Genomic DNA, 53,883 nt, shown 5'->3' on the forward strand with positions numbered 1-53,883 from the left:
CCGATCCGCGGGCCAGCGTAATGGGCCATGATCACTCGCGCCAAATCAGCTCCAGCCCAAAGCCGTTCCGCCGACCTCGTGAGCATCTAATTCACCCAAACATCAAGGCTCGGTGAAAAGTCATCTTTCAGGATGCGCCTAAGGTTCGCGTGACCCAAAGCCATTCCCACGCCAGTGGGTTGGCATCTGCGTATTGGCGTGGATCCCCAAACGTCTACCAGGTTACGAAGGGATGGGTGTAGTGATGCGATCTCCTCCTCGATTTCGTCGCCGGGCATCAAGTTGACGTTCATGAGCCTCTGCAACTCGGCGGAATGATCTTCTAGTCCCTGATCTGGTATCAATTCCTGTTCAAGTACCGTGCTGTCTAGTGCCCCGACTTGCAGCTTCGATGGATCGCGAAGGCAGGGAATGAGGGCGGGAGGGCCGAGCTCTCGATGCCCTTCGCCGATTTGCTCTGCCGTGAACCCCTTATTAAAAAGGCCAGGGTAGGTTTGGGAAAATATGCCACTGAGAGTATTCTCGGTCAAGTCAATCGACAGGCAACCGGCATACTGCAGATGCCGGAGGTCTCCGTCTGTTGCGCGTAGGCCTTCCACGGCTGGAGCTATGACCCTGGTCAGATAGCCGTGCAGCTCAGTGACGTTTCGCGCTGCGGTGAACTTCGTCTTGGCCACGATCAAGAGCGCGCCGAGGATGGTGAAGTGGTGTGCGGTTAGCTTGGAGGCTGTCCGAATCGCCTCGTTGAGTGTCACTTGCCGTAGGTCTCTAGCGGGGTTCGCTGCGCGATCTACGAGCATGTCCACGAGCACTTCGCCCAAATCCTCGTCGCCAGAGCAGGCGTATTCTTCCTGAGCTCGAAAAATAGAGCGCTGCATGTCAGGATCGGTGATGGATTCAATGGCCTCTGGCGCACGCGCAAACAGTCTCTTAAAGAAGGACTCGGTCAACTCCTCGACTCGCTGCCTGGCGATATTCTGAGCCGCCGCAGAAAGTTCAAGGGCATTGGCGCGAAATACATCAAGTGCGATTTCCTTTGCCTCTGAGTAGGTGAGGCCATGCACATTTATATTCTGCGCTTGGTAGTTTGTTGAGTTGTCGCCAGCCCGTTGAATCTGCTTTCCTTTGTCGGTCACTGGCCTAGCTTCCGCCCAATTTGTTGTTGTTTCCGATGGTGATATCGCCCGCCGCCTGCACGTTTGTTGAATTACTGCCGCTTTGTTGACTCATTCGAGTTTGCTGCGGTGGCGTGGATTGTGTCGAGCTCCTAACTTGGAGTGTTGAATAGAGGGACAAGGCGAGGCCAATTATTCCAATGAATAGTCCGAGAATGCCGGACAGTGCGTTAGCGCGTTCAAGCCCCAATCGAGCAAAATAGATGCCCAATGCCAGCATTGCGAGGCCGGTAACGGCGGCAAGGCCCCATAGCCACATCCTGCGCTGCGGTGTCATCTCGTCATCATGTACCAGCGCGGCGGCTGTGAGGAGCCCATCGTTAGATCTCCTTGCGTAGGGAGCCTCCGAGAGGTACCCGCGTCAGGCGGCGGTCTGTCTTGAGACCTTCGTCCGGTATCCCGCCCCGTATCTAGTGATCGTTCTGGGGCAGTACCTGGGCCGCCCGACGCCCCGGAGGTCACTACGTCGACCGACAGTGACAGAAGAGTTTGTCCCGCCACGGGCGAGGCCCGAGGTCAGAGCCGCTCGACCGTACGGGTTTCCGCCCAGGGGGCGGCGGCACTGCAAGATGGGCTGTTTCTTTCCTGCTCCGGCACGCATCTCCCGCAAAGGCCTTCCAGTAGCCTGCGCCGTACCGCGCTTGCCAACGCTGGAGGTTCTGTGGACGCTACCGCCCTCACTCGTCCTGACCGACTGTGGTCGGCGCGAGAGGTCTTGGCGAGGCCGAGCCCGGTGCCGGCCGCAGCCGGGGTCTACGGGTGGCATTTCAGGGAGTCGCCCCACCCGGATCTGGTCTCCGGGCGACTGCTCTACGTCGGCATAGCTCCGCGCCACATGTCGAACCGGACCAGCACTCAGAACCTGCGGAAGCGCGTGCGTTACCACTATCGGGGCAACGCGGCCGGATCAACCCTTCGGCTCACCCTCGGTTGCCTCCTGGGCCTGGAGCTGCGTCGTGTCGGCAGTGGGACCCGCCTGACCTTCGGCAAGGCAGGAGAGGCCGTCCTCAGTCAGTGGATGGCCGACAACGCAGAAGTGTGCTGGCTGGAGCACCGCGAACCGTGGACCATGGAGTCGGAACTCATCTCCCAGCTCGACCTGCCGCTGAACCTCGACCAGAACCGCCACAACGGCTTCCACGGCCGTCTCAAGGAACTGCGTGCCAAGGCGCGCGAGCGGGCGAGAGCACTGCCCATCAGTGCATAGGGCGTCCCGCTGACATCACCGGCTGACATCAACGGCGCCGAACCAGGGCGGACGACGACGGCTTGAGCTGGAGTGCCGGGCAGCATCGAGGGCGCGTTCCGGGAGGTCGCCCCATCCGGAGAACGAACTTGTAAAGCGAAGGTCGTCGGTTCGAATCCGACAGGGGGCTCCAGCGGCCCGGGTGGGACCCCGTCCCACCTGGGCTTCCTCATGCCAGTAGGCGGGCGATCCCCAGCCGGTGTCCCTCGGTGGGACGGCCGTCCTCCACGTCCCACAGGGCGTTCTGCAGGAGGCGGCCGAGGGTCCAGGCGCGGGCCCGCTCCCGGTCCAGGCCGAGGACGTCGGTCATCGCGTCGAAGCGCCAGCGGACCTCGGCGGCGTCGAAGCGGTTGTCGAGGGCGGGCCACAGTTCGAAGCCGGGGTCGCCGGCGAGCGGCTTGGGGTCGATGGCGAGCCAGTCGGCGCGGTCGGCGGCGAGGACGTTCCCGTCGTGCAGGTCCCAGTGCAGCAGCCGGTCGCCGGGCTCGTGCGCCACCTCGCGCACGGCGGCCGCGCAGTCGGCGACGATCCGGCGGACCCCGGGGTCGGGGATACGCCCCAGCGCCCACGGGGTCCGCTCCAGCAGGTCCTGGGCGATGTCACCGAGCCGGCGCAGTCCGGGCGGGGCCGGGAAGGACGTCAGGTGGGCCAGCAGGCGGGCGATGACCAGCACCGCCTCGCGGGTGTCGGCCAGGCCGGCGAGCGTCCGGGTCTCGTCCAGGCGCTCCAGGAGCAGGGTGCCGGTGGTCGGGTCGTGGTCGAGGAGCCGTACGGCCCCGTCGCCGTCCCAGGCCCGCAGCGCGACCGGTTCGCCCTCGCTCTCCTCGTCCAGCAGCTGGAGCTTGAGGACGGCACGGAGCCCGTCGGCGCGGACGACCGGCAGGACCAGGGCGCAGACGCCGTTCATCGAGGGTCCGTCCAGCCGCAGCCGCCAGCGGTCCAGGAACCGGTCCGCGAGGTCCGGCAGGCCGGCGACGAAGGCCCGGCCCGCCGCGCCGTTGTACCTCTCCTGCGCCGCGGCCAGGTCGCCGGGGATGTCGATCACGCAGCGGACGATACCGGCGTGCGTGAATCGGCTCATGGGAATTTTCCGGGGCCTGAGCGGGGCGTGGGCGTACGTCCGCGGTGCTCCCGGCACGTACGTGTGGCTGGCGATCCTGTTCGTCACGACCGTCGCGCTGCACCACATGTCGCCGGAGTTCGAGGAGCACTTCCTGCGGCAGCGGTCGACCAACATCCATGAGCTGTCGCGCACCCCGGTGCGGGTGCTGGTGGCGAGCGCCATGTGGACCGACAGCGGGCACTGGGTGCCGTACGCCTTCCTGTACACGGCGTTCCACGCGCCGGCCGAGCGCTGGCTGGGCACGGCCCGCTGGCTGGTGGTGTGCGCGTCGGCGCACGTCCTGGCCTCGCTGATCAGTGAGGGGGTGCTGCTCAAGGCGATCCGGGACGGCATGGCCCCGCACTCGGCGGTCGACACCCTCGACATCGGGGTCAGTTACGCGCTGGCCGGGGTGATCGCGGTGCTCACCTACCGGATCGCGGCGCCCTGGCGGTACGGGTACCTGCCGGCGGTGCTGGTCGTCTTCGGGCTGCCGCTGGCCGCCGGGCCGACCTTCACCGACTTCGGCCACTTCGTCTCCGTGCTGATCGGGCTGGCCTGTTATCCGCTGGTCAGGGGCCGCGGAAAAGCATGGGATCCGAAGGAGACACTGGCCGGTCTCAGGGGTTAACGTCCCGGCCATGAGCAGCTCGGCGAACGGTGTCGTCAACGGCGGCATCTCCTTCTGGTACGCGGACGACGGTCTTCCGGCGGTGCGGGAGCCGCTGTCCGGGGACGCGTCGGCCGATGTCGTCATCGTCGGCGGCGGGTACACGGGCTTGTGGACCGCGTACTACCTGAAGAAGGCGGCCCCGTTCCTGCGGATCACCGTGCTGGAGCAGAAGTTCTGCGGGTACGGCGCCTCGGGCCGCAACGGCGGCTGGCTGTACAACGGGATCGCGGGCCGCGACCGGTATGCGAGGCTGCACGGCCGAGAGGCCGCCGTACGGCTGCAGAAGGCGATGAACGCCACCGTCGACGAGGTGATCGCGGTCGCCGAGGCGGAGGGGGTCGACGCCGACGTGCACCGGGGCGGCGTGCTCGAAGTGGCCACCTCGCCCGCCCAGTTGGCGCGGCTGAAGGCGTTCCACGAGCACGAGCTGTCGTACGGCGAGAAGGACCGGGAGCTGTACGGCGCCCGGGAGACGGCCGAGCGGATCAGGATCGCGGACGCGGTCGGCTCGACCTGGACCCCGCACGGGGCCCGGCTGCACCCGGTGAAGCTGGTGAAGGGGCTCGCGGCCGTCGTGGAGGCGCTCGGGGTGACCGTCCACGAGTCGACGCCGGTGACGGAGATCCGCCCCCGACACGCCGTCACCCCCTACGGCACGGTTCGCGCCTCCTACATCCTGCGCTGCACCGAGGGCTTCACCGCGTCCCTGAAGGGCCAGAGGCGGACCTGGCTGCCGATGAACTCCTCGATGGTCGCCACCGAGCCGCTGACCGAGGAGCAGTGGGCGGCGATCGGCTGGGACGGCCGGGAGACCCTCGGCGACATGGCGCACGCCTACATGTACGCCCAGCGCACCGCCGACGGCCGGATCGCGCTGGGCGGGCGGGGAGTGCCGTACCGGTTCGGATCCCGCACCGACAACGACGGCCGCACGCAGGAGGCGACGATCGAGGCGCTGCGGGAGATCCTGACCCGCTTCTTCCCGTCGCTCGCGGGCGTCCGGATCGAGCACGCCTGGTCCGGTGTCCTCGGCGTCCCGCGCGACTGGTGCGCGACCGTCACCCTGGACCGCTCCACCGGGCTCGGCTGGGCCGGCGGCTACGTCGGCTCCGGCGTCGCCACCACCAATCTGGCCGCCCGCACCCTGCGCGACCTCGTCCAGCAGGACTCCGGCCAGGGCGGCCGCACCGAGCTGACGGACCTGCCCTGGGTGAACCACAGGGTCCGCAAGTGGGAGCCGGAACCCTTCCGCTGGCTCGGCGTCCAGGGCATGTACGCCACCTATCGCACCGCCGACCGGCGCGAACGCCTCCACCCCGGCACGGAGTCCTCACGCCTGGCCAAGGTGGCGGACCGGGTGGCGGGACGGCACTGACACCTCCGGACAACCGGCCGGTTAGCCTCGCCTCATGATTCGCGCCGCGACCCCAGCCGACGTCCCCGTCATCCACGCCCTGATCCGGGAGCTGGCCGAGTACGAGAAGGCCCCCGAGGAGGCCCGGGCAAGCCAGGAGCAGTTGCGGGAGGCGTTGTTCGGTCAGCGGCCGGCCGCCTTCGCGCACATGGCGGTGGACGAGGACAGCGGTGAGCCGGTCGGGTTCGCGCTGTGGTTCCTGAACTTCTCCACCTGGCGCGGAGCGCACGGCATCTACCTGGAGGACCTGTACGTCCGTCCCGGCGCGCGCGGCGGCGGGCACGGGCGGGCGCTGCTGACCGAGCTGGCGCGGATCTGCGTCGAGCGCGGGTACGAGCGGCTGGAGTGGTCGGTGCTGAACTGGAACCGGCCCGCGATCGGCTTCTACGAGGCGCTGGGCGCCCGCCCGCAGGACGAGTGGACGGTGTACCGGCTCACGGACGGGGCGCTCGGCGCGCTGGGCTCAGCCCACTGACTCCGGCACCGGGGCCTTCGCCGGTGCGCCGTGCTTCGGGGCCTTGGCGGTGACCATCAGGCCCGCGATCAGGCCGGCCAGGACCATCGCGCCGGCCGCCCACCACAGGGCGGCCGTGTAGCCGTGGACCACGCCCGCCGGGACCACGACCGCCTTCTGGGCCGGGCTGTGCAGATGGGCGGTGATGTAGGCGGCGCTGCTGGTGGTGGCGATGGTGTTGAGCGGTGCCGTACCGATCGAACCGCCGACCTGCTGCGCGGTGTTGACGGCCGCTGAGGTGACCCCGGAGTCGCGCGGCGCGACTCCGGAGGTGGCCGTGGCGAACACCGGCATGAAGGTCAGGCCCATGCCGAGACGCACCAGATCAGGGTGGGCAGGATCTCGCCGGTGTAGGAGGAGTGGACCGTCATCCGGGTCGGTGCCTCACGGTTCCAGCACCACCTTTCCGATCGTGCCGCGGTTCTCCAGCGCCCGGTGCGCGGCGGCCGCCCGCGCGAGCGGGAAGCGGGTGACGGCCGGGCGCAGCCGGCCCCGGGCGGCCTCGGCGAGGGCGCGCAGTTCGAGCGCCCGCAGGCCTCCCGCCTTCTCGAGCATGCGCGGGCCGAGGACGCTTTCGGAGATGCCGTCGACGAGGAAGCCCTGCCCGTCGCCGATCCCCTCCGCCGACCAGCCGAAGACCAGGTGCCGTCCGCCGGGCCCGAGCAGGGCGACGGCCTCCCGGGCGACCGCGCCGCCGACACCGTCGTAGACGATCGTGGCGCGGGGAGCCCCCGCTGACCGAGCGAGGTCGGGAACGTGGGGGAGGCCGCCGAGGCGGGCGCGGACCTCGGCGGGCCAGTCGGGCGCGGTGTAGTCGACGGCGAGGTCGGCGCCGTTCGCCCGGACCCGGGCGGTCTTCTCCGGCCCGCCCGCGAGCCCGATCACCACGGCCCCGGCGTTCTTGGCGTACTGCACGAGCAGTGTGCCGATGCCGCCCGCCGCGGCCGGTACGACCACCACGTCGTCCGGTCCCGGCTCGGCGAACTGCGCGATCCCCAGCGCCGTACGCCCGGTGCCGATCATGGCGACGGCCTCGGCGAGGCCCAGGTCCTCCGGGACCTCGTGCAGGCGCTCGGTGTCGGTCACGGCGAACTGGGCGTAGCCCCCGGGCGCGGTGCCCAGGTGGGCCACCACCCGTCTGCCGAGCCACGCCTCGTCGGCCCCGTCGCCGAGTGCGTCGACGACCCCCGCCACCTCACGGCCGGGCACCGTCGGCAGCGCGGCCGGCTCGGGCAGCGGGCCCCGGTGGCCCTGGCGCAGGGCCGTGTCGAGCAGGTGCACCCCGGCCGCGGCGACGGCGATCCGCACCTGGCCCGGGCCGGGGACCGGGTCCGCGACCTCCTCGTAGGTCAGGTTCTCGGCCGGCCCGAAGGCGTACAGACGGACGGCGTGCATGGGGACCCCCGCATCTCGTGACTCGGTGTGACCGGTTCGGGAGCCCCAGCCTCCGACCTCAAGCGTGCTTGAGGTCAAGGACGGGACGGTCGAGGATCAGGGACACCGCCGTGACCGCGCTGGTGAAGGACACCTCCGACAGCACGCCCGGGGCCGCCACCTGGTCGCCCACGAGATAGACCCCGTCGCCCCGGTCCACCGCGGGCCGGTCCCGCCAGGTGCGGCCCGGCAGGTCCACGGCCCCCGTACGGCCGTCCGCCACGGCCTCGCGCCGCCAGGTGACCCGCCCCCGCCACCCCGGGAAGCCCAGGTCGAGCAGTTGCTCGGCACGGGCGACGCCGTCGGCGCGGGACTCGCCGGGCCTGATCGGGAGCTGCCCTTGGACCAACTGCTCCCCGGCCGGCGCGAGGGACGGGTCCTGCGCGGTGAACCGCTCGAGCCAGCCGGGCGCGTCCAGGTCGGAGACGGCGAAGGGGTCCCCGCGCCGGGTGCGTACGGCGAGGTCGAGCAGGACGGTACGGCCGCTCGGCCAGGTCAGCGAGTCGTCGCCGAGCAGCCGGCGGGCGGCGGGCAGGGAGGTGGCGACGACGACGGGGGTGTCGCCCGGCAGTTCGTCCACCCGGGACAGCGTCTCGATCCGCACGCCCAGGTTCCAGGCCCGCGCGGCCATCCGGTCGATGACCGAGCCCCAGCCACCGCGCGGATAGTGCGCCTCCGGCGGCAGCTTGGTGGCCCGGCGCAGGCGGTCCTGCACGAAGGCGGCGGACAGGGCGCCCGGGTCGTGGTGGAAGAGGGCGACGGCGGCGTAGTTGGCCGCGGCCCGGGCACCCTCCTCACCGGCGATGCGGGTCGCCCAGCTGCGGAAATCGGCGTCGACGGGGGCCAGGCCGGCCTTGGGCCGCAGCAGTTTGAGCATCGCGAAGGGCGGGGTGCGGCGCAGGACGCCGTGGTGACGCAGCCGCAGCCGGGCGGCTTCCAGGGGCGGGATCGGGGCCAGCGGTCCGATCAGGTCCCGCCGCTTGAGCCAGGACCAGTGCGGGCCGCCGTTGTAGAGGGCGTGCGGGCCCTCGTTGGTCCGGTACGGCCCGTCGGCCGTGCGGGCCCGCCCGCCCAAGGTGTGGTGGGCCTCGTACACGGTGACCTCGGCGCCTGCCTCGGCGGCGGTGATGGCGGCGGTGAGCCCGGCGAAGCCGCCGCCGATGACGGTGATGCGGTGCATGGGGTGGGGTCTCCCTCGGTCGGTTCGCCTGCTGGTCCTAGTACGACTGTTCGGGCCTGGCGGAACGTGACATCACCGGATCGCCGGCCGGCTTTCCCCAGCTCAGGACGGATTGTCAGTGACGGGGTGCAGCATGGGCGCATGGCGAGGAGAGCGATGGGCGGCCGGTCTGCGGGCCGGGCTGCGGTGAAGGGCGCGCGACGGCCGGAGGTGCGACTGCCGCCCCTGGAGCCGTGGCCCGACCGGGAGCTGGAGCCGGACGGTGACTACGACGGGCTGGAGTTCCGGGAGGCGGACCTGGCCGGACAGGACGGAGCGGGCGCCCGGTTCATGGACTGCGCGCTGACGGGCTGCGCGGTGGACGAGACGGCACTGGGCCGGGCCCGGGTGCTGGACTCGGTCCTGACCGGACCGCGCGGTGTCGGCACCCACCTCGCCGAGTCCACGTTCCGCGACGTCGAGGTGGTCGACGCCCGCCTGGGCGGCACCCAACTGCACGGCGCCGTCCTGGAGCGGGTCGTGGTCCGCGGCGGCAAGCTCGACTGCCTCAACCTCCGTGAGGCCCGCCTCAAGGACGTCGTCTTCGAGTCCTGCGTGCTGATCGAGCCGGACTTCGCGGGCGCCCGGCTGGAGCGGGTGGAGTTCATCGACTGCGCCTTGAAGGAGGCCGACTTCGGTGGCGCGACCCTGACCGACGTCGACCTGCGCGGGGCCGCCCCGCTGGAGGTCGTACGGGGGCTGGACCGGCTCTCCGGAGCGGTCATCAGCACCGGCCAACTGCTCGACCTGGCACCGGTGCTGGCGGCCGAGCTGGGGATCCGCGTGGAGGGGTGAGGCTCAGGGCAGGCGGGGGAAGCGGGCCTGGAGCGTCCAGATCGCCGGGTTCTCCGCCAGGTCGTCGTGGAGGTCGGTCAGGTCCGCGATCAGGTCGTGCAGGAAGTCGCGGGCCTCGCGGCGCAGTTCGGCGTGGGAGAAGCTCAGCGGTGACTCCTCGGCGGGTGTCCAGTCGGAGGTGATGTCGACCCAGCCGAAGCGGCGCTCGAAGAGCATCCGGTCGGTCGACTCGGTGAAGTCCAGCTCCGCCCGCTGCGGCCGGGCGGCGCGGGAGCCCAGCGGGTCCCGGTCCAGCCGCTCCACGATGTCGCACAGCGCCCAGGCGAAGTCCAGCACCGGCACCCATCCCCAGGCTGTGGACAGCTCCCGGTCCGTCTCGGTGTCCGCGAGGTAGACGTCCCCGCAGAAGAGGTCGTGCCGCAGCGCGTGGACGTCCGCGCGGCGGTAGTCGGTCTGCGGCGGGTCCGGGAACCGGTTGGAGAGGGCATAGCCGATGTCGAGCACGCAAGAGATGGTGTCACGCCGACGGCCGCACCCCTGCTCCGGTGCCCCGCGCCCCTGCTCCGGTGCCCTGCACCCCTGCTCCCGGTGGTCCGCGCCGCTGCTCCGGGGGCACCGCGCCCCTCTAAGATCACTGACATGTCCAGATCCGTGCGTCTTGTCCCGGCCTCCGCGGCCGTGCTCGCCCTGGTCCTGACCGGCACCGCGTGCGAGGGCGGAGTGCACGGCACCCCGGGCGGCTCCGGCGTACGCGATCCCTACTTCCCGAAGGCCGGCAACGGCGGCTACGACGTCGGCCACTACGCCCTCACCCTCGACTACACGCCGGCCACCCACCGGCTCACCGGCCGGGCGGTCATCACCGCCCGCGCCACCCAGGACCTGTCCGCCTTCGACCTCGACCTCGCCGGACTGGACGTCGACTCGGTCACCGTCGAGGGCGAGGAGGCCCGCGTCAGCCGCACCGGACAGGAACTCACCGTCCGCCCCCACGACGACCTGACCGAGGGCGAGACCTTCAGCACGACCGTCCGCTACTCCGGCACCCCGCGGACCCTCACCGACCCCGACGGCGCCGAGGAGGGCTGGCTGCCCACCGCCGACGGCGCGCTCGGCCTCGGCCAGCCGGTCGGCTCCATGGCCTGGTTCCCCGGCAACCACCACCCCTCCGACAAGGCGGCCTACGACATCACGGTCACCGTCCCGAAGGACTTGCAGGCCATCTCCAACGGTGAGTTGACGAGCCGGAGCACCCAGGGCGGACGCGCGACGTACACCTGGCACATGGCCCAGCCCATGGCGAGCTACCTCGCCACGGTCGCCGTCGGCCACTTCACGGTCGCCCGCGGCACGGGCCCGCACGGACTGCCGGTCCTCACCGCAGTCGACCCCACCCAGGCCGAGGCGAGCAAGGACCTGCTCGCCGAGATCTCCGAGATCATCGACTGGGAGGAGTACAACTTCGGGCCGTACCCCTTCTCCTCCACCGGTGCGATCGTCGACCGCCCGGAGGACGTCAAGTACGCCCTGGAGACCCAGAGCCGTCCTGTCTTCCCCGGTGCCCCCGACACCTCCCTCCTCGTCCACGAACTCGCCCACCAGTGGTACGGCGACTCGGTCACCCCCACGTCCTGGCGTGACATGTGGCTCAACGAGGGCTTCGCGACCTACGCGGAGTGGCTGTACGAGGAGGACCACGGGGGCAAGAGCGCCCAGCAGACCTTCACCGATCTCTACGAGGGCGACCACAAGGAGATCTGGGCCTTCCCGCCCGCCAAGCCCCCCGGTGCCGCGCACATCTCCGACAGTCCCGTCTACGAGCGCGGCGCGATGGTCCTGCAGAAGATCCGGCAGAAGGTCGGCGACGACACCTTCTACGCCATCGTCCAGGGCTGGGCCGCCGGGCGCCGCCACGGCAGCGCGAGCACCGCGGACTTCACCGCGTACGTGCAGAAGAAGGCCCCGGACAAGGACTTCACCGGCATCTGGGAGGACTGGCTGTACGGCAACGGCAAACCGGACCACCCGTGACGGGCGGCCCGGCTGCCGTACTCGACTGGTGGTTCGACAAGCGCACGTGAGGCGCGATCCGTCACACCCCGGCGCCCGGGCCCGCCCACTCGTCCAGCAGCCGGGCGAGGTCCGGCGGCCACACCGGTTCCGCTTCCGCGGCCAGCTCCTCCCTGCTCCACCAGCGCCAGGTGAGGATGCCGTCGGCGGCGTGCGCGGCGGCGAGCTGGGGGCCGGCCGGGTCCCGGCGCGGGCCGCGGGTGACGTAGATGTGCTCGTGCTGGCGGACGGGAACCGCGTGCGTGAAGTCGTGTTCCCAGGTGCACAGCAGCGGGCCGGGTTCCAGGTCGGTCCAGCCGGTCTCCTCGGCCAACTCCCGCAGGGCGCCCTCGCGCGGGCTCTCGCCGGGCTCCAGACCGCCACCGGGCAGCGCCCAGTGGACGCCGACCTCGACGTTGTCGTACCGGAGGAGCAGCACCGCGCCCTCCGGGTCCACGACGGCGATCCGGGCCGCTCGCCGGGGGGTCCGCAGCACCTTGCGCAGGACGGTGCAGGGGCGGCCGAGGGCATGGTCGGGGCGGTGGTCGATCACCTCGTGACCGAGGGCGGTCCAGAAGGCCAGCGCCTTGGGGTTGTCGTCAAGGACGGCGAGCCGTACGGCCGTGCGGCCTTGCGCGCGGAAACGGTTCTCGAGGAGTCCCGCGAGGGTGCGGCCGTAGCCCTTGCCGTGGTCGGCCGCGTCCACCATCAGCAACCCGATCCACGGGTCCGGGTCGGCGGGGTCGGGGTGGTGGGCCAGCGTGATCGCGACACCGACGAGCCGCCCCTCTTCCGTACGGGCCGTCAGCACCTCGGCACCCGGCACGGCCAGTTCCTCGGCCAGCGCCGCCGCCACCTGCTCCGGGCGGATGTCGTCCGGGTCGGGGAAGTCGCCGCTGAGCCGCTGGAACTCGCGGTTGGACGCGTACAGCGCGGTCAGCTCGGTCAGCAGCGGGACCGGGATGTCCTGGGCGGGGGACAGGGGCTCGAGGATCATGGGCGGCAACTTATCGCCCGCGCCACGGAACGCCTCCGGCGTTTTCGCTGCACCGAGGAAACACCGGCCACGGCCCGAACGGACGGCGCGCTGAGCAGGTCAGGAGGCCGGAAGCGGGGCCAGAGGGAGGGCGTCCGGATGGGCGGTGCCCGGGAGACGGGACCTCAGACGATGGGGGTTCGGAGGGCGGGAGCCCCGGCCGCGGTGGCGTCGCAGGCCGGGGCTCCCGTACAGCGCCGGGGAGTTCCCCCGCGCCGATCGCTCGCCGGGTGTCAGACGTTGACGCCGAAGTCCTGGGCGATGCCGACCAGGCCGGAGGCGTAACCCTGGCCCACCGCACGGAACTTCCACTCCGCGCCGTTGCGGTACAGCTCGCCGAAGACCATGGCCGTCTCGGTGGCGGCGTCCTCGGAGAGGTCGTAACGGGCGATCTCGGCGCCGCCGGCCTGGTTCAGGATGCGGATGTAGGCGTTGCGGACCTGACCGAAGTTCTGGCCGCGGTTCTCGGCGTCGTAGATGGAGACCGGGAAGACGACCTTCTCGATGTCGGCCGGGAGCGCGGCCAGGTTGACGTTGATCGCCTCGTCGTCGCCCGCGCCCTCGCCGGTGCGGTTGTCACCGGTGTGGACGATGGTGTTGTCCGGGGTCTGCTTGTTGTTGAAGAAGACGAAGTGGGCGTCCGAGTAGACCTTGCCCTGCCCGTTCACCGCGATGGCGGAGGCGTCCAGGTCGAAGTCCGTGCCGGTGGTGGTGCGGACGTCCCAGCCGAGGCCCACGGTGACGGCGGTCAGGCCCGGAGCCTCCTTGGTGAGCGAGACGTTGCCACCCTTGGACAGGCTTACAGCCATGTTGGGAGTCCCTTCCTTAGATATCCCTGCACGTGTGTGCCGACGAAGCTACCGTCACCCGGAACAACGTCGAGGGGGGTCCCTGTGGTTCCGGAACCCTTTACCTTTTTTACCCGCGATGGTGAAAACCGGATGACGTGGGACGGGTGGGGCCGGGAACATGGAATGCATGTCCGGGCCCTACTTCATCCGTGGCTCGGTCTCGCTTCCCGAGGCCGAGCTGATGTGGCGTTTCTCGCGGTCGTCCGGGCCCGGCGGGCAGCACGTCAACACCAGCGACTCCCAGGTGGAGCTGCGCTTCGACCTCGCAGGCACCGAGGCGCTCCCCGACGTGTGGAAGGAGCGGGCGCTGCAGCGGCTGGCCGGTCGGCTCGTCGACGGCGTGCTGTCGGTCCGGGCCTCCGAGCACCGCTCCCAGTGGCGCAACCGCGAGACCGCCGCCGTACGCCTCGCCGCGCTCCTCGCGGAGGCCACCGCGCCGCCGCCGAAGCCGCGCAGGCCGACCCGTATCCCGCGCGGCATCAACGAGCGCCGGCTGCGGGAGAAGAAGCAGCGCTCGGAGACGAAGCGGGGGCGCTCGGGGCGGGACTGGGGTTGACCTTCCTCGCGCCCTGCCCCTCGTCCGCGGGCGCCGTGACGTCTCCGGTCTTCGCCGCGTCATCCGGGTGAGGGACCGTGGAACGCGCAGGGGAGACCGGACCAGCCGATGAGCGACGAGCACGGGCAGGGGCGGTCGCGGCTGCCCGGCGCGTCACAGCTCCAGCACCCCGACCGTCTGTCCCCCGCTCGTCTCCCCGTTCTTGTGGAAGCCCAGGCGGAGGTAGAACTCCTCGGGGCCGTCCGGTCCGGGATGCCAGGTGACGTACAGCTGGGTGCCGCCGCGACGGCGGATCTCGCCGGCCACGGAATCGACGGCGAAGCGGCCGTAGCCCTTGCCCTGTTCCTCGGCGGCGATGTTGAGCCGCCACAATCCGGAGCGGCGGACGCTGCCGTCGCCGTACCAGTCGATGTCGAGGAACGCCATCAGGAAGCCGACCGCGCGGTCCTCCTCGAGGATCAGGCGGGGCCAGGCCACGCCGGCCGGATGGACGTACGCCTCGGCGAGGGACTGCACGACGGGGGAGACGGCGTGTTCCTGGTCGGGACGGACGCGGATGCCGACGGCGGTCTCGAAGGTGCTGGGCGTGATGGTTTCCAGACGAGGTGTCATCGGCGCACCCTAGGCAGGCGGATCACTCCGCGACCACGGGATTTCGGGCTCATCCCAACTGCCGGTAGCGGCCGCGGAAGTAGAGCAGCGGGCCGCCCTCCGCACTCGGCACCTGTGCGGTCAGGACGCGGCCGATGACCAGGGTGTGGTCCCCGGCGGTCACCCGCTGCTCGGTGCGGCACTCCAGGGTGGCCAGCGCGCCGCCCACCAGCGGGGCGCCGGTGGCCTCGCCGCGGGCGTAGGGGATGTCCTCGAAGAGCAGCCGGTCGCTGATGCGGCCCTTCATGGCGAAGCGGCCCGCGATGTGCCGCTGGCTCTCGGTGAGGACCGACACCGCCCACAGGGGCTGCTCGTCCAGCAGGTCGTCCATGCGGGAGCCCTCGCGCAGGCTGACCAGGACCAGCGGCGGGTCGAGGGAGACCGACATGAAGGCGGTCGCGGTCATGCCGACGTCCTCGACACCCGGCGCTTGGGGGTCGTCGGGGTCCAGCGGCGGTTCCTGCGCGGTCACCAGGACCACGCCCGCGGCCAGCCGGGACATCGCGGCCCGGAACTCGTCGTTGCTCACCCCCTCAGCATGCCCGGAAGCAGCGAGGGCGGTGGGGGAGGCAGTGTTCAGCACGCCGGAAACGCTAGTCTCCGCCTCCGGGAGCCCGCATCGGGCCTCCGCCCGAGTCCGGTCCTAGGACCAGCGGACCACCGCTGTGTGCATCATGTGTACGCGGTGACAAATCTTGCGTTCAGGAAACGCACAGGCAAACGCAGAAACTCCACTCAATTGTTCACGTTCTCCTGTGACTTGAGTCACAAGGGGCATGAATTGTTGACCCTGTGTACCGAGTGGGCAGCGCGCTGTGATTCAGTGGCGGAGGAGCGACAAGAGCACCATGGAGAGCCACGCTAGAGAAGCGCCGAACACAACCCTTGATTCGCTGCGAGGTCTCGGGGGGAGGGCGAGCATGGAGACCGAGTCGGAGCCGTACGTCCGCCTTGCGTCCCTGCGGCAGCTGCACCAGGTCATGGCCGAGATGAACACGGCACGCAGCCTGGCGGACACACTGCAGACCGTCGCCGACGGCGCCGTGAACGCCCTCGGCTACGAGCTGGCGTGCGTGAACCTCGTACGTCCCGACGGCGATCTCGTCGTCGCCGCGTTCTCCGGGAACTCCGCCGCCGAGGCCCTGATCACCGGCCGGGTCGGCTCCCGCGAGTCCTGGGACCGGCGGCTGAACATGGGCGAGCAGTGGGGCGACCTGGTGTTCATACCGCACACCGAGGGCTGGGTGCTCGACGACGACGACGTCCCGCAGTGGCACACCGACGGGCCCGCGCCCCGCTTCGAGGACGAGTGGCACCCCGCCGACCGCCTCTTCGCGCCGATGTACGCCCCCGGTGGGCAGGGCGGCTCCTGCGGCGAGTTGCTCGGTGTCATATCCGTCGACCGGCCGCGCAACGGCCGCCGCCCCGGAGCCTGGGGCCGCGAGGCGTTGCAGATGTACGCCTTCCAGGCCGCCATCGCGATCAGCAACGCCCGGCTGCGGGCCAACATGCAGCGGGCCCTGGTCCGGCTGGAGCGCGAGCAGCAGGCCCTGCGCGCCAGCGAGGAAAGCTTCCGGCAGGCCTTCGAGTACGCCCCCTCCGGCATGGCCATCGCCGAGATGGGCGGTGACCAGCACGGCCGGATCCTGCGCAGCAACGACGCCCTGTGCCGTCTGCTGGGCCGCCCGGCCTCCGCGATGCGCCGCTACTCCTTCTCCGACCTCGTCCACCCCGAGGACATCGGCACCCTGCTGCGCACCTCGGCGGAGGGCGGACGCGCCGAACTCCGGCTCGGCCGCCGCGACGGCAGCTACGTCTGGGTGTCCCTGCGCAACTCCGTCGTCGCGGACGCCGCCGACGGCCCCCGCTTCCTGCTCACCCACGTCGAGGACATAGAGGAGCGCAAGCGCCGCGAGCTGCAGCTCGCCCACCGGGCCTCCCACGACTCCCTGACCGGCCTGCCCAACTCCGCCGAGCTGCGCTCACGCCTGTCGGCCCGGCTGTGCCGGCGCCCGAGCCACCCCGGCGCCCTGGAGTCCCTGGACGCGGCCTACGGCCACCCCGCCTTCGACGCTCCCGCCGGCCACGGCTTCGACTTCACCCCGGGCACGGAGGCGTACGACGCCTACGACCACCACGTGCACACCGTCGCCCCCGAGGACGGCCGCGACGACGGCACCAAGGGCCTCGCGGTCCTCTTCTGCGACCTCGACGGCTTCAAGTCGATCAACGACCGCTTCGGCCACAACGCGGGCGACGCGGTCCTCATCGAGGTGGCCCGGCGGCTGTCCAGCGGGGTCCGGGACGGCGACACGGTGGCCCGGCTCGGTGGCGACGAGTTCGTGATCCTCGCCGACGGCCTCGGCCGGGCGGACGCCCAGGACCTCGCCGTACGGCTGCGCAACGAGATCATCCAGCCGATCCGCGCCGAGGGACGGGCGGTCCGGGTGGGCGCGAGCTTCGGCATCGGCTGGGCGCACTGCGGCATGACGGCGGACGAGGTGCTGAAGTCGGCCGACGAGCGTATGTACATAGAGAAACGATCTCGTCCCAAACAGCACCGGCGCGCTGGATGATCCGCAGGTCAGTGAGTTGATGCGGTACGAGTCACCCGTTTGGGTCAGCGGAAGCGGGTAGGCTCGCCATTCCACACCCGTACCGCATTCACCCGCACCTGTTGAGGAGTACCAAGGGATGACGCCCGGCGACAACGGCGCGAGCACGCCCGAGGACGACGACCCGTTCGGCTACCTGTACGCAGACGGCCAGGCCCGGGGAGCCCAGCCGCCGTCCGGTGGTTACGGTTACCCGAACTCCGTCAGCAGGGTGCGGACGGTCGGCGAACGCCAGTACGGACAGCAGCCGCAGTACGGCCAGCAGCCCGTGCCGCAGCAGCAGGGCGTCTACGGCCAGCCGAACGCCCACTACCAGGCACCGGAGACCCTGCCGGGCGGCGCCCCGGCGAGCCGGCAGCCGGCCCCGCCCGCGCCCGGGCGCCGCGGCCCGAACACCAAGGGCCTGCTGATCGGCGCGATCGCGGTGGTCGCCGCGGTCGTCATCGGCATCGGCGTCGCGATGATCAACGGCAACTCGGACGACGACAAGTCCGGCGACGAGGCGAACACGCCGCCGACCCAGTCCCAGAGCCACGGGCCCAGCCCGTCGGGCAGTCCGTCGGCCAGTGGCGAACTGCCGAAGGCCGACGCCGCGGGGGACTCCCTGCAGCGGTCGGGCGGTGCCGCGGTGGCCTCGGACGTCAAGGGCGCGCAGTCCTCGGACGGCCGCTATGTGACCGGCTTCAACCAGCAGGGCGCTGCGATCACGTGGACGTTCGACGGCATCCCCGAGGCCGGTAAGTACTCGGTGTACGTCGGTTACAGCGTGCCGGGCAAGGACGGCAGCGCCACGCTCACGGTCAACAACACGCCCTCCACCACGCCTGTCAAACTGAAGAACTGGGCGGGTGCCGCCGGCGGCGACTACGAGAAGGGCTGGACCAAGACCTACAACTACGTCCAGCTCAACAAGGGCGCGAACACCGTTTCCATCTCCTGCGGCCCGGGCAACCAATGTGACGCCCTCATCGACCGCCTGTGGGTGGTCAAGGGCTGGGTCGGCTCCGGCGGCTGATCGGCGGGTCCGGTGGACACAGGTCCACCGGGGACCGGCCTCGGCCGTCCGGTGGACCGGCATCCGCAGTCACTCGCCGTCGAGGATCGCCCGAGCCTTCCGGACCATTCTCTGCTGGCTCTGCGACAGTCGGGTCAGGTCGTCCCGGTTTTCCGTGATCAGCTTTTTCTGGATGGCTGACTCGACGGCAAGCCATCTCTGCTCGAGATGGATGGCGCGTTTGCACCGTACGTCCGCCGTCGCGACCGCCCGTTCCCTGGCGGAGACCTCGGCGTCCGCGAACTCCGGGTCATCCGTCACGGTCAGCGGAGACGTGTAGGAGTACCCCGCCTTCTTCATGCACGTGGACCATTCGGAGAATGCCCCCGCCACCCTGGGGTCCTGCTGGGAAAGCCGGAAGCTGTCGATGTCGATCTTCCGGGCCGTGGTGATCCCCGGCTGCTTGTCGTGGTCCTCGTACAGCGTCCTCCTGGACTCCGCGTTGCATCCTCCCTCGGGCAGGGTGTGTCCCTTGTAGGTGGTCACGGGCTTCCCGGAAGGTGCGTGTCCGGACAGCAGCATGCTCTGGGTCGCGTTCGGCCGGGGGAGGGACGCGTTGGTGCGAGGACTGTCCGGTGACTGGTAGCCGGTGGCCTCGGCCGATTCGAGATCCGTGAGCCCGTAGCGCCTGCCGGTCTCCTGGGCGGAGGACGCGTCGGGCACCTTCCTGGGTGGGAGTTCCGATCCGCCCAGGCGGCGTACGCATGCCTCCTGGAGCTTGATCTCCGCCCTGTCCAGGATCACGCCCTGGTGCCGCGTCAGGGCGTACCTCGCCAGAGGAAGGGAGAGGGTGAAGTCCTCGGAGTTCGCCGCGGAGGGCGTGGTGCGCTGGTTCGGCTCCGCGGAGATACGGCCTTCGGGTGCGGGTGAGCCGGAGCCGCGCACGACGAGAACGACGGGTACGGAGACTGCTATGGCGGCGATCGCAATCGCCGTGAGGGTTCTTCTTGATCGCTTCATAGACAGGCTGTTCTGAGTGCGGAGCTCTTCCGCCCTGCCTCTTCGAGGGGGAGGAAGAGCTCCGGCGGACGGACCTTCGTATCAGTCGGACGCGGTCACCAGTTGAGGCAGCCCGACGGGTGGCTGGCCTGGTAGGTGCCCTGAACCTGCTTCACGGAAGCGTCGTTGTTGTACGTGTTCCCGAGCCTGTTGGTGCTGATCCAGTCCAGCTCGGCAGACTTGAACTGGTCGCACGGGCCGGCGTAGCCGCTGTTGTAGAAGACCGTCATGGACGACGGGTAGAAGCTGTCCGCAGCGCGGAACTGCGCGGAGGCGGCGTTGTTCTTGACCGGCAGACCCTGACCCGTTCCCTTGTAGGGGAAGGTGTATCCCGCGAGGTTGGAGATACTGCCGCCGCCGATCGTGATGTAGGAGCCCTGCAGAGAGCTGTTGTAGTACAGGTAGATGCAGGGCTGTTCCGTGTAGCACGTCCCCGTGGTCGCGGCCGACGCGGGAGTGGTGCCGAGGATGCTCGCGCCCGCGATGAGTGAGGCGGTGGCCAGGATCCCGCCCGTGATGCGCGCCTTACGCATGCTTGTCTCGCTTTTCTGTTGTGACGTATGGTTGGCATGAACCTATCAATGATCTTCACGGCCTGGCCACACCTTTAGGCGCGGAGTGCTTACGGCGCGGTGGTTTCCCGGGGTACGGAGATCCGCTCCGACAGCTTCTCGTACACGGCACGGTCGAACTCGCCCGCCGCGGGCGCCTGTACGGTCGCCGCCGACAACGCGACCGCGCGGGCCAGCCGGTCCGGCCAGGGGAGCCGCTCCACGAGCCCCGAGAGCAGGCCGGCCACTGCCGAGTCGCCCGCGCCCGTCGGGTTGCCGTGGACGCGAGCGGGCGGGGCGGCGCGCCAGCGGCCCTCGGGGGTGTCGGCCAGCAGGCCCTGCACGCCGAGGGAGGCGACCACCGCGTGTGCCCCGCGCCGCCGGGCGTTCTGCGTGGCGCGCAACGGCTCGTGGGAGCCGGTGAGTTCGGCCAGCTCGTCGGCGTTCGGCTTGATGATGTCGGGGCGGGCGGCCACCCCGCGGCGCAGGGGTTCGCCGCTGGTGTCGAGGAGGACGGGGACGCCGAAGGACCGGGCGCGGCGGACCAGGTTCGCGTACGCCCCCACCGGTACCCCTGGCGGCAGGCTGCCGCACAGGGCCACCGCCGAGGCCGCGGGCAGGAGTTCGTCGTAGCGGTCGAGGAAGGCGCCCCACTCGGCGGGCTCGATCTGCGGGCCCGGCTCGTTCAGCTGGGTGGTGTCACCGGAGAGTTCGTCCACGACGGCGATCGTGCGCCGGGTCGCCCCGGCGACCGGCACCAGCGCGTCCGTCACACCGGGCGTGCCCGACAGCCGTTCGCGCACCAGCCGGCCGGTGGCGCCGCCCGCGAACCCGGTGACCGTCGCCTCGTGCCCGAGCGCGGCCAGCACCCGGGCCACGTTCACGCCCTTGCCGCCCGGCCGTTCGGCGACCTCGGAGACGCGGTGCGAGGTGTGCGGCCGCAGCGACCGCACGCGATAGGTGAGGTCGAGAGCGGTGTTCAGTGTGACGGTGAGGATCACCGGGCCGACCTCCCTCGAAGTCCATGCGCCTGTCATCGGTCTGCGGGGCCTCGATCATGCCAAAGAGACGGCGACCGGCCCAGTGGTGAGTCGGCCGCCGTCGCGGGAAAAGACGGGCGGATCAGGCCAGTTGGGGCGCTACCACCCACTCGCCCCGGCGCATCACGCCCTTCAGCTCGAAGTCCGCGTCCAGCAGGACCAGGTCGGCGTCCTTGCCGGGCTCCAGGGAGCCGATGCGGTCGAAGAGGCCGAGCAGGCGGGCCGGGTTCGCCGACAACGCCGTCACGGTGTCCTCCACCGACAGCCGGTCGACGGTCACCGCCCGCTTGAAGGCGCGGTCCAGCGTGAGCGTGGAGCCCGCGATCGAGCCGCCCTCCACCAACCGGGCCACGCCCTCGCTGACCTCGACCTCCAGCGGGCCGAGCATGTAGCGGCCGTCACCGGTGCCGGCCGCGTCCATCGCGTCGGTGATGAAGGCGACCCGGTCCGCGCCCGCGTGGTGGAAGGCCAGTTGGAGCGCGGCGGGGTGCAGGTGCGTGCCGTCGTTGATCAGCTCGACCGTGACCCGCTCGTCCTCCAGCAGGGCGGCGATCGGGCCGGGGGCGCGGTGCCCGAGGGCGGGCATGGCGTTGAAGAGGTGGGTGGCGACCGTGGCGCCCGCGTCGATCGCCTCGACCGTCTGCTCGTAGCCGGCGTCCGTGTGGCCGATCGCGGCGATCACGCCGTGCTCGGCGAGCAGCCGTACGGAGTCGATGCCGCCCGGCAGCTCGGTCGCGAGGGTGACCATCTTCGCCTTGCCGCGGGCCGCGTCGATCAGCTTGCGGACCTCGGCCGGGTCCGGGTCGCGCAGCAGCGCCTCGGAGTGCGCACCCTTGCGGCACGGCGAGATGAACGGCCCCTCGAAGTGGATGCCGGCGATCTCGCCCTGCTCGGCGAGTTCGCTCAGCAGCCCGGCCTGCCGCACCAGCAGGTCCGTCTCGTCGGTGACGGTGGAGGCGACCAGGGTGGTGGTGCCGTGGCGGCGGTGGGTGCGGATGGCGGTGAGGATCTGCTCCGGGGTTCCGGAGAAGGAGGCTCCGCCGCCGCCGTGGTTGTGGATGTCGACGAAGCCGGGCACCAGCCAGTGGCCGGTCGCGTCGATGAGCTGGGCGTCGGCTGCAGGGGTGCTGGTGATGCGCCGGCCGTCGATCGCCAGTCGCCCGTTCTTCACCGTTCCGGTGGGGAGCACCACGTGTGCGCCGGTGAGCACCTGCGGGCCGGTGGGGGCTGATCGCGCAGTTCCCCGCGCCCCTCGGGGGGCGCCGTCCGGGGCCGGAGTTTCCCGCTCGGTTGCCATCAGGTGCTTACCTCCGGAGTCGTAGGGGTGGTCGTCAGCAGGTCCCGCGCGAGCAGTCCAGCGCCCAGGCAGCCCGCGGTGTCGCCGAGGGCGGCGGGGACGATGGCCGGCAGTTTCTGGAAGGTGACCCGCTGCCGGACGGCGTCCCGCAGCGGTTGGAACAACACTTCCCCCGCCTCGGCCAGGCCGCCACCGATGATCAGCGTGCGCGGGTCCAGCAGGGTGAGTGCGGTGACCAGCCCGTCGGCGAGCGCGTCCACGGCCTCCTGCCAGACCCGGACGGCGTTCGGGTCACCGGACGCGACGGCCTTGGCGCAGTCGGCCGCGTCCGCGTCCGGGTCCCCGCAGGCCGCCGCCCAGGCCTCGCTGACGGCGGACGCGGAGGCGTACCGCTCCAGGCAGCCGTGCTGCCCGCAGGGGCAGGGCGTGCCGCCGGGGCGTACGACGATGTGGCCGATCTCGCCCGCGAAGCCGTGCGCGCCCGCCTCCACCCGGCCGTCCAGGCCGATGGCGCCGGCGATCCCGGTGCCGAGCGGCACGAACAGGAACCGGTCGGCACCCCGCCCCGCGCCGATCCGGCCCTCGGCGAGCCCACCGGTGCGTACGTCGTGGCCGAGCGCGACGGGCACCTGGAGCCGTTCGGCGAGCAGGGCCCGCAGCGGGACGTCCCGCCAGCCGAGGTTGGCCGCGTAGGCGGCGATGCCCCGCTGCTCGTCGACGATGCCGGGGACCGCGATACCGGCCGCGGCGGCCGGCTCGCCGTAGTGCTCCACGCCGTACGCGCGCAGCTCGGCGGCGAAGTCGAGGATCGCCGCGACCACCGCGTCGGGTCCGCGCTCGCGGCCGGTGGCGCGGCGGGCGCGGTGCAGCAGAGCGCCGTCGTCGCCGACGAGGGCGGCCTTCATCCCGGTACCGCCCACGTCCAGGGCGATGACATGTCTCACCACGGGCCTAGTGTGACCCTCGCACCCAGGAGAGGTCTAGTCCACTCGCGTGGTGTAGACCTTACGAGTCCACATATTGAACGGTCAAACAGCAGAGTTGGGGCTTTGAGGGTGCGTCGGCGTACGGCAGGAACGATCGCGGTGGTGTCCGCACTCGGCATGACGGCGGTTCTCGGCGGCTGCGGGAGCACGGGCTCCTCCGACGTCACGCTGAGACTCGTCGCGGCCGACTACGGCGACACGGCCGCCCACAGCTCCAAGAAGTACTGGGACGACCTGGCCGAGGAGTACGAGTCGAAGCACCCCGACGTGAAGGTCGAGGTCAGCGTCTACTCCTGGAACGACGTCGACCGCAAGGTCAAGGAGATGGTCGACGGCGGCAACGCCCCCGACCTGGCCCAGATCGGCGCCTACGCCGACTACGCGGCCGCGGGCAAGCTCTACCCGGTCTCCGACCTGCTCTCCATACGCACCCAGGCCGACTTCCTCTCCCAGCTCTCCGACGCGGGCCAGTGGCAGCACACGCAGTACGGCATCCCCTTCGCCGCCTCCACCCGTGTGCTCTTCTACAACAAGTCCCTCTTCGCCAAGGCCGGCATCACCCCGCCCACCACCTGGGACGAGCTGGCCGCCGACGCCGAGGCGCTGAAGGAGAAGGGCGTGAAGTACCCCTACGCCCTGCCCCTCGGCCCCGAGGAGGCCCAGGCCGAGACCATGCAGTGGCTGCTGAGCGGCGGCAACGGCGGCAGCGGCTACACCGACGACGTCGGCACGTACACCATCGACTCCGCGCAGAACATCGCCACCTTCAGCTGGCTCAAGGACGACCTGGTCGGCAAGGGCCTGACCGGCCCGGTCGCACCCGGCAGGCTCAACCGCGCGGACGCCTTCGCCGCGTTCACCGACGGCCAGGTGGGCATGCTCAACGGGCATCCCACGCTGATCCAGCAGGCGGCCGCGAAGGGCGTGAAGTTCGGCATGGTGCCGATGCCGGGCCGCACCGGCACCACCAGGGCCTCGATGGGCGTCACCGACTGGATGATGGGCTTCAGGCAGAACGGGCACGCCGACCAGATCGGCGACTTCCTCGACTTCGTCTACAACGAGAAGAACGTGCTCGCCTTCTCCCGCGAGTACGGCCTGCTGCCGGTCACCGGATCCGCCTCCAACACCATGAGCGAGTCGGAAGCGGCCAAGGACAAGGCGCTGCACCCCTTCCTCGACCAGTTGCCCACCTCCGAGCTGTACCCGGTCGGCAAGACCTCCTGGGCGTCGGTCAGCGCGGCCGTGAAGAAGAACATCGGCCAGGCGGTCACCCCCGCCGGAAACCCCTCCGGCGTCCTGTCCCGCCTCCAGGCGGCGGCCACGGCGGCCGACCTCAGCAACGCGAGCTGAGCCCGCTGTCGGCGCCCGGCGTTACGGTGGCCCCATGGAACTCGGCCGCCGCGAACAAGCCGTCCTCGCGCTGGAGCGCCGGGGCTTTCCCGGTCCCGGCGCGAAGGAACGGGCGATCCGCGAGGCGCTGGGGCTGTCACCCGTGCGCTACTACCAGCTCCTCAACGCCCTCCTGGACGACGAGCGAGCGCTGGCCCACGACCCGGTGACGGTGAACCGTCTGCGCCGGGTGCGGGAGGCCCGCCGCAGCGAGCGCTGAGGAGTGGACACGGCCTTCCGCGGATAGTGTCGCGTGTATGGGCACCCATACGACGGACTCCCCGACCAACCCGGCAAACCCGCTGCCGACCCCAGCCACCCAGGCCGGCCGGGACGGGCTCGCCGCCCTGCTCGCGCGGCCGCGCACCGCGCTGATCGGCCTGGACTTCGACGGCACGCTGGCCCCGATCGTCGCCGACCCCGAGCAGGCCCGCGCCCACCCCGAGGCCGTGCCCGCGCTCGCCGCGCTCGCCCCCAAGGTGACCTCCGTCGCCGTGATCACCGGCCGGCCCGCCGGTGTCGCGGTCCGGTACGGCGGCTTCGCCGGCGTGCCCGGCCTGGAGCACCTCACCGTCCTCGGCCACTACGGCGCCGAACGGTGGGACGCGGCCACCGGCACGGTCACCGCCCCCGCCCCCCACCCCGGCGTGGCGGCGGTCCGCGCCGAGCTGCCGGGCCTGCTGGACCGCGTCGGCGCCTGGCAGGGCACGTGGATCGAGGAGAAGGGCCGGGCGGTCGCGGTCCACACCCGCCGCGCCGAGGACCCCCAGGCCGCGTTCGAGGCCCTGCGGGAGCCCCTCACCGACCTCGCCACCCGCCACGGCCTGATCGTCGAGCCCGGCCGGATGGTGCTGGAACTGCGCCCGCCCGGCATGGACAAGGGCGTCGCGCTCGGCGAGTACGTCCGCACGGTCGGCGCCGAGTCGGTCCTCTACGCCGGCGACGACCTGGGCGACCTCCCCGCCTTCGCCGCGGTGGACAAACTCCGCTCCGACGGCGTCCCCGGCCTCCTGGTGTGCAGCGGCAGCACGGAGGTCACCGAACTGGCCGAACGGGCCGACCTGGTGGTGGACGGCCCGGCGGGGGTCGTGGACCTGCTGCGGCGGCTGGCGGCTCAGCTGGACTGATCGTCCAGGGCGTGCAACTGGTCCAGGAACCACCGAGCGGGCGGCAGCGCCGTCGCCGCGGCGGCCAGCCTCTCCGACCGTTCCGCCCGCTCCTCAACCGGCAGGGTCAGTGCCTCGTGCAAGGCGTTCGCCGTGCCCGCGATGTCGTACGGGTTCACCACGATCGCGTCCCCGCCCAGTTCCTCGTACGCCCCCGCCTCCCGTGACAGCACCAGCGCGCAGCCCTCGTCCGAGACGACCGGGATCTCCTTGGCGACCAGGTTCATGCCGTCCCGGATGGGGTTGACCAGCGCCACGTCGGCGAGCCGGTACGCGGCCAGCGAGCGAGCGAAGTCGTCCTTCACATGCAGCACCACCGGAGTCCAGTCGGCCGTCCCGTACCGTGCGTTGATCTCCTCCGCCACCCGCTGCACCTCGGCCGTGTACTCCCGGTACACGGCGAGATCCTGCCGGGACGGGTACGCGAACGCCACGTGGACGACCCGCTCGCGCCACTCGGGGCGGTCCTCCAGCAGCTGCCGGTACGCCAGCAGTCCGCGCACGATGTTCTTCGACAGTTCCGTGCGGTCGACGCGGACGATCGCCTTGCGTCCCTCGCCGATCTCCTCCCGCAGCGTCGCCATCCGCTCGTCCACGTCCGGTTCGTGGGCCCGCTTGCGCAGGAAGTCGGCGTCCGCGCCGAGCCCGTGCACGCCGATCCGCGTGCCCGAGGGGATCGCGGGCCCCAGCACCGCGTGACAGCAGTCCTTGAACGCGTTCGCCCACCGGTGCGTGAGGAACGCCGCCCGGTCCGCGCCCAGGATGCCGGTGAGCAGTTCGGCGGCGATGTCGTCGGGCAGCAGGCGGAAGTAGTCCGGCGGCGCCCACGGGGTGTGCGAGAAGTGGCCGATGCGCAGGTCAGGGCGGAGCCGGCGCAGCATCCGGGGCGCGAGGGCCAGGTGGTAGTCCTGGATCAGCACCGCCGCGCCCTGGGCGGCCTCCTCGGCCAGCGCCTCGGCGAACGCCCGGTTGTAGGCCTCGTACGACGCCCACTGCCGCCGGAACTCGGCGTCGAAGACCGGCTCCAGCGGGGTCTGGTACAGCAGGTGGTGGACGAACCAGAGCACCGAGTTGGCGATGCCGTTGTACGCGTCGGCGTACACGGTCGCGTCGATGTCGAGCATCCGCACCCGCTGCCCGCCGGTCTCCTCGACCGGCAGCAGTCCGCCGTCCGCGCGCCGTACGGCCTCCCGGTCGCCGTCGCCGAGCGCGGCGCACACCCACACCGCGTTGGCGTCCGGCCCGATGGCCGACAGCCCCGAGACCAGCCCGCCGCCGCCCCGTCGGGCCTGCAGCGAGCCGTCCTCGCGGACCTGATACGAAACCGGGCCGCGATTGGACGCGACCAGCACCTCAGCACCGTCCGTGGAAGCCATACGCCTCAACCTAGCCCGGCCCGGAAACGCTCAAACGTACGGTCCACCCCGGAAGGGGGCCGTATACAGCCGTTCTTCCGCGTTCACGCGACTCACGCCACCCGGCGCGCCGCGTACTCCGCGATCTCCGCCATCGGCGGCCGTTCCTCGGTGTCCACCGAGTAGGTGCGCGGCTCGAACCCGTCCTCGCCCCGCTCGAACTGGGTCAGGGCGGGCCGGACCAGGTGTCCGCGGGCCAGCCGCAGCTGGGCGGTGCGGTAGATCGCCGCCGCCATCCGGCCGAGCGCCTGCCCGTCCTGGTGCCGGTGCTTGCGCACCCCCACGTCCACCTGGGCCAGCGCGTCGAGTCCGACCAGGTGCAGGGCGTCCACCAGCATGCCCAGTTCGACGCCGTAGCCGACGGGGAACGGCAGTTGTTCCAGCAGGGAGCGGCGGGCCGCGTACTCGCCGCCCAGCGGCTGCACGAAGCCGGCCAGCTGGGGCCAGTGCATGTTCAGCAGGGGGCGGGCCATCAGCTCGGTGACCCGGCCGCCCTGGCCCGCCCGCCGCCCGCCACCGCCCTTGTGCGCAGCGCCTTCGGCGCCCACCTCCTCGTCGCCGCCGAGCGGGCGGTCGTACATGCCCTTGACCAGGTCCACCTCGGGGTCGGTGAGCAGCGGGCCGACGATTCCGGAGACGAAGTCGGAGGAGAACTCCTTCAGGTCCGCGTCGATGAAGCAGAGAATGTCCCCGCTGGTGACGAGCAGCGAGCGCCAGAGCACCTCGCCCTTGCCGGGGACGGCGGGTATGCGGGGCAGGATGTCGTCGCGGTGGACGACCCGGGCGCCCGCGGCGGCGGCGACCGCGGAGGTGCGGTCGGTGGAGCCCGAGTCGACGACGACGACCTCGTCGACGAGCGGGACCTGCTCCACGAGGTCGTGACGGATGACCGCGACGATGTCGCCGACCGTCTCCTCCTCGTTGAGCGCGGGCAGCACGACACTGATCGTCTGCCCCGTGCGCTGCTTGGCGGCCAGTATCCGGTGGAGAGGGCGATCGGTCACGGACCAGGAGCGGGTGGCCAGCCAGCGCTCGACTTCTTCCAGCACGGTCTGCGGCTCCTCACTGTTCGTGATCACACACGGTGACGCCGTGCGGCGTCCCTGTGATCCATCTCGCGGTTCGGACGACTATCTCAACTGTCCTGGCCGTCGGTTACAGTCTTGAACAACGCCGATGACCATCGCATGTCGGGGGTCACGGGCGTCCACAACCGCATACAGCTCATCCAGAGGGGCAGAGGGACACGGCCCGGTGAAGCCCCGGCAACCCTCCAGCCGGTTCTCGTAGATCAGACTGATCGGTTCTGATCGTCTCCGCGAGGCTCCCGGCTAGGGAAGGTGCCAAATCCGTCTCACGGCGAGATGCGTCGTGAGGAAGATGAGGAGAAAGGGCCTCGCCTCCATGGCTGTGCAGACAGTTGCAAGCACCGGCAATCCCACCGTCGACCTCGGTCCCGCCGCGGCACTGAGCTGTCGCGAGTGCGGTCACCGCGTGCCCCTCGGCCCGGTCTTCGCGTGCGAGGAGTGTTTCGGCCCGCTGGAGATCGCCTACGACTTCTCCGCCTACGACACCGAAGAGCTGCGTGCGCGCATCGAGGCGGGCCCCGCGAACATCTGGCGTTACGCGCCCCTGCTGCCCGTCCCCGCCGACGTGGCCGGCAAGCCCAACCTCAACCCGGGCTGGACCAAGCTCGTCAAGGCCGACAACCTGGCCCGCGAGCTGGGCGTCACCGGCGGCCTGTACGTGAAGGACGACTCCGGCAACCCGACGCACTCCTTCAAGGACCGCGTCGTCGCCCAGGCCCTGGAGGCCGCCCGCGCCTTCGGCTTCACCACCCTCTCCTGCTCCTCCACCGGCAACCTCGCCGGTGCGGTCGGCGCCGCGGCCGCCCGGGCCGGCTTCCGTTCCTGCGTGTTCATCCCGCACGACCTGGAGCAGGGCAAGGTCGTCATGGCCGCGGTCTACGGCGGCGAACTCGTCGGCATCGAGGGCAACTACGACGACGTGAACCGCTTCTGCTCCGAGCTGATCGGCGACCCGGCCGGCGAGGGCTGGGGCTTCGTCAACGTCAACCTGCGGCCCTACTACGCGGAGGGCTCCAAGACCCTGGCGTACGAGATCTGCGAGCAGCTCGGCTGGCAGCTGCCCGACCAGATCGTGGTCCCGATCGCCTCCGGCTCCCAGCTCACGAAGATCGACAAGGGCCTGCAGGAGCTGATCAAGCTCGGGCTGGTCGAGGACAGGCCGTACAAGATCTTCGGTGCGCAGGCCGAGGGCTGCTCGCCGGTGTCCACCGCCTTCAAGGCCGGCCACGACGTGGTCCGCCCGCAGAAGCCGAACACCATCGCCAAGTCCCTCGCCATCGGCAACCCGGCCGACGGCCCGTACGTCCTCGACATCGCGCGCCGCACCGGCGGTGCCGTGGAGGACGTGACGGACGCGGAGGTCGTCGACGCCATCAAGCTGCTGGCCCGCACGGAGGGCATCTTCGCGGAGACGGCGGGCGGTGTGACCGTCGGCGTCACTCGCAAGCTGCTCAAGGACGGCGTGCTGGACCCGGCGAAGACCACGGTCGTCCTCAACACCGGCGACGGCCTGAAGACCCTCGACGCGGTGGCCGGCACCGGCCTCACCGCCACCATCCGCCCGACCCTGGACTCCTTCCGAGAGGCTGGCCTCGCATGAGCGTGACCGTTCGCATCCCGACCATCCTGCGCACCTACACCGGCGGCCAGGCCGAGGTCACGGCCGAGGGCGGGACCCTCGCCGAGGTCATCGAGAACCTGGAGAAGAACCACACGGGGATCGCCGCCCGGGTGCTGGACGACCAGGGCAAGCTGCGCCGGTTCGTCAACGTCTACGTCAACGACGACGACGTCCGCTTCGAGCAGGGCCTCGAGACGGCGACCCCCGACGGCGCCGGCGTCTCGATCATTCCGGCCGTCGCCGGCGGGTGCTGACCGAATGACCGATCATTACCTTCGGTAACAGTGGTTACGTATTGTTCATCGGATTGCCCCTTCCGTGAGAGAAGCGGAGGGGGCAATTCTGTGTGATTGAGCGCGGTAGAGTTGGGGAACACGGTCGCGGCCTTCGGGTTGCGGGCCCTGGATTCACGCCGCACAGCCCGACAAGAAGTAGCCAAAGTATGCGGGTTTTATGCGGCTTTTGTTCTTTTTGTGGAGCCCGACTTGCCCTGAATTCGGGCGAATTCTCGGCACATTCCGGGCCGTGCCCTTCCGGAATTCTCGTCCGATTGACCTGTTGCAGACGGCAGTTGGACAGATACATTCAGCCGCGGTCGACGCGTTCCGGCGCACGCCCCCGTCCGATGGGGGGCGAGGTCTGACCCGGGTCCGCGAAGTGCGGATCTGTGCAAGGGCCAGTAATAGGGGAGTTAGGCATGGCTCAGGGCACCGTCAAGTGGTTCAACGCGGAGAAGGGGTACGGCTTCATCGCGGTCGACGGTGGTGCGGACGTCTTCGTCCACTACAGCGCCATTCAGATGGACGGCTACCGCACCCTGGAAGAGGGCCAGCGGGTGGAGTTCGAGATCTCGCAGGGCCAGAAGGGCCCGCAGGCCGACATGGTTCGCCTCAGCGCCTGAACGTTTCTTGTCACGAAGGGCCCGCACCGGCACAGGGTGCGGGCCCTTCGTCATGCCCCGGCGCCCCGGGGTCCGCGGACGGCCGGGCGCCCCTGTACCCCCGGAGGCGCTTGCACTCGACCATGCCGAGTGCTAATCATTGCGTTAGCACTCTGAAGGTGAGAGTGACAGTGAAGGACCGGGTCGGTGAGGCCCGCAGGCCGGGTGGGGCAAGGAACCACGAGGCCGGCGAGCCGTCCGTCGCGGGCGCGGGCGCGGTCCGAAGGAATCACCCCCAGTCCTGGAGGGACCACTTCACATGGCCAAGATCATCGCGTTCGACGAGGAGGCGCGGCGCGGCCTCGAGCGCGGCATGAACCAGCTCGCGGACGCCGTGAAGGTGACGCTCGGCCCCAAGGGCCGCAACGTCGTCCTCGAGAAGAAGTGGGGCGCCCCCACGATCACCAACGATGGTGTCTCCATCGCCAAGGAGATCGAGCTCGAGGACCCGTACGAGAAGATCGGCGCCGAGCTGGTCAAGGAAGTCGCCAAGAAGACGGACGACGTCGCCGGTGACGGTACGACCACCGCGACCGTGCTCGCCCAGGCCCTGGTCAAGGAGGGCCTGCGCAACGTCGCCGCCGGTGCCAACCCGATGGCTCTGAAGCGCGGTATCGAGAAGGCCGTCGAGGCCGTCTCCGCCGCCCTGCTGGAGCAGGCGAAGGACGTCGAGACCAAGGAGCAGATCGCCTCCACCGCGTCCATCTCCGCCGCCGACACCCAGATCGGCGAGCTGATCGCCGAGGCCATGGACAAGGTCGGCAAGGAAGGCGTCATCACCGTCGAGGAGTCCCAGACCTTCGGTCTGGAGCTGGAGCTCACCGAGGGTATGCGCTTCGACAAGGGCTACATCTCGGCGTACTTCGCCACCGACATGGAGCGTATGGAGGCCGTCCTCGACGACCCGTACATCCTGATCGCCAACTCCAAGATCTCCTCGGTCAAGGACCTGCTCCCGCTGCTGGAGAAGGTCATGCAGTCGGGCAAGCCGCTGCTGATCATCGCCGAAGACGTCGAGGGCGAGGCCCTGTCGACCCTGGTCGTCAACAAGATCCGCGGCACCTTCAAGTCCGTCGCCGTCAAGGCCCCGGGCTTCGGCGACCGCCGCAAGGCGATGCTCAACGACATCGCCATCCTCACCGGCGGCGAGGTCATCTCCGAGGAGGTCGGTCTCAAGCTCGAGAACACGACCCTCGACCTCCTGGGCAAGGCCCGCAAGGTCGTCATCACCAAGGACGAGACCACCATCGTCGACGGTGCCGGCTCCTCCGAGCAGGTCGCGGGCCGCGTGAACCAGATCCGCGCCGAGATCGAGAACAGCGACTCGGACTACGACCGCGAGAAGCTGCAGGAGCGCCTGGCGAAGCTCGCCGGCGGTGTCGCGGTCATCAAGGCCGGTGCCGCCACCGAGGTGGAGCTCAAGGAGCGCAAGCACCGCATCGAGGACGCCGTCCGCAACGCGAAGGCCGCCGTCGAGGAGGGCATCGTCGCCGGTGGTGGCGTGGCCCTGCTGCAGGCCTCCCAGGTCTTCGAGAAGCTGGAGCTGGACGGCGACGAGGCGACCGGCGCAAACGCCGTGCGCATCGCGCTCGAGGCCCCGCTGAAGCAGATCGCCGTCAACGCCGGCCTCGAGGGCGGTGTCGTGGTGGAGAAGGTGCGCAACCTGACCCCGGGCCACGGCCTGAACGCCGCGACCGGCGAGTACGTCGACCTGGTCGCCGAGGGCATCATCGACCCGGCGAAGGTGACCCGCTCTGCCCTGCAGAACGCCGCCTCCATCGCCGCGCTGTTCCTCACCACCGAGGCCGTCATCGCCGACAAGCCGGAGAAGGCCGCCGCGCCGGCCGGCGGCGGCATGCCGGGCGGTGACATGGACTTCTGATCCTTCCCAGGATCGGCACAGTCCTTTCGTGCGAGGGCGGCACTCCCTGTCTGTGACAGGGGGTGCCGCCCTCGGGCGTGTCCGGGGTCAGGTGGGGGGCTGGGGCACTCGTGATCGCTCCCGTGCGTTGCCCCGATGACCAGTGAGGAGCCAGCATGACGACGAGCGAGTCCCCGGCCCCCGGCACCGACGGCCCTGTGGTGCGCACCGCCTCCGGCGCGGTGCGCGGCCTGCGCGAGCAGGGGCTGGCGGTGTTCCGGGGCATCCCCTTCGCCGAACCGCCGGTCGGTGCGGCCCGCTTCCAGGCCCCGCGCCGCGCCCGCCCCTGGGACGGCACGCGGGAGGCGTACGCCTTCGGCCCGCCGCCCCCGCAGGAGCCGGGCGTACTGGGCCCCTCGGCCCGGCCCGCCGGCCCCACGGGCGACGACTGGCTCACGCTGAACGTGTGGACCCCCGACCCGGACCCGTCGGCCGCCCGCCCGGTGATGGTGTGGATCCACGGCGGCGCGTACAAACTGGGGCACGGCGGCCAGCCGGGCTACGACGCCCAGCACGTGACCCGCGACGGCGACGTCGTGGTCGTCACCCTCAACTACCGCGTGGGCATGGAGGGTTTCGCCCTCTGGTCGGGCGCACCGGCCAACCGCGGCCTGCTGGACCAGGTCGCTGCCCTGGAGTGGGTCCAGGAGAACATCGGCGCGTTCGGCGGCGATCCGGCACGGGTCACGGTCTTCGGCGAGTCGGCGGGCGCGGGCTCCATCGCCTCCCTGCTGGCGATGGAGCGGGCGCGGGGCCTGTTCCACCGGGCGGTGGCGCAGAGCGTGCCGGGCACGTTCTTCTCGGCCGAGCTGGCCCGTGACATGGCGGCGGCCCTCGCGGCGGAGGCGGGCCGGCAGCCCACCGCGGCGGACCTCGCCGCCGTGGACCCGCGCCGACTCGCCGAGGCCGGACAGGCGTTGTCGGCCAAGATGGCCCGGTACGTGGACCGCTGGGGGCAGGCTGCGCCCACGGTCACCCCCTTCTCGCCGGTGGTCGACGGCGAGGTACTGCCCACGACTCCCTGGCAGGCGCTGGCCTCGGGCGCGGCACGGGAGGTGGACCTGCTGGCCGGCCACAACCGCGACGAGTTCCGCCTGTTCATGTTCATCGGCGGCATGTCCGGCACCATCACCGAGGAGCGGGCGGCGGACGTCCTGCGTCTGCTGGCCCCGGGCGGAGAGGCCGGCGAGCGCGCCTACCGCGAGGCCTTCCCCACGGCGTCCCCGGGCGAGCTGTTCGCCCGCGTGCAGACGGACTGGCTGTTCGGCATGCCGAGCCTGCGTCTTGCCGAGGCCCAGCTGGCGGGCGGCGGCCGGTCCCACGTCTACGAACTGACCTGGCCGGCCCCGGGGGGCGACGGCGTACTGGGCGCCTGCCACGGCCTGGACATCCCGCTGCTGTTCGGCACGTTCGGCGCGGACCTGGGAGGCCTTCTCTTCCCCGGCGGCAGGCCCACCCCGGAGGCGGAGCACCTCTCCACCTTCATCCGCCGCTCCTGGACGGCGTTCGCGCGCACCGGCGACCCCGGCTGGCCGGCGTACGACACCGGGACCCGCCCGGTCCAGGTGCTGGACGCGGAGCCGAAGGTGACGCCGTACCCCGAGGAGAAGAGCAGGCGCATATGGGAGGGCTTCGACTTCCGGGCCCTGCCCCTGCTGGACTGACGGCGGCTACAGGTTGCCCATGGGCTCGATGTCGACGCGCACCGGCGTCCCCCAGACCCGCAGCACCTCGTAGTCGGTGAACTCGTGCACGAGCCGGTACGCCATGGCCGGCCGGGAGCCGCGCCGCTGGGCGGCGAGGTACGCCTCGGCCTCGCGCCGGTCCCGCCTCGGCGTTCCGCACAGCTGCCACTCCTGCCCGTTCCACAGCTCCGGCAGCCACCGCTGCTGGGGCTGGGGCCGGTCCCCGCGCACGCCGTAACGGGAGGGGGCCTGGGCGACCGGCTCCCCAGGACGGGGCCTGCCGCCCTGGAACTCCGACCGCCGGGCGGCCCGCCGCCGGGTCTCGCAGAGCAGACACAGATCGGGTGCGCTCTCGTCGACCGGCCCCTGCGGATGCTCCGGGCACCGGGTGCTGGGCGCGGTGCCGGCGGCACTCTCCTCCACCAGGTCCAGTGCCCTGCGCAGATCGTTCCTGATCTCGTGCAGCCGGGTGTCCGGAGTGTCGGCGCCAAGGGCCTCCCCGTGCTCCCCGAGCAGCCGGAGCGCCCGTCCCAGGGCGGTGAGCTGGGCGTGATTCATATCAGTGCGTTGCCTCCTTGCCTCCATGGTGCCCGGTGCCAGGCGTGATCGACGGCGCCGAGCACGGCCGGGACCGCTCCACCGCCGAGGTCTTCGGCCGGGCGAGCGGGGCGGGTCAGCCGGCCGAGTGCGCCAGTGCGGCGCGCAGACGGCCGCCGGACTCCGCCAGAAGGCGGGCGGCGGTCGGGCCGTCGACCTCGGCGAGAAGGATCAGGATCGCGTTCTTCACCTCGCCGCCGGACTCGGTGAGGGCCTTCTCGATCTCCTCGTCGCTCGCGCCGGTGGCCAGGGCCACGATCCGGCGGGAGCGGGCCCGGAGTTTGTCGTTGGAGGCACGGACGTCGACCATCAGGTTCCCGTACGTCTTGCCGAGCCGGATCATCGTGATGGTCGAGAGCATGTTCAGGACCAGCTTCTGGGCCGTGCCCGCCTTCAGCCGGGTGGAGCCGGTGATCAGCTCCGGGCCCACGACGACTTCGATGCCGTGCTCGGCGGCGGCCGCGAGCGCGCTGTGCTCGTTGCAGGCGAGGCCGATGGTCAGGGCGCCCAGCGCTCGGGCGTGCTCGACGGCGCCGACGGCGTAGGGGGTCCGGCCGGAGGCGGAGATGCCGACCACCGTGTCGTCGGCGGTGATCCGCAGCGCGTCGAGGTCCCCCCGGGCCAGCTCCTCGGAGTCCTCGGCGCCCTCGACGGAGGTGACCATGGCCTCGGGGCCGCCCGCGATCAGGCCGACGACCTGCGCGGGGTCGGTGTTGAAGGTGGGCGGGCACTCGGAGGCGTCCAGCACGCCCAGCCGTCCGGCGGTACCGGCACCGGCGTAGACGAGGCGGCCGCCGCGGCCCATGCGCTCGGCCACCGCGTCGATGGCGGCGGCGATCCGGGGCAACTGCTTCGCGACGGCACCGGGCACGCCCGCATCCTCACCGTTCATCAAGCGGGCGATCTCAAGGGTGGGCAACTGATCGATGTCGGCGAGCTCGGGCCGAAAAGCCTCGGTGGTCAACGCGGCCAGCTCACTGCGCAGGTCATGAGAGGTCATTGGGGGGCGGCTCTCTCCGGTGACTTTTCCATGGGGGGTGGTGAACCTACCTGGGGGCGCGGGGCCCCTCGTGGCGTGCGACTCGGGCGCGGGGCGCGACGAGCCCGACGAGCCCGCGGATCCCCACAACGGTCGGTCCTGCGGTCTAGCGCGGCCCACTGCGATGCCGATGCGCCAACGCCTCGTAGGACGCGGCCAGCGCCGGCGCCGCGGTCTCGTACGTCCGCTGGGCCACACCGACGAACAGACAGTCCACCACCAGCAGTTGACTCGTCCGTGAGGACATCGCGGCCGGCCGCAGCTCGGTCTCCCGGGAGGTGGAGGTGGTCAGGACGTGGTCGGCGTACTGCGTCACCGGCGAATCGGGCCTTCCGGTGATCGCGACGGTGGTCGCCCCGTGCTCGAAGGCGACCCGCAGTGGCTCGATGACATCCCCCGTCGAGCCGGAGTGCGTGATCGCGATGGCCACGTCACCCGAGCGGAGCTGCACCGCGTTGGTCACCGCGAGGTGCGGATCGCTGTGCGCGTGGGCTATGAGCCCTATCCGCAGCAGCTTCTGCGTGAGGTCCTGGGCGACGAGCCCGGACGCCCCTATGCCGTACACGTCGGTCCGCCGGGCGCCGGCCAGCGCGGTGACGGCGGCACCCAGCTGGACGGTGTCGAGTCCGGCGGCCGTGTCGGCGAGGGTCTGCTGTTCCTCGTAGGCCAGTTTCGCGACGACGTCGGCGATGGGGTCGTCCACCGCGATGTCCGTGGTGATGGCGGGCGCCCGGCCCGACTGCTGCTGTGCGGCCAGCCCGGCGAGGGCCAGCCGCAGGTCGCGGTAGCCGGGGTAGCCGAGGAGGCGGGCGGTGCGGACGACCGTGGCCTCGCTGGTGCCGGTGAGTTCGGCGAGGCCGGTGACCGTGAGGGCGGCGCAGCCGGCCGGGTCGCTCGCCACGGCCTCGGCGACGCGCTGCATGGACCGGGTCATGGAGGGGGCGAGGGTGCGCACCTTGGCGGCGAGCGAGCCGCCCGGACTGCCGAAAATTTCCTTCATGTCCTGGGTCACCCATGAAAGATATTTTCGGTTCGGTCCAGCGGTCAAGAGTGCGCACAATGGGTGCATGGAGCCCATCAGTCCCCTTGAGCAGGCCTTGCACGCGGCGCGCGCCCTGGTCCTCGCCGACCTGGTGGCGCGCGAGGTCGCGGAGGCGGACGTGGTCTCCCTGGTCGAGGACGCCGTGGCGCAGCGGCGCTGGTGGGTCGAACAGTGGCCGGAGGGCGCCGCCTACGTGGCCGGGCTGGTCGCACAGGACGTGCAGGACGCGCTGCTGGAGCGGTACGGCCGCTGGCCGTTGTGCTCGGTGTGCGGTTCGGGCGACCCCCACGCGCTGGACGTGGAACCGGAACTGGGCCCCGCCCCGCACTGGGTGTGCCACAAGGCGGGCGTGAAGGTCGCCGCGGTCGGCTCGCTGGGGTCGGCCACGGGCGGGACGGCGTCCTCGTGAGGCGCCCGTGACCGTGTACATCGACCCACCGGCCTGGCCCGGCCACGGACGCATGTGGTCGCACCTGGTGAGCGATGTGTCGTACGACGAACTGCACCGCTTCGCCGAGCGGTTGGGCGTGCCCCGGCGGGCCTTCGAGCGCGACCACTACGACATTCCGTCGCACCGGTACGCGGACGCGGTGGCCGCCGGGGCGGTGGAGATCAGCAGCCGCGAGGTGGTGCGGCTGCTGCGCGCCGCCGGACTGCGCCGGCCCAAGGGGCGTCAGGTCCGGCGGACGTAGAGCTGGAGCCCGCCCTCCACGTCGTGGTCCTCGCGGGCGGTCCGCAGCTCCTCGACGGTCGCGCGGGTGAACCCCGCCCGGGTGACCACGCGCTGGGAGGGGAGGTTGTCCGCCTCGACGGTCGCGAGCACCAGGTCGACGTCCTCCCGGGCCAGGGCCCACTCGGTCAGGGCGCGTACGGCTTCGGTGGCGTAGCCCTGGCCGCGGGCGCCCTCGAGGAGGTCGTAGCCGATCTCCACGCGGCCCTCCTCGTCCGGGGCGCCGTGGAAGCCGATGCCGCCGATCGCGCGGCCGTCCTCGTGCCGTACGAGGGTGAAGACCCCGAACTCGGGCCGGTGCACGCCCGCTTCGTACGCCTTCACCAGGAAGCCGGCGGCCTCGCGCGTGCCCTCGTACGGACCGCCCTCGAGCCACTCGAGGCCGCCGTCGCCGCCGAGGCGCAGATCGCGGGCGGCGGCCGGACGGACACCGGTGAGGGTGAGGCGTTCGGTGGGGATGACGAGGTTGTTGCGCCAGCGCCAGTCGGTGACCGGGGCGCGGCCGGGCAGTTCGCCGCGGCCGGTGGCCCACAACAGGGTCGGCCAGGGCGCGGGGCCGGGCTGGACGTGGGGGAAGAGCCAGGTCAGGACGGACTCGGCCAGGTCGTCGGCCGGCTCGTGGGCGAGGCCCAGGCCCTCGGCGATGTCGTGGGTGTGCAGCAGTACCTCGGCGACGCCCATCGCGGCGAAGCCCTCGCGGTCGGCACTGCGGAAGGGGTAGGGGTGGAAGGCGCGGACGCCGGGCGGGGTGGTGCGGACGGCCGTGGCGAGCAGCATGCCGGTGGTCTCGATGACGTGCAGCAGGCCGGCGTTGTCGGTGCCTTCGTCCAGGACGATGTCGAAGGGGACGTACGCCTCCTGGGCGCGGCCCGCCAACTGGCCCGCGTAGGCGATGAGATCGCTCGCGACGTGCTCGGCCGTCTTCCGGCAGCTCCACTGGAGCCGCCCGGCCCCGGTGTTCTCCCAGTCCCGGTCCACCGCCGGTCGCAGTGCCGCCACCAGGCCCGCGACGGCCCTGTTCACATGATCCCCGTTTATCGGTCGCATGCGCGCACCCTAGGAGGCCCCGCCCGCTCAGGTCGACAGCAATTCCAGCTCCGAGGCGAGGTTGTAGCGGGCGGTGGCCTCCCAGCGCTCCTGCCCGTAGGGGGTGCGGAACAGCCGGGGAAGTCCGAGGAGCCGGCGCAGGATCGCCGAACGGCCCTCCCGGAAGGCGTCGTCGGGGACGAAGTGGTACTCCGCGCGGACCTCGGCGGTGTACGCGGCGTACGCCGACGGGGGCGCGGCCAGGATCGCGAGGTCCGCGTCGCACAGGACCTGGCCGTCGCGGTCGTCGTCGGCCGGGTCGTGCGTGACGGTGAGCCGGACCAGCCGCGCCACCTCGGCCGTCCTGGCGTCCGGCACACCCGCCTCCGGCAGGGCGCGCTCGGCGAGCCGCGCGGACCGCTCCTCGTTCTCGGACCGCTCGGGGAGGTAGACGGCGTCGTGGAACCAGGCGGCGAGGCGGACGACGTCCGGGTCGGCGGCATGCCCCTGCAGTACGTCGACGTGGTCGAGCACCGCGGTGAGGTGGGCCAGGGTGTGGTACCGGCGCTGCGGCTCCTGCCAGCGGGCGAGCAGGTTGTCGGCGTACGGCGCGGGGTCGGGGCCGCCGCCGGGGGCGCGGGCTGCTTCCAGCGCACGGGCGAAACGGAGGCGCAGGGCGTCGAGGTCGGCCATGGGGCCCATTCTTCCGTGACGGCCGACGGCCGGCTCCCTCCGTGACGGCTGCGCGTCGGTTTCCCGCGTGACGGCCCTCCACCGGCGCCCCTAGCGTGGCCCCCATGACTGACGTGAACGAAGTACGGGACCCCGAACTGCCCGGGCGGCTGCTGGCCGTGGAGCGGGACGCCCTGATTCCGATGCTGCGGTCCCGGCCGGACGCCGACTTCGCGCTGCCGACCACCGCGTGTCCGGGATGGTCGGTGCGGGACGTGCTGGCCCACTGTTCGGCCGCGTTGCGGCGGGTGGTGGAGAGCCGGTTCGAGCGGGGGGTGTTCTCGCCCGAGTCCAACGACCGGGACATCGCCGAACGTGCGCACTGGTCGAACGCGCGGGTCGTGGACGAGCTGGAGCGCGGGATGACCGAGGCCGGGCCGGTGATCGCCGAGGCGGGCGGGGTGCTGGACATGATCGCCCTGGGTGAGTGGGTGCACGCCGGGGACGTGCGCGAGGTCCTCGGCGAGCCCGGGGCGTACGCGGGGGCCGGGCTGCCGGACGCGCTGACGCTGCTGGTGCGGATCACCCGGGAGAAGGAGCACCTGCCCGTGCACGCCGATCTCGACGACGTGGACGAGCCGCTGCGGCTGGGCGCGGCGGTGGCGGCGGATCCGCCCGCCCGGTACATCGGCGACGCGGCCTCGCTCGTACGGCTGTACTCGGGGCGGCCGGTGAACGCCGCCGCGTACGAGCTGGCGGGTGCGCGGGAGGGGCAACTCAACATCTTCGGGTGAAGGGGGTTCGCGTACGGGCGTAGTCTTGGAATTGGACTAGACCTGTAGTCGCCCGCTGAATGCCGAGGAATGGGGTGCCATGAGCAAGCGTGCAGTCCTGGAGGTGATCGCCCTCGACGTCGAGGACGCGGTCGCCGCCCAGGCCGGAGGCGCGGACCGCCTGGAACTGGTCACCGAGATGGCGGCCGACGGACTCACCCCGTCCCCCGCCACCGTCGCCCGGATCCGTGCCGCCGTCGACATCGACCTGCGCGTGATGCTCCGCCTGGCGGACGGGTTCGCGGCCGGTGACGTGGAGCGGCTGGTCGGCGTCGCGGGGGAGATGCGGGACGCGGGCGCCGACCAGTTCGTGCTCGGGTTCCTCGACGCGGGCGGCGGGGTCGACCTGGCCGCGGTGGAGCGGGTCGTCGGCGCGCTCGGCGGCTGCCGGTGGACCTTCCACCGGGCGATCGACCGGGCCGCCGACCGCGACGCCCTGCGCAAGCAGCTCGCGGATCTGCCGGGCCTGGACACCTACCTGACGGCCGGTGCCGCCGAGGGCGTCGGCGAGGGGCTGCCGACGCTGCTCGCGGAGGCGGCGCGGACCGGGGAGCCCGGGTACGAGCAGCGGATCCTGGTGGGCGGAGGCCTGAACCTCGCCCACGTCCCGCAGCTCCTGGCCGCCGGCATCGAGGGGTTCCACATCGGCGGCGCGGCCCGGCCCTCCGGCTGGGCGGGGCCGGTCTCGGCGGAGGCGGTCGCGCAATGGCGGACGATGCTGGACGGCGCCGCCGCCTAGGTGTGCCGTCCGCGCATGCCCTGACGGCCGCGGACCGGGACCTGCGCGGCGGGTGACGCCGCGCACAGCGGGCCGCCGCCGCCGTCACCGCCTGCTCGAGCGGGCCCTTCCCGGCGGACCTGCCGGACCGGCACGGCACCCTACTCGGCGAGCTGCGGCGGCAACGGTGCGGCGTGCGCCACGATCAGTCCCGACACCGCACGCGTCAGCGCCACGTACAGCCGCCGCAGCCCCGTCCGTTCGTCCGGCTCGCCGTCGACCACGGCCTGCGGCTCGTCCAGGACCACGTAGTCGTACTCCAGACCCTTGGCGAGGGAGGCCGGGACGAGGGTGAGGCGGGTCTCGCGGGTGGTCTCCTCGCCCGGCGCGAGATACGTGATCCCCGCGGCCGTCAGCGCCTCGGCGAGCGCCGGGACGCGGGCGTCCGCGGCGATCAGACCGGTCGAGCCCTCGTTGCGCAGCAACTCCTCGCACGCGGCGACGATCTCGCCGGCCTCCGTGACCGTACGGACCTCGAAGAAGCCCGGGTTCTCCCGGACGGAGGCGACCGGGGTGAGGCCGGGCGCGATGTGGGGCAGCAGGCGGGAGGCGTAGGCGATGACGTCCGTGGGGACACGGAACCCCGCGGTCAGCTCCTCGATGTGCCCCTCCTGTTTGCCGAGGTGCGCGAGGGCCTCCTGCCAGCTGCGGGTCGCCCACGGGGTCGTCCCCTGCGCCAGGTCGCCCAGCACCGTCGCGCTGCCCGTCGTGCAGCGGCGGCCGACCGCCCGGTACTGCATGGGGGACAGGTCCTGCGCCTCGTCCAGGACGACATGGCCGAGCGAGTGCGTGCGCTGGATCAGATCGGTCGCCTCGTCGATCAGCACCGCGTCCGCCGCCGACCACCTGGCCGACTTCACGCTCCGCACCGGCTTCGCCCACACGATCGTCTTCTGCTCGTCGTCGTCCAGGACGCCGTCGGCGTGCTCGGCGAGGAAGTCCGCGTCGGTCAGCAGCCGCAGGACGAGCTTCGCCGGGTCGACGGCCGGCCAGATCTCCTTCACGGCCGCCTTGACCGCGCTGTTGCGGGCGACGGCGTCCTGCACCCGGTCGTCCGGCGCCTCCCCGGACCGCTCCATCTGCACCAGCACCTCGTGCGCGATCCGCTGCGGCAGGGCCTCGCGCGCGGCGCCGTAGCGGATGTCCCGCTCCAGCAACTCCCGCACGATGACCTCCAGTTCGTACGCCGGAACCCGCCAGCGGCGCGAGCCGCGCACGACGACGACCGGCTCGGTGGGCATCCGCACGTGGGAGTACAGGGCCCGGCGCAGCACCTCGGCCATCCGGGCGTCGCCCTTGACGACCGCGGCGGCCGCGTCGTCCGTGCCGCGCACCTCCACCTGCGCGACCAGGTCGTCCACGGTGGCCTGCCGCACGGTCAACTCGCCGAGCGCGGGCAGGACCTGCTCGATGTAGTGCAGGAACGACCGGTTCGGCCCGATGACGAGCGTGCCGGTGCGGGCGAGCCGGTCCCGGTGGGCGTACAGCAGATACGCGACCCGGTGCAGGCCGACGGCCGTCTTTCCGGTGCCCGGCCCGCCCTGCACGCACACCGTGCCGCCGAGCCCGCTGCGGACGATCTCGTCCTGCTCGGGCTGGATGGTGGCGACGATGTCCCGCATCGGGCCGACGCGGGGCCGCTCGATCTCCTGCTGGAGCAGCTTGCTGGTGGTGGCCGCCTCGGCCGGGTCGGACAGGTGCTCGTCCTCGTAGGCGGTCAGGTCGCCGCCGGTGTAGCCGAAGCGGCGGCGCAGCCCGACGTCCATGGGGTCCTTCTTGGACGCCCGGTAGAACGGCTGCGAGACCGGCGCACGCCAGTCGATGACCATGGGGTCCCCGTCGGCGTCGTGCACATGCCGCCGCCCGATGTAGAACTGCCCGCCCGTCTCCCCACGCCGCCCTTGCGGCGAAGCCGCTCCGCGCCCCTCCGGTTCCTGTTCCGCCCCCGGCGCGTGCAGGTAGTCGAGCCGGCCGAAGAACAGCGGGGTGTCGCTGAGGTCGGCCAGCGCCTTGATGCGATCGTCGATCTGCCGGGCGAGCACCTCGGCGTTGACCCAGTTCGCGGTGACGTCCCGGATGTCCAGCGCCTCCACGTCCTCGCGCATGGCGCGCAGCGCGGCACGGGAGGCGGCGAGGTGGGAGCGCTCTCGGGCGAGCGGGTCGTCGAGCGGGTCGTGGGCGGGCGTGGACAAGGGGGTGCCTCCGGATCTGCTCTTCCATGACTGGGGCAAGACGGGCCGTCCGGTTTCCGTCCGGACGGCGGCACTCCCTGGGGGAGGCGGGCAAGAGCGGAGATTTTAGGTGAGGGGGCCGGGTGGAGGCGAATGAATTTCCACGCCGGATCCTCCGGAGGGCTCGACCCTTAGGGGGCGGGCTCTGCCCGGCGTAGGGGCCGGGATCCATCCGGAGGCCTACGCGCGGCCCGGAAATCGACCCCCCAGACCGATGCGCGTCTTATGCCCGAAGTTCCACCATGGAGGTATGAGCGCAGCGTCCTTCACCCCAGCCCCTGTCCGACCCCCGTCCGGCGCCACGGCCGTGGACGGCCCGCACCACCACCGCCTCGGCAACGCCCTGCGTGCCCTCAAGGTGTTCGCGGAGGCGGCGTTCAGCGTGGTCGTCCTCGGCGAGTACGGCGAGGAAGCGGGCATACGGCGCAGGTGACGGCATAGGGTCACGTCCGTGCGGAACCGGACGGCCCTCCCTCTCCTCGCCCTCTCCCTCGCCTCCTTCGCCACGCTGTGCGTCCTGCGCGGCGCACCCATGGCCGATCTCCTCGTCTACCGGGCCGAGGGCGCGGCCGTGGCCCACGGCACCGATCTCTACGGCTTCACGGTCACCCGGTGGCGGCTCCCCGCGACCTACCCGCCCTTCGCGGCCGTCCTGTTCGTGCCGGCCGCCTGGCTCCCCGTCCCGGTCCTGAAGGCGGCCTTCCTCGCGGGCAACGCGCTCCTGCTCGCGATCCTGATCGTCCTCTCGGCCCGGCTGGCCGCCCGCACCGCCCCGCTGCCCCTGCTGGGTGCGGCCACGGCCCTGTGCTTCTGGCTCGAACCGGTCTTCCAGACCATCCTGTTCGGCCAGATCAACCTCGCCGTGGCCGGCCTCGTCCTGTGGGACCTCACCCGGCCCCCCACCGCCCGCGGCAGGGGTGTGGCCCTCGGCATCGCGGCCGGCATCAAGCTCACCCCGGCCCTCTTCGTGCCGTACCTGTTCCTGACCGGACGCAGACGCGAGGCGGCCACGGCGACGGCGGCCTTCACCGGCACGGTCCTGCTCGGCGGCCTGCTGCTCCCCTCGGCGAGCGCCGACTTCTGGACCCGGCGCCTGTACGAGACCGACCGGGTGGGCAAGGCGTGGATCGTGGACAACCAGTCCCTGCAGGGCCTGGTCGCGCGGGCCCTCGGCGACCCCGCCCCGGGACTCGCCTGGGCGCTCCCGGCAGCCGTCGTCGGCGCGGTGGGCCTCTGCCTGGCGGCACGCGCCCGCGAGGACCGGTACGGCATCCTGCTCACCGCGTTCACGGCCCTGCTGATCTCCCCGATCAGCTGGTCCCACCACTGGGTGTGGTGCGTACCGCTCCTCGTCGTGCTCCTCGCCGACGGCCGCGTCCTTGCGGCGGCGCTGACGGCTGCGGCGTTCACGGCCCGCACGCTCTGGCTGCTTCCCCACGCGGGCGACCGCGACCTGCACGTCCCGTGGTGGCAGCAGCCCCTGGCGGCGCCGTACCCGCTGCTGGGGCTGGCGCTGCTCGCCTGGGCGGCCGTGCGGCGCCGCCCGGTGCGTCAGCCCGTGCCCTCCGCGCCCTCCGCCAGGATCTCGTCCGCGTCCACGATCCGGTAGGCGTAGCCCTGCTCGGCCAGGAAGCGCTGGCGGTGCGCGGCGAAGTCCTGGTCGATGGTGTCGCGGGCGACGACCGAGTAGAAGTGGGCCTGGTGGCCGTCGGCCTTCGGGCGCAGCACGCGTCCGAGCCGCTGGGCCTCCTCCTGCCGGGAGCCGAAGGTGCCGGACACCTGGACGGCGACCGTGGCCTCGGGCAGGTCGATGGAGAAGTTCGCGACCTTGGAGACGACGAGCACGCTGATCTCGCCCTCGCGGAAGGCGTCGAAGAGCTTCTCGCGCTGGGCGTTGGACGTCTCGCCCTTGATCACCGGGGCGTTCAGGTGCTCGCCCAGCTCGTCGAGCTGGTCGATGTACTGGCCGATGACGAGGATCTGCTGCCCGGCGAACCGGCGGACGATGGCCTCCGTGACCTTCCGCTTGGTGGCGGTGGTGGCACAGAAGCGGTACTTCTCCTCCGTCTCGGCGGTGGCGTAGGCGAGCCGCTCGGAGTCGGTGAGATTGACCCGGACCTCGACACAGTCGGCGGGCGCGATGTAGCCCTGCGCCTCGATCTCCTTCCAGGGCGCGTCGAACCGCTTGGGACCGATCAGCGAGAACACGTCCGACTCGCGGCCGTCCTCGCGGACCAGCGTGGCCGTGAGACCGAGCCGCCGCCGCGCCTGGAGATCGGCGGTGAACTTGAAGACGGGAGCCGGCAGCAGATGCACCTCGTCGTAGACGATCAGACCCCAGTCCCGGGAGTCGAACAGCTCCAGGTGCGGATAGACGCCCTTCCGCTTGGTGGTGAGGACCTGGTAGGTGGCGATGGTGACGGGCCGGATCTCCTTCCTCGTCCCGCTGTACTCGCCGATCTCGTCCTCGGTGAGCGAGGTCCGCTTCACCAGTTCGTGCTTCCACTGCCGGGCGGAGACGGTGTTGGTGACGAGGATGAGCGTCGTCGACTTCGCCTGGGCCATGGAGCCCGCGCCGACCAGCGTCTTGCCGGCGCCACAGGGCAGCACGACGACCCCGCTGCCGCCGTGCCAGAAGTTCTCCACGGCCTGCTTCTGGTACGGCCGCAGGTTCCAGCCGTCCTCCAGCAGCTCGATCGGGTGCGCCTCGCCGTCCACGTACCCGGCGAGGTCCTCGGCCGGCCAGCCCAGCTTGAGCAGCACCTGCTTGATCTGCCCCCGCTCGGAGGGGTGCACGGCGACGGTGTCCGGATCGATGCGGGCGCCGACCAGCGGGGCGATCCGCTTGGACTTCAGGATCTCCTCCAGCACCGGCCGGTCGGTGGTGGTGAGGACGAGTCCGTGCGCGGGGTCCTTGGAGAGGGTGAGGCGGCCGTAGCGGTCCATCGTCTCGGCGATGTCCACCAGCAGCGCGTGCGGTACGGGATAGCGGCTGTACTGCACGAGGGCGTCCACGACCTGCTCGGCGTCGTGCCCGGCCGCCCGCGCGTTCCACAGACCGAGGGGTGTGACCCGGTAGGTGTGGATGTGCTCGGGCGCCCGCTCCAGTTCGGCGAAGGGCGCGATGGCCCGACGGCAGTCGTCGGCCCGCTCGTGGTCGACTTCCAGGAGCAGGGTCTTGTCGGACTGGACGATCAGTGGACCATTCACGCGCGGTACACCCTTTCCACAACGGCCAAACGTCCAGTGTGCCTCATCGAGCGGAATTGCTCGCGGGCCCCGAGATCAACCGCGCTCACGGGTGCGGGAACGGCCTACGGCGCGGCTTCGACGACGAAGAGCTGGGCGTCCGCGCCCGTGCAGGGCTCGGCGACGGCCTCGGTGCCCGCGCTGGTGCTCGCGGCCCTGATGCCCACGCAGGTCCGGTCGTCGATCCGGATCAGATAGCTCCGGCCGGCGGACTTCTCGGACGTCCCGGACCGCCTCGCTGTCCGGGGCTCCGTCGGGACGAAGCGGAAGGCGGTGGTCTGCTCGCAGGCGTCCCAGGGCTCGAGCAGCCCCTTTCCGGGCCCGGAGGTGAGCGCCTTCAGACAGCCCTTTCCCTGGTCGGGGCGGTACCAGGCGATGCGGTAGGCGTCCTTGCCCACCGGGTCCAGGGTCGTGGTCTGCGGTGCCGTCTCGACGCAGGGGCGCTGCACGGCGACGAGGGAGTGGTACCGCCCGTCCGTGACCTGTCCGTCCGTCACGCACAGGCCGGAGGAGGCGAGCGGCCGGAGGAGGACGTGCCCCCGCGGCAGCCCCACGGCCCCGGACGATCCCGAGCCGCCAGGGTCCCGCAGGGACCAGGTGGCGGCCGTGATCAGCGCGACGGCGAGGAGGGACCCGGCGAGGACGCGGGTACGGCGGGTGCGCAGGAGCCGCCGGACCGAGCCCAAGGCCTTCGCCGCCGGACGACCGCTCCCCGGGGCCGCCGGGCCGTTCGAGGTCTGTGAGACCCCTGAGCCCACCGAGCCACCGAAGGCCGGACCGCGCGCCGGGGACTCGGCGGCCCGCTTCCGGGCGGCCAGCCATTCGTCCACGTAGTCGCCCTCCCCGCACGCGCGCACGTACGCCACCAGCAGCTCCTGCCGTGGCAGCGATCCGTTGCGCAGCACGTCGGCCAGCGTGCTGCGCGGCAGCAGCTCGCCCTGCAGGGCGGCGCGCTCCTCGAGCTGGCGGTACGTCAGCCGGGAGCGCGCCTTGAGCTCGCGCAGTTCCGCGTTCAGGTCCGCCGCGGTCCGCAACTCCTGCAACGCGAGCGATCTCTGGTCCATGGAACCCATACTTGTTGTGGGCCTGCCATGGAACAAAACCCTTTCAGGACAACGTCAGGCGCCCGCTAGCGCGCCGTCGGCGAGGTGTAGCCGAGGACCCTGCCCGACGTGGCGGACTGCGTCTTCTTGTAGGTGAGCTGTTCCAGCGAGGTGTTGCCCTCCACCGAGTTGTAGACCTTCCGGGCGGAGTTGTACGAGGTCACGACGCCCACGTGGTCGGCCCGGCCGTCACGGTTGTCGTCGTAGGAGACGACGTCGCCGGGCTTCGGCCGGTACCGGTTCGCCGCCACCTGCGCCTCGGTGTGCCAGGTGCCGTGGGCCTTGCCGTACGTGCGGAACGAGTCGGCGGCCGCGTTCAGGCCCTTGACGTCCGCCTTGCCCCAGTACCACGTGTACTTGGCGAAGTCCGCGCACCAGGCGCGCGAGGTCCACTTCACGCTGGTCCAGGTCTTCTTCCAGGCGCCGTCGACCTTGATGTACATGTAGCCCTTGCTCGTGCCGCACGCCTGGTGGTTGTTGATCGTGCCGGTGCGGGGAGCACTGGTGCGGTCCCAGCGGAGGTTGGCCTTGGCCGTCCAGAAGCCGGTGTAGAAGTTGCAGTTGTTGCGCTCGGTGTCGCCGCCCTTGGCGTCCCCCTCGTACTTCCGCTTCTGCACTTCGGCGTTGCCGCTCGTGTACTGGCCCAGCGCCTGCTCGGCGATCAGCGACCCCGGGGCGGCCGCCGCGCGGGCCGGGCCGGCCATGGCGAGGCCCCCCAGGCACATGGCCAGGGCCGCCCCCGCGACGGCCGTGGTCCTCACCGTGTTCATCGCAGACATCCCGTGCTTCCTCTCGTTCGTCGGACGCGCGCCGGGCCCGAGGCGGGTCCGGCTGACGGACCGAAAGGCTGGCCGGGGTGATCCGGGGCCCACAACGGCTTGCGGTGTCCGGGACGTGTCCGGGACACCCATGACCTGTCCGGCCTGGTCAGAGGCTTGTCCGAGGGGCGGGGGAGCGGCCGCGCAACCCCGCCTGCCGCTCGCGTGTCTTGACCGGCGACGAGGCGCGGTGTGGGCGGCGCGGTGAGGAGATCACGGATGTCGGTACGCAGAGGGGCAACCGGCGTCGGCGCCGTGGTGGTGCTGATCGCCACCGGAGCCTGGGCGATGGGGCGGGGGAACGCCGACACCCGGCTGTGGGGCGAGGTACGGCCGGTGATCGAGGCCCGGCTCGCGGCGGACGCGCGGGGGGCCGGGTACGGCGAGGCCGTGCCCGGGCTCGCCGCGCGCTGGTTCTGCCGGGCGGAGGCGCTCGACCTGGAGCGGCGCGGGGACGACGTGCGGGCGGGGGTCAGAACGCTGTGCGTCGAGTACGGGGTGCGCGACGGCAGCCTGGTGGAGTGCAGCGGCGGGCAGAACCCGCAGGTGGTGCGGCTGCAGCGGGACGCGGACGGCGGTTACCGGGTGGTGTCGCGGGAGGCGCCCCCCGACGGCGACGGCTACGGGCGGTGGACCCGGGCGCACTTCGGTGGGTACGCCGGCCGCACCCTCGACGAACCGATGGCCTCCGACGGCCTGGAGCGCGCCGCCCGCGCCCACTTCGGCCTGCCCGCGCACGCCCCGGTCGGGGACTGCTAGGCCCTGTCGTCGAACTCCCGTCGGCCGCGCATCGTCGGACAGGCCCTGGGCGACCTCAGTCGTCCGCCAGCTCGGCCACCCCCGTGATCCGGTGCAGGGGGTACGTCCGGACCTCGTCCGCCGTGTGGTCGTAGGCCGTCACGAAGCCGCCCTCCACGCGGATGGGGGCGATGACGCGCTGGCTGGCGGTGCCCTCGGCGTTGACGTAGCCGATCCACAGGGACTCGCCGGTGAGGACGGCGGCCTGCACGGTGGCCAGGGTCTCGGCGGAGGAGGTGCGGGGCAGTTCGCCGCCCGCCGGGGACGTACCGCCGGCCTTGCGCGGGGTGGTGGCGGCCAGATCGCCGGCCCGGATCGCGCGGATCGCCGCCGCGAGGAGCGTGGCGTCGGGCGGCGGCGGGCCGTCCGGCACCGGATCGGGGGCGGTGCGCGGCGGGGTGCGGTGGGCGTGCGCCCGGGTGATCAGGACATCGCCCTCGGCGGATTCGGCGGCCGGGGCGTAGCCCATCGCGCGCAGGCCCTCCAGCAGCGTCGCCGGGTCGGACCGGGTGGCCAGCACGGTCGGGGCGAGGCGGCGCAGGCCCAGGGCGGCGGCCCGCTTGTCGGCGAGGATCTCGTTCAGCAGGGTGTCGTCGTCGCAGCGCACGTACGCCGAGGCCGCGCCCACCCGCAGATGGCCGTGCCTACGGGCCACGTCGTCGATCAGGTAGGCGAGCGGCTGCGGGACCGGGGTGCGTGAGTGCTGGGCGAGGAAGGCGTGCAGATCGGCGGCGGTCCGGCCGGCGTCCAGGGCCCGGCGTACCGAGGCCGGGGTGAAGCGGTAGACGGTCGCCCCGCCTTTGGACTCCACCTCGGCGAGCACATCCAGCATGTCCGCGAGCGGGCGCCGCAGCGGGCCCGGAGCCACCGCCGTCAGGTCGGCCTGGAGCAGGACGTGGTCCAGGGGCTCGGGGAGCAGCGGGGCGAGGATCCGGGCAGCGGCGGCCGTCGCCACGGCCTGCTCGGCGGGGGAGAGGGGGGCGCGGGAGACGGGCGGGCGATGGTGGTGCACCGGGAGCTTGTCACCGGGACCGGAGGGCTCAGGGGAGCCGGCCGCCGGGGCCGCGGCCGCGCGGGACGTGCGGGAGCCGGTCGCGGGTGTGCCGGGCTCGGGACCGCGGGGAGCGGCCGGTACGTCGGTCGCGGGCCCGGCCGTTGTGCCGGTTCCGGGCCCGGTCTTCGTGCCGGTTGCGGAGGCGGCCGGGGAGCCGGTCGTGGAGGCCGGCGGTGCGCCCAGGAGCGCGCGGGCGTGTGCGGACAGGGCGCCGCGGCCGGTGACGCCCAGCAGTTCCGCCTCCGACAGCGTCCAGCGGGCCAGCCGGATCCGCAGGTCGTCGTCGCGCTGGGGACCGCGCAGCGGCCGCTCCCAGCGCAGCCGGGCCAGCACCGACTCGACGTTCGGGGCGGTGCCCTGCGGCAGCCCGGCCAGCAGGGTCAGCACCCGGTGCCGTACCTCGGGTGCGGCCGAGCGGTCGAGGCCCGGGCCGAGCGCGGAGAGCGTACGGTCCTTCGCGTCCCGGCCGCCGACCAGCCCCGGCGTGCGGGTGCCCGCCAGCCAGACCTCCGCGAGCCGGGCCCAGCGCTCGGCGGCGGGCCGCTCCAGCCACTCGTCGTAGGCGGGGGTGGCCGCGTACCGCTCGTCGGCCTCGCCGTCGGAGGCGAGCAGACCGGCCGCGTAGGCCAACTCGACCCAGAACGCGGCGACCGGTTCGGACACGTCGAGGGCGACGGCGGTCCGCTTCAGATCGCGCACGCTGAGCCCCCCGGCCCGCAGCACGGCCGGACCGCCCTCGTCCCACTCCTTCAGCAGTGCCTCGACGGTGGCGAGGGCGGTGTACGCCTGCCCGGCAGCCGTCGCGTCCACCACCTGGGGACTGTGGGTCGCGGCCGGCTCCACGGCGGGCGGCAGCGGCTCGGGCTCCCGGTGCGCGCGGCCCTCGCGCAGATGCAGGGCGACCTCGCGGGGCAGGACCACCGTGCCCGGAGCGGTCGGCAGCAGCAGCCCCCGGTCCAGCAGCCAGCGCAGATGCGCGGCCGGATCGGCGGTGACCTGCCCGTACGGCGGCCCCCACACCAGCCGGGACAGCACCTCGCGCGCGGCCTCCGGGGCCCCGGCGAGCAGCTTGGCCATCTTCTTGCGGCCGGTGAACAGCGCGGTGAGCGCGGCCACCGCGGACACCGAGTCATGGGTCGAGGGCAACCCGGCCGTCGTCACGATCTCCTGGATCCGGCCCGGCGACATGCCCGAGGTGGCCTCCTGCACGGTCGGCCCGAGACCGGTCGGGGACGGATGCTGCGGCGACGGCGCGAGCAGTTCCCGGGCGGTGCGCACGAGCCGGAGCCGGTCGTCGTCGCCCCACACCAGTGCCTGTTCGCGCAGGGTGCCGACGGCACGCGGCAGCGCGGCGGCGACGGTCTCGTCCCCCGCGTCCCCGGCCATCAGCCCGAGCAGCGTCCCGTACGACGCCGGGTCCGGGGCCACGGCCAGCGCCTCCGCGGTCTGCAGCGCGAACCGGTCCAGCCGCTCCAGGGCACGCAGCACCGAGGCACGGGTGCCGGCCCGGGTGGCCAGCTGGGTGAGGTCGGTCGGGACGGGGCTGATGAGATCCGGGCGGCTGCGCAACAGCGCGCCCAGAGAGGCGTCGTCCCTGACACGGAGCGCTTCCGCGAGGGAGCGGGGGGCTGAGTGGGCCTCGGGGCTCATCCGGCCAACGGTAGCGGACATCCCTGTCCGCCTGGAGCCTGGAAGCGGGGGCGGCACCCAGCAGCCCGTCCGGCGTCCGAGGACGGGGCCGCTGCGGCCGGAGCGGGGGTCCGGCGGCGGCAGCCCCCGGGGACGGGCGCACCGACTCCGGGCAACCGGGAAGAAGCGGTACCGTCCTCACCGGGGTTTCACCGCCGTCGCCCCGGAGGGGTCCCGTGGGGATTGAGAGCGACCAGGTCGTCTACGAGTATCTGAGCCGCGTCGGAGACATCGCTCAGCAGCGGCAGCTGCCGTCGGCCACACGGATGCGGCTCGTGTCGGAGCTGCGCAACGAGATCGACCGGCGCCGGGCCAAGGCGCCGGTGGACTCTCCGGCCGCCGTCCGCCGCATCCTGGACCACCTGGGCAGCCCGGACGAGGTCGTCGAGGCCGCGGGCGGCACCGCGGGCACCGGCCGCGTCCCGCAGCCGCCGACCGCCGCCGTGCCCGTACAGCCCGCGCCCCGCGCGGGGAAGCCGCAGCCGGCGCAGGAGGAACGGCCGAAGGGGCTGCGCCGGGTCGTGCCCCGCCCGCGCCCGGCCGAACCCGAGCCCCCCGCCCCGCGCGCCGCGCCGTCCCCGCCGCACCTCGCGGCCGCGCACGAACTGGGGGACAGTGCCGCACCGCCCGACTGGTGGCGCGTGGGCGGCGGTCCCTTCGGCGGTTCCGCGGGCGGTCCCCTCGGGGAGGCCGACGCGGTGCCGGGGTTCGTCGGCGGCGTGGAGATCCCTGAGCTGCTCAAGCGGCCGCCCAAGGAGACGGAGGAGGTCGCCGCCCGGGACACCACGCCGGAAGCGGATCCGGCCGAGGCCGCGCCGAGCCCGCGCCGCCGCCTGTTCGCCCGCCGTAGCGCCGCCGCCCCTGCCCCCGCCGCCCCGGTCCCCGCCGCGGCGGAGACCCCCACGCGTCGTCTCCTCCCGCGCCCGGCCGCCCGCTGGTCCAACCCCCTCCTGCTGCTCGCCGCCGCCGCGCTGGTCGCCGGTGCCGTGCTCGGCAACTGGTTCGCGCTGCTCCTGGGCTGGCTGATCGCCTACGGCTCGCGCCGGCTGACACCCGGGGAGACCAAGTGGGCCGTGATGGTCCTGCCCGGCACCGCGCTCGCTGCCGGAGTGGTGTGGCTGTGGGGACGGGCCAACGGCCGCTGGGGCCGGCCGATCGTCCAGGGCCACATGGCGGACGCCGTCGCCGAGACCTGGCCGTGGGTCGTCCGGGGTGCGGCGGTTGCCTCGGCCCTCTACCTGGCCTGGCGCTCACAGCGGAACAGGTGAGCGCCAGGCGTTTCGCGGTCGGTGGTCGGGCGCGGGTCCGTCGTGGTCGCCCGCGCGTCCCCGCGTCCCTCGCGGGGTGCTTGCGGCGTCGGCGCCGGGCGAGTGGGCCCGGCCGGTCCGACCCAGGGGCGCGGAACTGCGCGACCGGCCACCACGCGCCCGCAGCCGGACACGGGCCGCACGCCCCACCGCGCAGGGCACCGGTGAACCTCGGCACCCGGCACAATGTCCCCCATGGCTTCCCTCACCGTCGGCTTCGACCTCGACATGACCCTCATAGACTCCCGGCCGGGGATCCGTGCCTGCTACCTGGCGCTGTCGGAGCGGACGGGGACGTACATCGACGCCGACCTGGCGGTGACCCGGCTCGGGCCGCCGCTGGCGGAGGAACTGGTCAACTGGTTCCCGGCCGAGCAGGTCCCCGCGATGGCCGACCTGTACCGCGAGATGTACCCGTCGATCGCCATCGCC

The 53,883-nt window shown here is 71.9% G+C and carries 53 protein-coding genes, 1 pseudogene and 1 riboswitch (1 of these 55 only partly in view); of the genes and pseudogenes, 26 read left to right on the forward strand and 28 right to left on the reverse strand.

Annotation, left to right across the window (positions count from 1 at the left end; all coding sequences use genetic code 11):
* Window positions 1-86: 86 nt before the first annotated feature.
* Window positions 87-1,136, reverse strand: a complete 1,050-nt coding sequence (locus ACGFRF_RS11425) for an LPO_1073/Vpar_1526 family protein (RefSeq protein ID WP_393738556.1) — start codon at window positions 1,134-1,136, stop codon at window positions 87-89.
* A gap of 4 nt (window positions 1,137-1,140) precedes the next feature.
* Complete coding sequence (locus ACGFRF_RS11430; protein WP_393738558.1) at window positions 1,141-1,452, reverse strand: hypothetical protein; 312 nt, start codon at window positions 1,450-1,452, stop codon at window positions 1,141-1,143.
* A 456-nt stretch (window positions 1,453-1,908) separates the two neighbouring features.
* Between ACGFRF_RS11430 and ACGFRF_RS11435 the strand changes: the two genes are divergently transcribed.
* Complete coding sequence (locus ACGFRF_RS11435) at window positions 1,909-2,382, forward strand: GIY-YIG nuclease family protein (RefSeq protein ID WP_393738560.1); 474 nt, start codon at window positions 1,909-1,911, stop codon at window positions 2,380-2,382.
* Window positions 2,383-2,590: 208 nt separating this feature from the next.
* Here the strand turns inward: ACGFRF_RS11435 and ACGFRF_RS11440 are convergent, their stop codons facing one another.
* Window positions 2,591-3,502 carry an aminoglycoside phosphotransferase family protein gene (locus ACGFRF_RS11440; protein ID WP_393738562.1) on the reverse strand — a complete coding sequence of 304 codons (912 nt, stop codon included), beginning with the start codon at window positions 3,500-3,502 and terminating at the stop codon, window positions 2,591-2,593.
* On the opposite strand from ACGFRF_RS11440, the gene ACGFRF_RS11445 reads away from it, so the two are divergent.
* The 3 genes from ACGFRF_RS11445 to ACGFRF_RS11455 are packed head-to-tail and all read left to right on the forward strand — an operon-like array spanning window position 3,501 to window position 6,085.
* The gene (locus ACGFRF_RS11445; RefSeq protein ID WP_393738564.1) at window positions 3,501-4,154 is read left to right on the forward strand and encodes a rhomboid-like protein; all 654 of its coding nucleotides are present in this window, start codon (window positions 3,501-3,503) and stop codon (window positions 4,152-4,154) included. The genes ACGFRF_RS11440 and ACGFRF_RS11445 overlap by 2 nt on opposite strands.
* 10 nt (window positions 4,155-4,164) lie before the next feature.
* Window positions 4,165-5,571, forward strand: coding sequence for an NAD(P)/FAD-dependent oxidoreductase (locus ACGFRF_RS11450; protein WP_393738566.1), 1,407 nt, complete (start codon window positions 4,165-4,167; stop codon window positions 5,569-5,571).
* Window positions 5,572-5,605: 34 nt separating this feature from the next.
* Window positions 5,606-6,085, forward strand: a complete 480-nt coding sequence (locus tag ACGFRF_RS11455; protein WP_393738568.1) for a GNAT family N-acetyltransferase — start codon at window positions 5,606-5,608, stop codon at window positions 6,083-6,085.
* On the opposite strand, the pseudogene ACGFRF_RS11460 reads toward ACGFRF_RS11455, so the two are convergent.
* The 3 genes and pseudogenes from ACGFRF_RS11460 to ACGFRF_RS11470 form a co-directional block, all read right to left on the reverse strand.
* Window positions 6,074-6,501, reverse strand: a pseudogene (locus ACGFRF_RS11460) (MFS transporter); the annotation flags it as partial. The gene ACGFRF_RS11455 and the pseudogene ACGFRF_RS11460 sit on opposite strands and share 12 nt — an antisense overlap.
* 7 nt (window positions 6,502-6,508) lie before the next feature.
* On the reverse strand, window positions 6,509-7,519 hold the full coding sequence (locus ACGFRF_RS11465; RefSeq protein ID WP_393738570.1) for a zinc-binding dehydrogenase: 1,011 nt from the start codon (window positions 7,517-7,519) through the stop codon (window positions 6,509-6,511).
* Between the two features lie 58 nt (window positions 7,520-7,577).
* Window positions 7,578-8,738: an FAD-dependent oxidoreductase gene (locus tag ACGFRF_RS11470; protein WP_393738572.1), complete on the reverse strand. Its 1,161-nt coding sequence runs from the start codon at window positions 8,736-8,738 to the stop codon at window positions 7,578-7,580.
* A gap of 141 nt (window positions 8,739-8,879) precedes the next feature.
* Here ACGFRF_RS11470 and ACGFRF_RS11475 point away from each other — a divergent pair, with 141 nt between their 5' ends.
* Entirely contained in the window at window positions 8,880-9,572 is a 693-nt protein-coding gene (locus ACGFRF_RS11475; RefSeq protein ID WP_393738574.1) for a pentapeptide repeat-containing protein, read from the forward strand.
* A gap of 3 nt (window positions 9,573-9,575) precedes the next feature.
* Here ACGFRF_RS11475 and ACGFRF_RS11480 read toward each other — a convergent pair whose 3' ends face one another.
* On the reverse strand, window positions 9,576-10,076 hold the full coding sequence (locus tag ACGFRF_RS11480; protein ID WP_393738576.1) for a hypothetical protein: 501 nt from the start codon (window positions 10,074-10,076) through the stop codon (window positions 9,576-9,578).
* Window positions 10,077-10,211: 135 nt separating this feature from the next.
* Between ACGFRF_RS11480 and ACGFRF_RS11485 the strand changes: the two genes are divergently transcribed.
* Window positions 10,212-11,603: a M1 family metallopeptidase gene (locus ACGFRF_RS11485; protein WP_393738578.1), complete on the forward strand. Its 1,392-nt coding sequence runs from the start codon at window positions 10,212-10,214 to the stop codon at window positions 11,601-11,603.
* A 61-nt stretch (window positions 11,604-11,664) separates the two neighbouring features.
* On the opposite strand, the gene ACGFRF_RS11490 is transcribed toward ACGFRF_RS11485, so the two are convergent.
* Window positions 11,665-12,618, reverse strand: a complete 954-nt coding sequence (locus tag ACGFRF_RS11490) for a GNAT family N-acetyltransferase (RefSeq protein WP_393738580.1) — start codon at window positions 12,616-12,618, stop codon at window positions 11,665-11,667.
* A 272-nt stretch (window positions 12,619-12,890) separates the two neighbouring features.
* Window positions 12,891-13,466 carry a TerD family protein gene (locus tag ACGFRF_RS11495; protein ID WP_393738582.1) on the reverse strand — a complete coding sequence of 192 codons (576 nt, stop codon included), beginning with the start codon at window positions 13,464-13,466 and terminating at the stop codon, window positions 12,891-12,893.
* 160 nt (window positions 13,467-13,626) lie between these two features.
* Here ACGFRF_RS11495 and arfB point away from each other — a divergent pair, with 160 nt between their 5' ends.
* Complete coding sequence (gene arfB / locus ACGFRF_RS11500) at window positions 13,627-14,064, forward strand: alternative ribosome rescue aminoacyl-tRNA hydrolase ArfB (RefSeq protein WP_393738584.1); 438 nt, start codon at window positions 13,627-13,629, stop codon at window positions 14,062-14,064.
* Between the two features lie 153 nt (window positions 14,065-14,217).
* On the opposite strand, the gene ACGFRF_RS11505 is transcribed toward arfB, so the two are convergent.
* Both ACGFRF_RS11505 and ACGFRF_RS11510 read right to left on the reverse strand, forming a co-directional pair.
* On the reverse strand, window positions 14,218-14,676 hold the full coding sequence (locus ACGFRF_RS11505; protein ID WP_393738586.1) for a GNAT family N-acetyltransferase: 459 nt from the start codon (window positions 14,674-14,676) through the stop codon (window positions 14,218-14,220).
* Window positions 14,677-14,725: 49 nt separating this feature from the next.
* Window positions 14,726-15,298: a flavin reductase family protein gene (locus ACGFRF_RS11510; RefSeq protein WP_393738588.1), complete on the reverse strand. Its 573-nt coding sequence runs from the start codon at window positions 15,296-15,298 to the stop codon at window positions 14,726-14,728.
* A 337-nt stretch (window positions 15,299-15,635) separates the two neighbouring features.
* Between ACGFRF_RS11510 and cdgB the strand changes: the two genes are divergently transcribed.
* Both cdgB and ACGFRF_RS11520 read left to right on the forward strand, forming a co-directional pair.
* Window positions 15,636-17,291 carry a diguanylate cyclase CdgB gene (gene cdgB, locus ACGFRF_RS11515; protein ID WP_393738590.1) on the forward strand — a complete coding sequence of 552 codons (1,656 nt, stop codon included), beginning with the start codon at window positions 15,636-15,638 and terminating at the stop codon, window positions 17,289-17,291.
* A gap of 118 nt (window positions 17,292-17,409) precedes the next feature.
* Entirely contained in the window at window positions 17,410-18,345 is a 936-nt protein-coding gene (locus ACGFRF_RS11520) for a carbohydrate-binding protein (RefSeq protein WP_393738592.1), read from the forward strand.
* 69 nt (window positions 18,346-18,414) lie between these two features.
* Here the strand turns inward: ACGFRF_RS11520 and ACGFRF_RS11525 are convergent, their stop codons facing one another.
* The 5 genes from ACGFRF_RS11525 to ACGFRF_RS11545 all read right to left on the reverse strand — a co-directional run bounded on the left by ACGFRF_RS11525 (window position 18,415) and on the right by ACGFRF_RS11545 (window position 23,215).
* On the reverse strand, window positions 18,415-19,344 hold the full coding sequence (locus ACGFRF_RS11525; protein ID WP_393738594.1) for a hypothetical protein: 930 nt from the start codon (window positions 19,342-19,344) through the stop codon (window positions 18,415-18,417).
* A gap of 95 nt (window positions 19,345-19,439) precedes the next feature.
* Entirely contained in the window at window positions 19,440-19,916 is a 477-nt protein-coding gene (locus ACGFRF_RS11530; protein WP_393738596.1) for a hypothetical protein, read from the reverse strand.
* 89 nt (window positions 19,917-20,005) lie between these two features.
* A complete protein-coding gene (locus ACGFRF_RS11535) occupies window positions 20,006-20,935 on the reverse strand; it encodes a 1-phosphofructokinase family hexose kinase (RefSeq protein WP_393738598.1) in 930 nt (309 codons plus the stop codon).
* Between the two features lie 121 nt (window positions 20,936-21,056).
* The gene (gene nagA, locus ACGFRF_RS11540; protein WP_393738600.1) at window positions 21,057-22,184 is read right to left on the reverse strand and encodes an N-acetylglucosamine-6-phosphate deacetylase; all 1,128 of its coding nucleotides are present in this window, start codon (window positions 22,182-22,184) and stop codon (window positions 21,057-21,059) included.
* A gap of 86 nt (window positions 22,185-22,270) precedes the next feature.
* On the reverse strand, window positions 22,271-23,215 hold the full coding sequence (locus ACGFRF_RS11545; RefSeq protein ID WP_393739337.1) for an ROK family protein: 945 nt from the start codon (window positions 23,213-23,215) through the stop codon (window positions 22,271-22,273).
* 141 nt (window positions 23,216-23,356) lie between these two features.
* Here ACGFRF_RS11545 and ACGFRF_RS11550 point away from each other — a divergent pair, with 141 nt between their 5' ends.
* Genes ACGFRF_RS11550 through otsB form a run of 3 tightly spaced genes read left to right on the forward strand, consistent with a single transcriptional unit; the run spans window position 23,357 to window position 25,776 of the window.
* Window positions 23,357-24,610 carry an ABC transporter substrate-binding protein gene (locus ACGFRF_RS11550; RefSeq protein WP_393738602.1) on the forward strand — a complete coding sequence of 418 codons (1,254 nt, stop codon included), beginning with the start codon at window positions 23,357-23,359 and terminating at the stop codon, window positions 24,608-24,610.
* Window positions 24,611-24,644: 34 nt separating this feature from the next.
* On the forward strand, window positions 24,645-24,869 hold the full coding sequence (locus tag ACGFRF_RS11555; RefSeq protein WP_393738604.1) for a DUF3263 domain-containing protein: 225 nt from the start codon (window positions 24,645-24,647) through the stop codon (window positions 24,867-24,869).
* Window positions 24,870-24,906: 37 nt separating this feature from the next.
* Window positions 24,907-25,776: a trehalose-phosphatase gene (otsB, locus tag ACGFRF_RS11560; protein WP_393738606.1), complete on the forward strand. Its 870-nt coding sequence runs from the start codon at window positions 24,907-24,909 to the stop codon at window positions 25,774-25,776.
* Here otsB and ACGFRF_RS11565 read toward each other — a convergent pair.
* Both ACGFRF_RS11565 and ACGFRF_RS11570 read right to left on the reverse strand, forming a co-directional pair.
* On the reverse strand, window positions 25,764-27,191 hold the full coding sequence (locus ACGFRF_RS11565) for a trehalose-6-phosphate synthase (protein WP_393738608.1): 1,428 nt from the start codon (window positions 27,189-27,191) through the stop codon (window positions 25,764-25,766). The two genes, otsB and ACGFRF_RS11565, sit on opposite strands and share 13 nt — an antisense overlap.
* Before the next feature lie 92 nt (window positions 27,192-27,283).
* Window positions 27,284-28,279 carry a glucosyl-3-phosphoglycerate synthase gene (locus ACGFRF_RS11570; RefSeq protein WP_393738609.1) on the reverse strand — a complete coding sequence of 332 codons (996 nt, stop codon included), beginning with the start codon at window positions 28,277-28,279 and terminating at the stop codon, window positions 27,284-27,286.
* Window positions 28,280-28,451: 172 nt separating this feature from the next.
* Window positions 28,452-28,617: riboswitch (SAM riboswitch) on the forward strand.
* A gap of 17 nt (window positions 28,618-28,634) precedes the next feature.
* Between ACGFRF_RS11570 and thrC the strand changes: the two genes are divergently transcribed.
* The 5 genes from thrC (at window position 28,635) to ACGFRF_RS11595 (ending at window position 34,464) form a co-directional block, all read left to right on the forward strand.
* Window positions 28,635-29,918, forward strand: a complete 1,284-nt coding sequence (gene thrC / locus ACGFRF_RS11575; RefSeq protein WP_393738611.1) for a threonine synthase — start codon at window positions 28,635-28,637, stop codon at window positions 29,916-29,918.
* Window positions 29,915-30,193, forward strand: a complete 279-nt coding sequence (locus tag ACGFRF_RS11580; protein ID WP_393738613.1) for a MoaD/ThiS family protein — start codon at window positions 29,915-29,917, stop codon at window positions 30,191-30,193. Before thrC ends, ACGFRF_RS11580 begins: the two co-directional genes overlap by 4 nt.
* 443 nt (window positions 30,194-30,636) lie before the next feature.
* Complete coding sequence (locus tag ACGFRF_RS11585) at window positions 30,637-30,840, forward strand: cold-shock protein (protein ID WP_004929928.1); 204 nt, start codon at window positions 30,637-30,639, stop codon at window positions 30,838-30,840.
* Between the two features lie 298 nt (window positions 30,841-31,138).
* Window positions 31,139-32,761: a chaperonin GroEL gene (gene groL, locus ACGFRF_RS11590; RefSeq protein WP_393738615.1), complete on the forward strand. Its 1,623-nt coding sequence runs from the start codon at window positions 31,139-31,141 to the stop codon at window positions 32,759-32,761.
* A 155-nt stretch (window positions 32,762-32,916) separates the two neighbouring features.
* A complete protein-coding gene (locus ACGFRF_RS11595; RefSeq protein WP_393738617.1) occupies window positions 32,917-34,464 on the forward strand; it encodes a carboxylesterase/lipase family protein in 1,548 nt (515 codons plus the stop codon).
* A gap of 6 nt (window positions 34,465-34,470) precedes the next feature.
* Here the strand turns inward: ACGFRF_RS11595 and ACGFRF_RS11600 are convergent, their stop codons facing one another.
* From ACGFRF_RS11600 to ACGFRF_RS11610, 3 genes are all read right to left on the reverse strand, one after another.
* On the reverse strand, window positions 34,471-35,043 hold the full coding sequence (locus ACGFRF_RS11600) for a hypothetical protein (RefSeq protein ID WP_393738619.1): 573 nt from the start codon (window positions 35,041-35,043) through the stop codon (window positions 34,471-34,473).
* Window positions 35,044-35,158: 115 nt separating this feature from the next.
* On the reverse strand, window positions 35,159-36,082 hold the full coding sequence (gene murQ / locus ACGFRF_RS11605; RefSeq protein ID WP_393738621.1) for an N-acetylmuramic acid 6-phosphate etherase: 924 nt from the start codon (window positions 36,080-36,082) through the stop codon (window positions 35,159-35,161).
* A 145-nt stretch (window positions 36,083-36,227) separates the two neighbouring features.
* Window positions 36,228-37,121 carry a MurR/RpiR family transcriptional regulator gene (locus ACGFRF_RS11610; RefSeq protein ID WP_393738623.1) on the reverse strand — a complete coding sequence of 298 codons (894 nt, stop codon included), beginning with the start codon at window positions 37,119-37,121 and terminating at the stop codon, window positions 36,228-36,230.
* Between the two features lie 67 nt (window positions 37,122-37,188).
* Between ACGFRF_RS11610 and ACGFRF_RS11615 the strand changes: the two genes are divergently transcribed.
* A complete protein-coding gene (locus ACGFRF_RS11615; protein WP_393738625.1) occupies window positions 37,189-37,572 on the forward strand; it encodes a hypothetical protein in 384 nt (127 codons plus the stop codon).
* Between the two features lie 7 nt (window positions 37,573-37,579).
* Window positions 37,580-37,855 carry a DUF4031 domain-containing protein gene (locus ACGFRF_RS11620; RefSeq protein WP_393738627.1) on the forward strand — a complete coding sequence of 92 codons (276 nt, stop codon included), beginning with the start codon at window positions 37,580-37,582 and terminating at the stop codon, window positions 37,853-37,855.
* On the opposite strand, the gene ACGFRF_RS11625 is transcribed toward ACGFRF_RS11620, so the two are convergent.
* The gene (locus tag ACGFRF_RS11625) at window positions 37,837-38,940 is read right to left on the reverse strand and encodes a GNAT family N-acetyltransferase (protein ID WP_393738629.1); all 1,104 of its coding nucleotides are present in this window, start codon (window positions 38,938-38,940) and stop codon (window positions 37,837-37,839) included. The genes ACGFRF_RS11620 and ACGFRF_RS11625 overlap by 19 nt on opposite strands.
* Window positions 38,941-38,967: 27 nt before the next feature.
* Entirely contained in the window at window positions 38,968-39,612 is a 645-nt protein-coding gene (locus ACGFRF_RS11630) for a hypothetical protein (protein WP_393738631.1), read from the reverse strand.
* Between the two features lie 104 nt (window positions 39,613-39,716).
* Here ACGFRF_RS11630 and ACGFRF_RS11635 point away from each other — a divergent pair, with 104 nt between their 5' ends.
* On the forward strand, window positions 39,717-40,385 hold the full coding sequence (locus ACGFRF_RS11635; RefSeq protein WP_393738633.1) for a maleylpyruvate isomerase family mycothiol-dependent enzyme: 669 nt from the start codon (window positions 39,717-39,719) through the stop codon (window positions 40,383-40,385).
* 79 nt (window positions 40,386-40,464) lie between these two features.
* The gene (locus tag ACGFRF_RS11640; RefSeq protein ID WP_393738635.1) at window positions 40,465-41,163 is read left to right on the forward strand and encodes a copper homeostasis protein CutC; all 699 of its coding nucleotides are present in this window, start codon (window positions 40,465-40,467) and stop codon (window positions 41,161-41,163) included.
* Window positions 41,164-41,303: 140 nt separating this feature from the next.
* On the opposite strand, the gene ACGFRF_RS11645 is transcribed toward ACGFRF_RS11640, so the two are convergent.
* A complete protein-coding gene (locus tag ACGFRF_RS11645) occupies window positions 41,304-43,394 on the reverse strand; it encodes a HelD family protein (RefSeq protein ID WP_393738637.1) in 2,091 nt (696 codons plus the stop codon).
* Window positions 43,395-43,683: 289 nt separating this feature from the next.
* Between ACGFRF_RS11645 and ACGFRF_RS11650 the strand changes: the two genes are divergently transcribed.
* Window positions 43,684-43,866, forward strand: coding sequence for a hypothetical protein (locus ACGFRF_RS11650; RefSeq protein ID WP_393738639.1), 183 nt, complete (start codon window positions 43,684-43,686; stop codon window positions 43,864-43,866).
* A gap of 18 nt (window positions 43,867-43,884) precedes the next feature.
* Entirely contained in the window at window positions 43,885-45,042 is a 1,158-nt protein-coding gene (locus ACGFRF_RS11655) for a glycosyltransferase 87 family protein (RefSeq protein WP_393738641.1), read from the forward strand.
* On the opposite strand, the gene ACGFRF_RS11660 is transcribed toward ACGFRF_RS11655, so the two are convergent.
* The 3 genes from ACGFRF_RS11660 to ACGFRF_RS11670 form a co-directional block, all read right to left on the reverse strand.
* Complete coding sequence (locus ACGFRF_RS11660) at window positions 44,985-46,643, reverse strand: DNA repair helicase XPB (RefSeq protein WP_393738643.1); 1,659 nt, start codon at window positions 46,641-46,643, stop codon at window positions 44,985-44,987. The genes ACGFRF_RS11655 and ACGFRF_RS11660 overlap by 58 nt on opposite strands.
* Before the next feature lie 104 nt (window positions 46,644-46,747).
* Window positions 46,748-47,746 (reverse strand): hypothetical protein, encoded by a 999-nt coding sequence (locus tag ACGFRF_RS11665; RefSeq protein WP_393738645.1) that lies wholly within the window; start codon window positions 47,744-47,746, stop codon window positions 46,748-46,750.
* A gap of 65 nt (window positions 47,747-47,811) precedes the next feature.
* Window positions 47,812-48,564 (reverse strand): CHAP domain-containing protein, encoded by a 753-nt coding sequence (locus ACGFRF_RS11670; protein ID WP_393738647.1) that lies wholly within the window; start codon window positions 48,562-48,564, stop codon window positions 47,812-47,814.
* Window positions 48,565-48,822: 258 nt separating this feature from the next.
* On the opposite strand from ACGFRF_RS11670, the gene ACGFRF_RS11675 reads away from it, so the two are divergent.
* Window positions 48,823-49,362, forward strand: coding sequence for a hypothetical protein (locus ACGFRF_RS11675; RefSeq protein WP_393738649.1), 540 nt, complete (start codon window positions 48,823-48,825; stop codon window positions 49,360-49,362).
* 55 nt (window positions 49,363-49,417) lie between these two features.
* On the opposite strand, the gene ACGFRF_RS11680 is transcribed toward ACGFRF_RS11675, so the two are convergent.
* Window positions 49,418-52,105 (reverse strand): helicase C-terminal domain-containing protein, encoded by a 2,688-nt coding sequence (locus tag ACGFRF_RS11680; RefSeq protein WP_393738651.1) that lies wholly within the window; start codon window positions 52,103-52,105, stop codon window positions 49,418-49,420.
* Between the two features lie 215 nt (window positions 52,106-52,320).
* Between ACGFRF_RS11680 and ACGFRF_RS11685 the strand changes: the two genes are divergently transcribed.
* Together ACGFRF_RS11685 and ACGFRF_RS11690 are read left to right on the forward strand one after the other, a co-directional pair.
* Complete coding sequence (locus ACGFRF_RS11685; RefSeq protein WP_393738653.1) at window positions 52,321-53,412, forward strand: hypothetical protein; 1,092 nt, start codon at window positions 52,321-52,323, stop codon at window positions 53,410-53,412.
* Between the two features lie 225 nt (window positions 53,413-53,637).
* On the forward strand, window positions 53,638-53,883 hold the beginning of the coding sequence (locus tag ACGFRF_RS11690; RefSeq protein WP_393738655.1) for an HAD family hydrolase. It continues 384 nt past the right edge of the window; the window shows 246 of its 630 coding nt (coding positions 1-246); its start codon is at window positions 53,638-53,640; the stop codon falls past the right edge of the window.

This window comes from Streptomyces sp. NPDC048521, from assembly GCF_043199855.1.
Taxonomy (GTDB): domain Bacteria; phylum Actinomycetota; class Actinomycetes; order Streptomycetales; family Streptomycetaceae; genus Streptomyces.

What these genes read in the sequence shown, in the direction of transcription:
- arfB (WP_393738584.1), top strand. Translation starts at nt 13,627, where the DNA reads ATGGAATGCATGTCCGGGCCCTACTTCATCCGTGGCTCGGTCTCGCTT.
- ACGFRF_RS11470 (WP_393738572.1), bottom strand. Translation starts at nt 8,738, where the DNA reads ATGCACCGCATCACCGTCATCGGCGGCGGCTTCGCCGGGCTCACCGCC.
- ACGFRF_RS11630 (WP_393738631.1), bottom strand. Translation starts at nt 39,612, where the DNA reads ATGGCCGACCTCGACGCCCTGCGCCTCCGTTTCGCCCGTGCGCTGGAA.
- ACGFRF_RS11665 (WP_393738645.1), bottom strand. Translation starts at nt 47,746, where the DNA reads ATGGACCAGAGATCGCTCGCGTTGCAGGAGTTGCGGACCGCGGCGGAC.
- ACGFRF_RS11520 (WP_393738592.1), top strand. Translation starts at nt 17,410, where the DNA reads ATGACGCCCGGCGACAACGGCGCGAGCACGCCCGAGGACGACGACCCG.
- ACGFRF_RS11525 (WP_393738594.1), bottom strand. Translation starts at nt 19,344, where the DNA reads ATGAAGCGATCAAGAAGAACCCTCACGGCGATTGCGATCGCCGCCATA.
- ACGFRF_RS11595 (WP_393738617.1), top strand. Translation starts at nt 32,917, where the DNA reads ATGACGACGAGCGAGTCCCCGGCCCCCGGCACCGACGGCCCTGTGGTG.
- ACGFRF_RS11580 (WP_393738613.1), top strand. Translation starts at nt 29,915, where the DNA reads ATGAGCGTGACCGTTCGCATCCCGACCATCCTGCGCACCTACACCGGC.
- ACGFRF_RS11495 (WP_393738582.1), bottom strand. Translation starts at nt 13,466, where the DNA reads ATGGCTGTAAGCCTGTCCAAGGGTGGCAACGTCTCGCTCACCAAGGAG.
- ACGFRF_RS11430 (WP_393738558.1), bottom strand. Translation starts at nt 1,452, where the DNA reads ATGACACCGCAGCGCAGGATGTGGCTATGGGGCCTTGCCGCCGTTACC.
- ACGFRF_RS11680 (WP_393738651.1), bottom strand. Translation starts at nt 52,105, where the DNA reads ATGAGCCCCGAGGCCCACTCAGCCCCCCGCTCCCTCGCGGAAGCGCTC.
- ACGFRF_RS11490 (WP_393738580.1), bottom strand. Translation starts at nt 12,618, where the DNA reads ATGATCCTCGAGCCCCTGTCCCCCGCCCAGGACATCCCGGTCCCGCTG.
- ACGFRF_RS11445 (WP_393738564.1), top strand. Translation starts at nt 3,501, where the DNA reads ATGGGAATTTTCCGGGGCCTGAGCGGGGCGTGGGCGTACGTCCGCGGT.
- ACGFRF_RS11440 (WP_393738562.1), bottom strand. Translation starts at nt 3,502, where the DNA reads ATGAGCCGATTCACGCACGCCGGTATCGTCCGCTGCGTGATCGACATC.
- ACGFRF_RS11670 (WP_393738647.1), bottom strand. Translation starts at nt 48,564, where the DNA reads ATGTCTGCGATGAACACGGTGAGGACCACGGCCGTCGCGGGGGCGGCC.
- ACGFRF_RS11465 (WP_393738570.1), bottom strand. Translation starts at nt 7,519, where the DNA reads ATGCACGCCGTCCGTCTGTACGCCTTCGGGCCGGCCGAGAACCTGACC.
- ACGFRF_RS11610 (WP_393738623.1), bottom strand. Translation starts at nt 37,121, where the DNA reads ATGAAGGAAATTTTCGGCAGTCCGGGCGGCTCGCTCGCCGCCAAGGTG.
- cdgB (WP_393738590.1), top strand. Translation starts at nt 15,636, where the DNA reads ATGGAGACCGAGTCGGAGCCGTACGTCCGCCTTGCGTCCCTGCGGCAG.
- ACGFRF_RS11475 (WP_393738574.1), top strand. Translation starts at nt 8,880, where the DNA reads ATGGCGAGGAGAGCGATGGGCGGCCGGTCTGCGGGCCGGGCTGCGGTG.
- ACGFRF_RS11640 (WP_393738635.1), top strand. Translation starts at nt 40,465, where the DNA reads ATGAGCAAGCGTGCAGTCCTGGAGGTGATCGCCCTCGACGTCGAGGAC.
- ACGFRF_RS11635 (WP_393738633.1), top strand. Translation starts at nt 39,717, where the DNA reads ATGACTGACGTGAACGAAGTACGGGACCCCGAACTGCCCGGGCGGCTG.
- ACGFRF_RS11455 (WP_393738568.1), top strand. Translation starts at nt 5,606, where the DNA reads ATGATTCGCGCCGCGACCCCAGCCGACGTCCCCGTCATCCACGCCCTG.
- ACGFRF_RS11675 (WP_393738649.1), top strand. Translation starts at nt 48,823, where the DNA reads ATGTCGGTACGCAGAGGGGCAACCGGCGTCGGCGCCGTGGTGGTGCTG.
- murQ (WP_393738621.1), bottom strand. Translation starts at nt 36,082, where the DNA reads ATGACCTCTCATGACCTGCGCAGTGAGCTGGCCGCGTTGACCACCGAG.
- ACGFRF_RS11650 (WP_393738639.1), top strand. Translation starts at nt 43,684, where the DNA reads ATGAGCGCAGCGTCCTTCACCCCAGCCCCTGTCCGACCCCCGTCCGGC.
- ACGFRF_RS11530 (WP_393738596.1), bottom strand. Translation starts at nt 19,916, where the DNA reads ATGCGTAAGGCGCGCATCACGGGCGGGATCCTGGCCACCGCCTCACTC.
- ACGFRF_RS11625 (WP_393738629.1), bottom strand. Translation starts at nt 38,940, where the DNA reads ATGCGACCGATAAACGGGGATCATGTGAACAGGGCCGTCGCGGGCCTG.
- ACGFRF_RS11600 (WP_393738619.1), bottom strand. Translation starts at nt 35,043, where the DNA reads ATGAATCACGCCCAGCTCACCGCCCTGGGACGGGCGCTCCGGCTGCTC.
- thrC (WP_393738611.1), top strand. Translation starts at nt 28,635, where the DNA reads ATGGCTGTGCAGACAGTTGCAAGCACCGGCAATCCCACCGTCGACCTC.
- ACGFRF_RS11485 (WP_393738578.1), top strand. Translation starts at nt 10,212, where the DNA reads ATGTCCAGATCCGTGCGTCTTGTCCCGGCCTCCGCGGCCGTGCTCGCC.
- ACGFRF_RS11555 (WP_393738604.1), top strand. Translation starts at nt 24,645, where the DNA reads ATGGAACTCGGCCGCCGCGAACAAGCCGTCCTCGCGCTGGAGCGCCGG.
- ACGFRF_RS11615 (WP_393738625.1), top strand. Translation starts at nt 37,189, where the DNA reads ATGGAGCCCATCAGTCCCCTTGAGCAGGCCTTGCACGCGGCGCGCGCC.
- ACGFRF_RS11585 (WP_004929928.1), top strand. Translation starts at nt 30,637, where the DNA reads ATGGCTCAGGGCACCGTCAAGTGGTTCAACGCGGAGAAGGGGTACGGC.
- ACGFRF_RS11450 (WP_393738566.1), top strand. Translation starts at nt 4,165, where the DNA reads ATGAGCAGCTCGGCGAACGGTGTCGTCAACGGCGGCATCTCCTTCTGG.
- ACGFRF_RS11505 (WP_393738586.1), bottom strand. Translation starts at nt 14,676, where the DNA reads ATGACACCTCGTCTGGAAACCATCACGCCCAGCACCTTCGAGACCGCC.
- groL (WP_393738615.1), top strand. Translation starts at nt 31,139, where the DNA reads ATGGCCAAGATCATCGCGTTCGACGAGGAGGCGCGGCGCGGCCTCGAG.
- ACGFRF_RS11565 (WP_393738608.1), bottom strand. Translation starts at nt 27,191, where the DNA reads ATGGCTTCCACGGACGGTGCTGAGGTGCTGGTCGCGTCCAATCGCGGC.
- otsB (WP_393738606.1), top strand. Translation starts at nt 24,907, where the DNA reads ATGGGCACCCATACGACGGACTCCCCGACCAACCCGGCAAACCCGCTG.